This is a genomic window from Paenarthrobacter sp. NPDC018779, assembly GCF_044391085.1.
Taxonomy (GTDB): domain Bacteria; phylum Actinomycetota; class Actinomycetes; order Actinomycetales; family Micrococcaceae; genus Arthrobacter.
Window position 1 is genome coordinate 1 of the sequence record NZ_JBIRZS010000024.1, and the last position, 57671, is coordinate 57671.

A 57671-nucleotide genomic window follows, 5' to 3' on the forward strand; every position below is an offset into this window, starting at 1 on the left:
ACCGCGCCATCAAACAACTCAACAACCTCGGCTACAACGTCACCATCACCCCGGTCACCGCAGCCTAACCCACCAATACTTTCGTATTAGTTGGGTGCGGGGATACGTGACTGGAGCCCGGCCGTCCAGTCACATGGCACCCGTGTAAACGCACAGTAAATTCGCAGAATAAGTCTGTTTTAAAGCGAAACATTTGACCCTCCTGCACCAAGCATGGCACGCGCGCGTGTTGGCAATGTAAACGCTTGCACCCAGATGTCTGACATCCCCGCCGAAGCCCTCGAAACAGGCTTTGCTTTGGCACCTGACACGTGTTTAGCGTGGAACGTGCCCCGGTAAGTCGACGTGCCGGAGCACCAGCGGCGAGCGCCTCAGGAAGGGCCGCCGCACCTCGAAACGATGGCGTCCCTCGAAGACGCCACCAGCGGATCGAGCGGACGCCGGACTCGAGCAGCAACTCCACGAAGTCCAACACTCCGCGAGAAGAGCAAGCATGAACACGCACTCAACCCCAACACGGCCAAGACGCCGCTTGCGCAAGGCAACAGCCATCGCAGCAGCAGTCGGCGTCGCCGGTGGCATCCTCCTTGTCACGCCGGCCGCACAGGCCAACCTGCCGGCCGATCCGCCGTCGAGCACCATGCCGGCACCCACGCCCGGCTTCCCGCTGCCGTCGAACCACACGCAGCAGGCCTACGATCCGGCAGCGGACTTCACCTCCAAGTGGACCCGCGCCGACGCCAAGCAGATCATGGCCCAGAGCAACCCCAACGTGGCTCCCGGCCAGAACTCCATGAGCCCCAACGTCACCATGCCGGAAATCCCCAAGGACTTTCCGGCCATGAACGACGACGTGTGGGTGTGGGACACCTGGTCCCTGACCGACGAGAACGCCAACCAGATCAGCTACAAGGGCTGGGACGTCATCTTCTCCCTGGTGGCTGACCGGCACGCAGGCTACGGCTTCGACCAGCGCCACTGGAACGCCCGGATCGGCTACTTCTTCCGCAAGACCAACGCCGATCCGGCCAAGGACAAGTGGAATTACGGCGGGCACCTGTTCCTGGACAACACGTCCATCGGCAACACGGAATGGTCCGGCTCCACGCGCCTCATGCAGGGCAACAAGATCAACGTCTTCTACACGGCAACCACGTTCTACGACGTCAAGGAACGCAACGCCGGCGGTGGCGGGATCGCACCCGACGCCGTCATCGCCAAGGCACTGGGCAAGATCCACGCCGACAAGAACGGCGTGAGCTTTGACGGCTTCCAGCACACCAAGCTGCTTGAGCCGGACGGAAAGCTCTACCAGAACAAGGCCCAGAACCCGGGCTTCGCCTTCCGTGACCCGTACACGTTCGCTGACCCGGCGCACCCGGGCAAGACCTTCATGGTCTTCGAGGGCAACACTGGCGGAACCCGCGGCTCCTACAAGTGCAAGCAGGAAGACCTGGGTTACCGCCCGGGCGATCCCAACGCTGAGACCGTGGACCAAGTCAACAGCACCACCGGCGCGTGGTACCAGACGGCAAACGTGGGCTTGGCCGTGGCGGACAACAAGGACCTGACCAAGTGGAGCTTCCTGCCCCCGATCCTGTCCGCCAACTGCGTCAACGACCAGACCGAGCGTCCGCAGATCTTCATCCAGAACGAGAACGGCAAGAACAAGTACTACCTGTTCACCATCAGCCACCAGTTCACCTACGCGGATGGGATGCGCGGCCCTGATGGCGTGTATGGCTTCGTCGGCAACGGCGTCCGCTCCGACTACCAGCCCGTGAACAACAGCGGCCTGGCCCTCGGTTCGCCGACTGACCTGAACATGCCGGCCAACGCGCCGGAAGGCCCGGACCCGCGCCAGAACGGCCGCCAGTTCCAGGCTTACTCGCACTACGTGCAGCCTGGCGGTTTGGTCCAGTCGTTCATCGACAACGTGGACGGCGTCCGCGGCGGTTCGCTCTCCCCCACGGTGAAGATGAACTTCCAGGGCGGCGTGACGCAGGTTGACCGCAGCTTTGGCAAGAACGGCCTCGGTCCGTTCGGCTACTTGCCCACCAACGTGCGCGTTGGCGGCGAGGGCCTCTACAAGTAGGACCGGCGCTCCAGTAATACCTGGCCCATAAGGCCCCGGCAGGGGTGCGCTCGGCCACGAGCCGGGCGCACCCCCGCCACCCCCCAACCCCCAGGATTTCCCCATGGTTTACCCCACCCCCAACACCCCCAGCCCCCGTCTCTCCCGCCGCCAATTGCTCGCGGCAAGTGCCGCCGTCGTGGTTTCCTTCTCAGCCGCCTCGTGCACAGCGCCCCGCGACGCGGAAAGCCCGACGGCGGTTCCCACCACCAGCGGTCCACGACCTTCCGCTTCGGAACCGTGGCGTCCGGCCGTCCACCTGACCGCGGAAAAGAACTGGCTCAACGATCCCAACGGCCTGGTCTACGCGAACGGGACCTACCATGCCTTCTACCAGCACAACCCCCGGGCAAATTCCTGGGGCAACATGTCCTGGGGGCACTCCACCAGCAAGGACCTGGTGCACTGGGAGCAGCAACCCCTGGCCATGGAAGCCAGCGAGGACGAAGAAATCTTCTCCGGGTGCATCGTGGTGGACTCGAACAACGCTTCCGGACTCGGGTCTGCCAAGAACCCGCCCATGGTTGCCCTCTATACCAGCGCCTACGGGAAGCATGGAGCGCTGCCGCAGGGAACGCAGGCACAATCCGTGGCCTTCAGCCTGGACGGCGGAACCACGTGGGAGAAGCACCGCGGCAACCCTGTGCTGAACCTCGCGCCGAGCAACAACAATTTCAGGGACCCCAAAATCACTTGGTACGAACCCGGCAACTACTGGGTGATGACCACCGTGGTGGCCGACGCCCAAGTGGTGAAGATCTTCAAATCCACCAACCTCCTGCATTGGGAGTTCCTCAGTGATTTCTCCGGCGTCGGGGCGCAGGGCGGGCTCTGGGAAGTGCCTGAGCTGCTGCAGATGAACGTTGAAGGCTCCACGGCCAAGAAGTGGGTCATGCTGCTGAGCATGAATCCGGGCGGTATCGCAGGCGGCTCCGGCATGCAGTACTTCGTCGGCGAGTTCGACGGCACGCGGTTCGTTGCCGAAAACGCAGCGGCCCCCGATGCTCCCCTGGAAGAGTCCCAGTGGCTGGATCACGGCGCCGACTATTACGCCGCCAACTCCATTTCCGGCGCTCCGGGCGACAAACCGGTGCTTCTGGGCTGGATGGGCAACTGGGACTACGCCCAGGACGTCCCCACCACGCCGTGGCGTGGTGCCATGGCGATTCCGCGGGAGCTCACCTTGGTCCGCGGTGAAAAGCGGTACGAGTTGCGCTCGGGCATTGCAGCGACGGCCTTGGAGACCCTGGAGTGCGGTGAGCTGAAGAGCAAAAACCTCACCGTCTCCTCCCGGTTCGAGTCGCTCGGCTCCGATTTCGAAGGCCGCAGCCAACTACTTGACGTTGAACTGGACTTGGGGTCCGCGCGCGAAGCCGGCATCCTGCTCCGTCATTCCGCCGACGGCAAGGATGGACTCCGCATCTCCTACGAGAAGGAGACAGGCACCCTGAAAGTTGACCGCTCGAAGGCCGGGACCACCAACTTTTCGGAAAAGTTCAGTCCCTATCACCAGGTGCGCGTGCCTGCAGTCGGCAACAAGGTGCGCCTGCGGATCCTGGTCGATACGTCGTCGGTGGAGGTCTTCGCGCAGGACGGGGCCGCCGTGATCACGGATACGTTCTTCCCCGGCTGGGACCACACCGGGACCTCCGTTTTCAGTACCGACGGCGATACATCCTTCTCGATCCGCTCCCGCACCCTCTAGAGCAAGGCGGGGTCAGATACGGCCCATTACGACCCTTTTCATGGGCCGTATCTGACCCCGCGTTGCCTTTGGCATGGGCAATGAGGATAGTTTTGTGCTTATGACATCGAGCGATGCCGCACTTGGACAACTGATTGACGACGCCCACGCCTGGGCTTCCCAGGACCCCGACCCCGCGACGTCGGCCGCCCTCCTGGAGCTCGCAGCCCTTGCCGGAGACGGCGATGCCGGAGCAGCCCAGGAACTGGAAGACAGCTTCAACGGCACGTTGCAGTTCGGCACCGCCGGTCTCCGTGCCGCCCTTGGCCCCGGACCAAACCGCATGAACCGCGTGGTGGTGCGCCGGGCTGCGGCAGGCCTGGCAGCATTCCTTCGCGAAACCGTCGCCGCAGCTTCCCCGGGAACCCGGCCTCGCGCCGTCGTCGGCTTTGATGCCCGCTACAACTCAGACATTTTCGCACAGGAAACGGCGGCGATCTTCACTGCCGCCGGCATCGACGCGTTCCTTATGCCCGCAGCACTCCCGACGCCGATCCTCGCCTACGCGGTCCGCGCGCTGGATTGCGACGGCGGCGTCATGGTCACAGCCAGCCACAACCCGCCGCAGGACAACGGTTACAAGGTGTACCTGGGACGGCACGCGGTGGCCGAAAGCGGACGTGGTGCGCAGATCGTGGCACCCTACGATGCGGAAATCGCCGCAAAGATCGCCGCGGTGGGCACGCTGGACACGATCGAACTGGCCGGCAGCGGCTGGACCGTGCTGCCCGAATCCATCGCCACGGACTATCAGGCCGCCATGGCGGGCTTGGTGGACCGGGACCACTTCCCGGCACGGGACCTCAAGATCGTCCTCACCCCCATGCACGGGGTGGGCGGGGAAACGGCCGTTTCCGTGCTCAACGCGGCCGGCTTCGCTGACGTGACCTTGGTGGCCGAACAGGCCGAACCGGATCCGGACTTCCCCACGGTTGCCTTCCCGAATCCGGAAGAACCGGGGGCGCTGGATCTGGCGCTCGCCAAGGCCGCGGAGGTAGGGGCGGACATCGTCCTGGCCAACGACCCCGACGCCGACCGGGCGGCGGTTGCCGCGTTGGACCCCGCGACGGGTGAATGGCGCATGCTGCGCGGCGACGAAGTCGGTGCCCTCCTGGGTGCGCACGTGGTGGCCCGGCTGGCAGCAGGTACCGGAGACGAACCGCGCGAGGGCGTCTTTGCCAACTCGATCGTCTCTTCCAGGCTGCTGTCCCGCATTGCCTCGGCCGCAGGCTACGACCACGAGGAAACGCTCACGGGGTTCAAGTGGATTTCGCGCGTCCCCGGCCTGGTCTACGGATATGAGGAAGCGCTGGGCTACTGCGTGGCGCCTGAGCTGGTGAAGGACAAGGACGGCATCTCCGCCGCTGTGCTCATCGCCGAGCTCGCGGCTGCAGCCAAAGCCGAAGGCAAAACCATCTTCGATACCTTGGATGAGCTGTACTTGGTCCATGGCCTGCACGCGAGCGACCAACTCAGCATCCGCGTGGCGGACCTGGGGCTGCTGGATGCCATGATGAACCGCTTGCGGGTCACCCCGCCGGCAGCGTTTGGAGGCTCCGTCGTCGAGGTTTTCACGGACCTCGCGGCAGGAAGCGAAACGTTGCCGCCCACGGACGGGCTGCTGTACCTGACCAAGGACCAGAGCCGCGTGATCATCAGGCCCAGCGGCACCGAGCCCAAACTGAAGTGCTATCTGGAGGTCATCCAGCCCGTGGAGTCGGCGGCGGAACTTCCCGCAGCCCGCCAAGCGGCACGGACATCCCTGGACGATGTCCTCAGGGATGTCCGCGAAGCGCTGGGACTCTAGAGCTCAACCTCGATGTAGCCGTCCACCAATCGGGTGGCATACGTGGCGAGCGTCAGTTCCGGGTGCGTGAAGCACTCGCCGGTCTCAAGGTCGTAGACCTCCTTGTGCAGCGGCGAGGCTATGGTGGGCCGCGCTCCCCGGGAGCCGATGATGCCGCGTGCCATCACGTTGGCGAACGTTGCCGGATCCTGCTGTGCGACGGCGAAAACCTCACCCGGGGCGGTGCGGAACAATGCCACCTGCCGGCCCTCGATCAATGCTGCCTCGCCCCACGCCAGCTCGAGCTCGTCCACCGGGCATACACGATGCCAGGTGCCGGTGATGGACAGGTCCTCTGCGCGGTCAAGAATTACGGTCATGTCAGCCCCTCTCGCTGCGTCCGGGTGCGGGCACTTTCCACCGTCACTCCCCCGGACCAGGCCACGCTTGCGGCCACTCCTCAAAGCTAGGACCCGGGTGTTTCAACGGGTGTCAGGCTTTGTGTCCAGCGCGTAAAAGAGACCTCACGCCCCGCGAAATGAGTTCGTGATGCAGAAGTTAAGATCACGAAACAAACGGGAAACTGAAGTGAAACTGCCCTTCCCTAGGCTGATTCCACAAGTTGCGGAGACCTGTCTGCAACATTTGCGAAAGGCCCACCAGTGACCGGACACACTTCAAGCACAGAGAACCCGCGCCGCATCGTCGTGGTCGGAGGCGGCCCTGCTGCCCACCGTTTTACCGACGCCATGTACAACCGCGGACTCGATGGCTGGCAGGTTACCGTCCTCACCGAGGAAGCCCACCTCCCCTACGACCGCGTGGCGTTGAGCAAGGCCCTGACCGAAACAGATGTTGACCTCACCCTCGGTGACGCGTCCATGTGGGACCACGAGGCCCTGGCCCTGAAGACCGGCGAGCGCGCCATCAAGGTAGACACGGTCGCCAAGACCGTCCTCACCGCCGCCGGCAACAAGTACGAATACGACGAGCTGGTAGTCGCTTCCGGTTCGGACGCAGCCCGCCTGCCGATTCCCGGCGCCGAACACACCCACGTGTACCGCACGCTGGAAGACGTGTGGGCCATCAACAAGGCGATCGCCGAGCTCGGCGACAAGCTGGGCCGCAAGGTTAACGCCGTCACCATCGGCGGCGGCTTGCTGGGCCTTGAGTCCGCTGCCGGAACCGAACAGCTCGGTGCCACGCCGGTGGTTATCAACGGCTCGCCGTGGCTCATGAACACGCAGTTGGACGAAGGCGCCGGCCAAGCCCTGGGACGGTTGATCGAGGCCAAAGGCTTCGAGGTCCACGGTGGCGTGTTCCCGTCCGAGGTACTGGCGGACGACGACGGCCAGGTCACCGGAGTCTTGATGGCGGACGGCCGCACCATCCCGGCGGACCTCGTGATCGTCGCGATCGGCGTGAAGCCCCGGGATGACTTGTTCCGCGCCGCCGAGGGCGAAGAGCAGCTCTTCAGCCTGGGCCAGCGCGGCGGCGTGGTGATCAACGACTTCTGCGCCACCGAGGTTGACGGCATCTGGGCCATTGGTGAGGTGGCCAACTTCGGCGGCATGTGCCTGGGCCTGGTGGCTCCGGCGAACACCATGGCCGAGATCGTCGCAGACCGCCTGCACGGTGGCGAAGCAACGTTCCCGGGCTTCGATACGGCCACCAAGCTGAAGTTGTCCGGCGTGGACGTGGCCAGCTTCGGCGACGCGTTCGCCAAGACGGAGCACTCCCTGGAAATCGTGTACGCCGATCCCGCCCGAGGCGTTTACCAGAAGATTGTCACCACGGATGACGCCAAGACCCTGCTGGGCGGCATCTTCGTGGGCGACGCTTCCCCTTACATGAGCCTGCGCCCGCTCCTGGGCCGCGAGCTTCCGGCCGAACCGGGCGCCTACCTGAGCGCTGCCGGTGGCGGCGAGGCTCCGGAAACGGAACTGCCGGACGATGCCATCCTGTGCTCCTGCAACAACGTGGCCGCCGGGTCCATCCGCGACGCCATCAACGGTTGCGGCGCCTGCGAAGGCAACGCTCCCGTGCAGGAACTGGGCGAGCTCAAAGGCTGCACCCGCGCCGGTACCCAGTGCGGTTCCTGTGTTCCTATGCTGAAGAAGCTCCTCGAAGGCGAACTCAAGAAGTCCGGCATCGAGGTCTCCAAGGCCCTCTGCGAGCACATCAGCCTGTCCCGCCAGGAGCTCTTCGACGCCATCCGGGTCCTGGAGCTGACGTCCTTCGAGGACATCATGGCCAAGTACGGCACGGGCGCCGGCTGCGATATCTGCAAGCCGACCATTGCCTCCATCCTGGCCAGCCAGCACTCCGCCTACGTGCTCGATGCCGGCCGCGGCACCCTGCAGGACACCAACGACCGCGCTTTGGCGAACATGCAGAAGGACGGCACCTACTCGGTGGTTCCCCGCATCGCCGGCGGAGAGATCACGCCGAAGGGCCTTGGCGTCATCGCCGCAGTTGCCGAGAAGTACGGCCTCTACACGAAGATCACCGGCGGCCAGCGCATCGACATGTTCGGCGCCCGCCTGGAGCAACTCCCGGACATTTGGAAGGAACTGGTGGACGCCGGTTTCGAATCCGGACAGGCCTACGGCAAGAGCCTGCGCACCGTAAAGTCCTGCGTTGGTTCCACCTGGTGCCGCTTCGGCGTCCAGGACTCCGTGCAGATGGCGATCGCCTTGGAACTGCGCTACCGCGGCCTCCGCAGCCCGCACAAACTGAAGATGGGTGTTTCCGGTTGCGCCCGTGAATGCGCCGAAGCCCGCGGCAAGGACGTTGGCGTGATCGCCACGGCCGATGGCTGGAACCTGTACGTCGGCGGCAACGGTGGTGCCACCCCGGCCCACGCCCAGCTGCTGGCCAAGGACCTGGACGACGAGACGCTCATCAAGTACATCGACCGCTACCTCATGTACTACATCCGCACGGCGGACCGCCTGCAGCGCACGGCCCGTTGGCAGGAAGAGCTCGACGGCGGCCTGAAGCACGTGGAGGAAGTGGTGGTCAACGACTCCCTGGGCATCGCCGAGGAGCTTGAGGCGGCCATGTCCAAGCACATCGACACCTACGAGGACGAGTGGGCCGAGACCCTGAAGGACCCGGAGCGCCTGCGCCGTTTCCGTTCCTTCGTCAACGCTCCCAACCAGAAGGACGAGTCCATCTCCTTCGTTCCGGAGCGTGGCCAGATCCGCCCGGCAACCAACGAGGAAAAGGGTGGCGTGCTCATCGCTTCCACCATTCCGGTCCGCAGCGCCGTCACGGCAGACAACTAGGGGGAATCCATGCAGCTCACCATCGACCTCACCGGCCGGGACGTCCTGGTCACCGGTTCCGATACTGTTTCCCGCCAGGCGGTCCGCCGCTACCAGGCTGCCGGCGCCGTGGTGCACCGGCTCAGCACGCCAACGGACATCGTCTTCGACGGTCCCCTCACCGTGCGCCCGTTTCTGGTGGCAGTAGTGGACGACGGCGGTACCGGCTGGCTGCCGCTGCTGGAACGCTGCCGCGAAGCCGGAATCCCCGTGGCCCACGAACCCGCACCGGGCCTGGAAGGGCACGTGACGTTGGTGGGCGGTGGTCCGGGTGCACTGGACCTGCTGACGGTTGGCGCGGTGGATGCCTTGCGGGATGCCGACGTGGTGTTCTACGACAGGCTGGCCCCGTACCAGGAGTTGGCGACGCTGACCTCCGCCGACCTGGTGGACGTCGGAAAGCAGCCCGGCCACCACAAGGTGACGCAGCGTGACATCGAAAAACTCATGGTGGAAGCCGCGCTCCGCGGAAAGAATGTTGTCCGGCTCAAGGGCGGCGATCCGTACGTCTTCGGCCGCGGCGGCGAGGAAGTGGCAGCCTGTGTTGCAGCTGGTGTTCCCGTCCGTGTGATCTCCGGTGTTACCAGCGCCATCTCCGTCCCTGCCGCTGCCGGAATTCCGGTAACCCACAGGGAAGTAAGCCACATGTTCACCGTGGTTTCCGGCCACGCGCCGCTCACGGAGAAGGAGCACACCCACCTGGCCGGCCTCGGCGGAACCATCGTGGTCCTGATGGGCATCGGCACGCTCCCCCAGCTTGCCGCCGGCCTGCGCCGCGCGGGCATGAAACAGGACATGCCGATGGCTGTTGTGGAGCGCGGATACCGGCCCGGCCAACGCACCACCATCGCGGATCTGGGTACCATCGAAACGGCAGCCACCGGTTGCAGCAACCCGGCCGTGCTGGTCATCGGCGAGGTGGTCCGGGTGGCTGAAGCCAACCGCAATCATGCCGAAGCATCCGCTGAACTGAGCCGCCTCGCGGCTTCGCTCCTTGAAGCCTGAAGGTAAACCCATGACTGTTGCACAAGAGCTCGAAGCTGCTGTGACTTTGGCCGAGGCCACCGAAGCCGCTGAGCTGCCGCTGGATGGTTTTCGCATTGGCGTCACCTCACACCGCCGTTCCCGGGACCTCATCGAGGCGTTGGAACGCCGCGGTGCGAGCGTACTCCATGCCCCCGCCCTGAAGATCGCTCCCGTCCAGGAAGACCTGATCCTCATCGAGGACACCAAGAGCATCATCGAGGCCAAGCCGGATATCTGCATCGCCACCACGGCCTACGGCATGCGCCGCTGGTGCGAGGCCGCGGATTCCTTCGGCATCGGCGAGCAACTCCTGGAAACACTGTCCGCGTGCCGCATGTTCGTCCGGGGACCCAAAGCGCGCGGTGCCGTCCGCGCGGCGGGGCTTGCCGACGTCGGAATCAGCAGCGACGAAACCACCGCCACGCTGGTGGACATGCTCCTCGCGGAAGGCGTGCGCGGCAAGACCGTGGCGGTGCAGCTTCACGGCTACACGGATGTGCGCCAGCTTGAGCGGCTCCGGATGTCCGGGGCCACGGTGCTGACCGTGACGCCCTACCGGTGGGTGAAGCCCGACGGCGAGGACAAGCTGCCGCGCCTGATCGAAGCCGTGGTCAACGGGAACCTGGATGTCCTGACGTTCACCAGTGCCCCCGCAGTTGACGCGATGTGGAGCACGGCGCACGAGATGGGCCTGTACCGCCAACTCATCGAGGCCCTCAAGGGACCGGTGACGGTCGCCGCCGTCGGGCCTGTCACCGCCCAGCCATTGGTCGACGCCGGGCTGACGCCACTCATCCCGGACAGGTACCGCATGGGTGCCCTGATCCGCCTGGTCACCGAGCATCTGTCGCTTAATCATGTGCGCCGCCTGGAGACCAAGAGTGCCACCATCGAGCTGCGCGGGCGTTGCCTGCGGATCAACGGTGAGGTGGTGGAACTGGCGCCTGCCCCGTTGCTGTTGCTGCGGGCGCTTCTTGGCGCCGGTGGAGCGGTGCTGTCCCGCGAAGCGCTGTCCGATTTGCTGGACCTCCGCGGTTCGGTGCACGCCCTGGACATGACGGTCAGCCGGCTGCGCTCCTCGCTGCCCGATGGCAAGCTCGTGGAAACCGTGGTCAAGCGCGGGTACCGTCTGCGGGCGTAGTCCTTTCTTGCATCCCGCTGCGCCACCGTTCACTTCAGGCTGCCTTCACCAGGGGCAGTTCGTCCCAGCGGGTGGTGTAGCGGGGGCTCAGCAGGCCGCGCTTCATGGACCAATCCGGGCCGCCACGAATGCCTGCATGCCCCAAGCCGATGGAGCCGCGGCCGTAGCGTTTGCTGACCTGTTCCAGGAGCGGACCGATCCCCCGTTCCTCGTGACGGTTCTCGAAGATTTCCAACGGTTTCTGGTTGCCGGTGGGCCGCAGGTCCGTGACCATAATCCCCGCCTTCGCGTACTTGGTCCCTTCCTGGAACTTGGGCACCAGAGCGTGCGCTGCCTTGGTCAGGAGCACAGGATCCGACGTCGGCATGGGCAACCTGACGGTGACGGTCGGGAAGGATTTGTCGTTCGGGTTATACACGGAGGTTGCCGCGTAGGCCGTGAGCAGTTTGGCTTGCAGGTCATGCTTTGCAAGGCGGGCACTGGCCATCTGGCCATAGACGCTGAGCACCTGCCGCAACTGCGCCGCCGTCGTAATCGGCGTCGAGAAGGAGCGGGAGAAAATCAACTGGTCCCGCCCGATCTGTTCCTCTTCCATGGGGATGCACGGCGTACCCTGCAGTTCCAGCACGGTGCGCATCACGACGATCGAGAACTTGTCGCGCAGTTTCACGGGGTCCGCCCGCACCAAGTCCAGGATGGAGAAGATCCCGATGGCGTTCAGCCGCTTGGTGAGCCGCGTGGCTATCCCCCAGATTTCGATGACTGACAACCGCGACATGAGCGCCTCGCGTTGATCTGCCGGCACGGAATCCCAGCGGCACACGCCGTTGAACGCGGGATTGTGCTTGGCCCACTTGTTGGCGAGCTTGGCCAGGGTCTTGGTGGGCGCGATGCCTACACACACCGGCACGCCCACATGCTTGCGGCACGCTTCCTTGATGGTCCGTCCGAGATCCAGGAGGTGCTCCGGGCTGCCCTTCACCCCCAGGAAGGCTTCATCGATGGAATACACCTCCTGCCACGCCGAGTATCGCCGCAAGAGTTCCATGACGCGCAGGCTGATGTCGCCGTACAACTCGTAGTTGCTGGACATCGCGATGAGTCCCCATTCCTTGGCCCGCGGGGCGATCTTGAACCACGGGTCCCCCACGCCGATCCCGAGCTTCTTGGCCTCCGGCGACCTGGTCACCGCACAGCCGTCGTTGTTGGAGAGGACTATGAGCGGCTTGCCCTCGAGCGCCGGATTGAAGGCGCGCTCGGCTGATGCGTAGAAGCAGTTGATGTCCACGTGGGCGATTTCCTGCATCCGGCGCATGAGGGCTGGTTTGGACATGGGACCCCTTCCGGCGGTAGCACATGAACCCGGCCTTAGGCTGGTTCAACACGGTATTATTCGAACAAATATTCGAATAATACCAACTGTACTGCGGACCACCGACAAAACAGGTGTTGCCCGGAACATAGATGAGTGTAAATATTTACATGTGTCTATGTCCTTGGAACTGACCCCGGTTCAGACCGTCGCCTGCTGCTCGCCCCTGGCCAGGGAGCCCCTGTCCGAAAGCGAAGCCGAGGGTGTAGCCGCGCTGTTTAAGGCGCTGGCCGACCCGGTTCGGTTGCGGCTGATGTCCCTTGTTGCCTCCCACGAGGGCGGCGAGGCGTGCGTGTGCGACCTCAACGATGCCTTTGAGTTGTCGCAGCCCACCATCAGCCACCATCTGAAAGTGCTGCATGAGGCGGGCTTGTTGGATCGCGAGAAGCGTGGGGTGTGGGTTTACTACAAGGCACGGACCGAGGCATTGCAGAACCTGGCAGCCCTGATCGGCGGGCAGGCCGCGTGACGAATGTGCCGGGCAGGCGCGCCGCGGCTGAGTTTCTCGGCACCGCGTTTCTGGTGATGGCCGTGGTTGGCTCGGGCGTGATGGCTTCCCGACTGTCACCGAACGACGTCGGACTGCAGCTTTTGCAGAACAGCCTCGCCACCGGCGCCGCACTGCTCGCACTGGTCCTGGCACTCCAGCCGGTTTCGGCGTCGTTCAATCCCGTGGTGACGTTCGTCGAACGTGCCTTGGGGATGATCGACACCCGGACTGCGGCTGTGCTGGCCTCGGCTCAGGTTCTTGGTGGTTTGACGGGGACGGTCACAGCGAACCTGATGTTCGGGTTGGATGCGGCCTCCATATCGACCCACGAACGCTCCGGTCCGGGTCTTTGGCTGGCTGAAGTGATCGCTACCGCCGGGCTACTGGTCATTGTCTTCGGAACGGTTCGTTCCGGCAGGGCAGACCGGGTGGCCTTTGCCGTCGGCGGATACATCACGGCCGCCTACTGGTTCACCTCATCCACCAGCTTCGCCAACCCCGCCGTCACGATCGCCCGGACCATCACCGATACCTTCTCCGGGATCGCCCCGGCCTCCGCCCCGGGATTCATCCTGGCCCAACTCGCCGGCGGCGTTCTTGGGTTTGCCCTGATTCGCTTCCTCTACCCCGTTCCCAGCGCTTCCGCGGATATCGCGGCTGACCGAAAGGTGCTCGCATGAGCAACAAGCCCTCTGTCCTGTTCGTCTGCGTCCACAATGCCGGCCGCTCCCAAATGGCCGCCGCCTACCTCACCACCCTTTCCGGCGGGGCCATTGAGGTCCGCTCTGCCGGCTCGCAGCCCGCCGAGCAGGTCAACCCGGCCGCCGTCGAGGCCATGGCCGAGGTGGGCATCGACATGTCAGCCGAGATCCCGAAAGTCCTCACCACCGCGGCTGTCCAGGATTCCGACGTCGTCATCACCATGGGCTGCGGCGACGAATGCCCCTACTTCCCCGGCAAACGCTACGAGGACTGGGTCCTCGAAGACCCTGCCGGAAAGGGCGTCGAATCCGTCCGTCCAATCCGCGACGAAATCAAGGGCCGGGTTGAGGCGCTGATCGCCTCCCTGGCTCCCTCAACCGGGAAGTAGGGGACACAGCCATGACCGCTCTGGAAGCACTGCCTGTCGCAGTGATCGGCGCCGGGCCTGTCGGTTTGGCTGCCGCCGCACACTTGCTTGAACGGGGGCTGGAACCCCTGGTCCTGGAAGCAGGACCAGGCGTCGGCTCCGCCATCCGGGACTGGGGGCACATCCGGTTGTTCTCCACTTGGAAATACAACCTCGACCCGGCAGCCGTGCGCCTGCTTGAGGCCGCCGGCTGGGAGGCCCCGCGTCCCACTGCGCTCCCCTACGGCCATGAGATCGTGTCGCAGTACTTGGAACCACTGGCCGCGACAGCCGAATTGCAGCACCGGATCCGGACCGGAGCACGGGTCATCGCGGTGACCCGCGACGGAATGGACAAAGGGCGCAGCCAGGGCAGGGAGGAAACACCGTTCCTCCTGCAGGTGAAGCTCAACAGCGGCGAACTCACCGAAATCCGTGCGCGGGCCGTGATCGACGCCTCCGGGACATGGGATTCGCCCGCTCCGTTGGGATCTTCAGGCCTTGCTGCTCCCGGAGAGTCCGAGGCCCGGGCCACCGGAGGGGTCACTACTCCCCTGCCCGATGTCACGGTTCCCGGGTTCGCAGGCCACCGTACCCTGGTGGTCGGTTCGGGCCACTCTGCCGCGAACATGGTCCTGGACCTGGCCCGGCTGAGCCGCACCAACCCCGGCACGGAAGTCCTCTGGGCCATCCGCGCGGCGACCCCTGCCCGTGCGTACGGCGGCAAGAACGCCGACGAGCTGCCCGCCCGCGGACAGCTCGGCACCCGGCTGCGCACCGCCGTCGAGACCGGCTCGGTCCAGCTCCTGACCGGCTTCCGCACGGACCGCATCGAAACAACCGACGACGGCGTGACCGTCCACTCGGCGGACGGGCGTGCACTTAACGTCCACCGGGTCATTGCGGCTACCGGCTTCCGCCCCGACCTCTCCATCCTGTCCGAGCTGCGACTGGACCTCGACCCAGCCGTTGACGCGCCAAAGGCCCTGGGCCCGCTGATTGACCCGGACTTCCACGGCTGCGGCACCGTCCCTCCGCACGGGGCCAGGGTGCTCGCCCAACCCGAGAAGGACTTCTACCTGGCCGGGATGAAGTCCTACGGTCGCGCACCCACCTTCCTCATGGCAACCGGCTACGAGCAGGTACGGTCAATCGCTGCAGCGCTCGCCGGCGATACTGCCGCGGCCGACGCACTGGAACTCGAACTCCCCGAAACCGGCGTCTGCTCCACCAGCTTGCCAACTGACTCCGGCGATGCTGCGGATGCGTGCTGCGGAAACCCGGAACCCGTACCTGTGACCATCGGCTTCGCTACAGGACTGCAGCACGGGCGCGCCAACGACTGACGGCCAGCCTCAGCCACCACATCCTGGTCACATTCGGATTTGCGGAGCTATCGACTAAAAACTTCCGCATTCGAGGATCTATTGTGGATCCATGACCAAAATACGAGTCTCTGAAGCAGCGCGCTTCCTGGGCGTCAGTGACGACACCGTGCGGCGATGGACCGAAAACGGGACCCTCACGCCGCTCAAGGACGATTCCGGCCGCCTGACGGTGGACGGACTCGAACTCGCACGTCTTGCACGTGAACAGGCGCAACTGCCTGACGACCCCACCAACATCGGCCGTTCTGCCCGAAACCGCTTCGTCGGACTGGTGACAGGAATTACGGCAGACAAGGTCATGGCGCAGGTGGAGCTTCAGTGCGGCCCCTTCCGGGTCGTATCCCTCATGAGCAGCGAAGCCGTCCGGGAACTCGGACTGGAACTTGGCTCAGTGGCCACCGCCGTGGTCAAAGCCACCACAGTCATCATCGAAACGCCCCAAGGAAAGAGCGTCATATGAGGAACGCCCCCAAGATCATCACCACACTGCTGGCAGCCGGAGCTCTCGCCGCCGGCCTTGCAGGCTGCGGCGGCAACGCCACACCGGCCTCCAGCAGCACAGCCTCCGAAGGCACCAAGCTCTCCGGCACCGTGACCGTGTTCGCCGCAGCGTCGCTGAAGTCCACGTTCACCAAGATCGCCTCGGACTTCGAGGCCGCCAACCCGGGCACCAAGGTGACACTGAACTTTGCCGGTTCCTCGGACTTGGTCACCCAGATCACCCAAGGCGCCCCGGCCGATGTCTTCGCCTCCGCCGACACGAAGAACATGACCAAGCTCTCGGACGCGAAGCAGGTCGAGGGATCTGTCACCAACTTCGCTACGAACGTCCTGGAGATCGCGGTCCCGCCGTCGAACCCGGCCAACATCGCAAGCTTTGGCGACCTCGCCAAGTCCGGCGTGAAGGTCGTTGTCTGCGCCCCGCAGGTCCCTTGTGGTTCCGCGACAGAGACCATCGAAAAGGCTACAGGCACCACGCTGGCCCCGGTCAGTGAAGAATCCTCCGTAACCGATGTCCTGGGCAAGGTCACCTCCCAGGAAGCCGACGCCGGACTGGTGTACGTCACGGACGTCAAGACCGCTGGCGACAAGGTGAAGGGCATCCCGTTCCCCGAGTCGGACAAGGCCGTCAACACCTACCCGATCGCGACGGTAGGAGCCAGCAAGAACAAGGACCTGGCCAAGGCCTTCATCGCGGCCGTAACCAGCGCCGAAGGCAAGAAGGTCCTGACCGACGCAGGCTTCGGCACGCCGTAGACTTCACGGATGCCATCACGCCGTAGAACCGGGTACACCGGCATCCCACCATGGATCTACGCCATCGCGGCAGCAGGCGGCCTCTTCGTCCTGCTGCCGCTGGTGGCCATGGTGGCCAAAGTCGACTGGACCCAGTTCGTCCCCCTCATCACCTCGGAGTCCTCGCTGACTGCCCTGGGCCTGAGCCTGCGTACTTCCGCCGCCAGCACGGCCCTGTGCATCGTGCTCGGAGTGCCGCTCGCACTGGTACTCGCCCGTGGAAACTTCCCGGGGCAACGCCTGCTGCGGGCTTTTGTCTTGCTGCCGCTCGTCTTGCCGCCGGTGGTGGGTGGCATCGCGTTGCTCTACACCTTTGGCAGGCAAGGACTCCTCGGACGGACCCTGGAAGTAGCGGGGATCCAGATCGCGTTCTCCACCACGGCTGTGGTCCTCGCCCAGACGTTCGTTGCGCTGCCGTTCCTGGTGGTCAGCCTCGAAGGTGCCCTGCGCACGGCGGGCACCAAGTACGAAGCCGTCGCCGCCACACTCGGAGCACGCCCCACCACGGTGCTGCGACGAGTGAGTATTCCGCTCGTCCTGCCCGGGCTCGCTTCGGGCGCAGTCCTGTCCTTCGCCCGCTGCCTTGGCGAGTTCGGGGCCACCCTTACCTTCGCCGGCAGCCTGCAGGGAGTCACCAGGACGCTTCCCTTGGAGATCTACCTGCAACGCGAAACCGACGCCGATGCCGCCGTCGCCCTCTCCCTCGTGCTGGTCGCGGTGGCCGTCGCCGTCGTCGGGCTTTCCTACCGCCGTTACCGCACCCAGCCCGTCAACGAGGCGGCCACGGCATGACGTTTACCTTGAACGCGGCCTTGAGCGCCCGCAACTTTGAGGTCTCGCTGAACCTCGGAGAATCAGAAACCGTGGCCGTTCTGGGTCCCAACGGTGCCGGGAAATCAACCCTGCTCGGCATTACGGCCGGGCTCCTCCGCCCTGACACTGGCTCTGCAGAGTTGGCAGGCAGGCCCTTGTTCGAGCTCGACGGCGGCACGCACCTTTGGACGCCACCGCACCTGCGCGGGACGGCACTTCTCGCCCAGGAACCGTTGCTGTTCCCCCACCTGAGCGTCTTGGAGAACGTAGCTTTTGGACCGCGGTCCGCCGGCGCGTCCCGGAAGGAAGCACACGAAACGGCCAGGCAATGGCTGGCCGAAGTCGACGCCTCAGAGTTCGCCACTCGCCGTCCGGGCCAGCTCTCCGGCGGGCAGGCCCAGCGCGTCGCCATAGCCCGGGCCCTGGCAACCAACCCGGAATTGCTCCTACTCGATGAACCGATGGCTGCCCTGGACATCCACGCTGCTCCCCTGCTGCGTCGCCTGCTCAAGCGCGTGCTCGCAGGCCGCATGGCAATCATCATCACGCACGACGTCCTGGACGCCCTCATGCTGGCGGACCGGGTGGTTGTGATCGAGGACGGCCACATCACTGAGCAGGGCCCTACCCGCGAAGTCCTTGAGCGGCCGCGCAGCCGGTTCGCTGCCGGGCTTTCCGGACTGAACCTGCTCACCGGAACCATCACCGATGAAGGCCTGACCTCGAACGAGGGCCTCAAGATCGCAGGCCACCTGGACGAGGCAGCCCTCCCCGGAAACCCGGGCGCCGCAGCCTTCCCGCCGTCGGCTGTCTCGATCTACCCCACGGCCGAGCACGGTAGCCCCCGGAACTCGTTCAAGGTCACCATCACGGACCTGGAGCCCCACGGCGACCTGATCCGCGTCCGGGCAGGCCACCTCGCCGCAGACGTCACACCGGCAGCGTCCGCCGAGCTCGGCCTGGCGCCAGGATCAGAAGCCTACTTCGTCATCAAGGCCACGGCGATCACGGTCTACGCGGCCTGAGGCGGCATTAAACGCCAGCATCCCGCCCACCGGCCCCCGCTGGGCTGGCAGGCGGGACGCCTCGCAAGTATCGACTATTTCTTGTGGACCAGGTAGATGGCGCCGGTGGTGACGTCTTCTTCGAGGGCTTCGAGCGTGCGGCCGCGGGTTTCCGGGACCTGCGTGTAGATGAAGATCAACGCCAGGATTCCCACCACGCCGAACAGGAAGAACGTACCTGTGATGCCCACACCGGCCACGAGGGTGGGGAAGAACAGGCCAAGGAGGGCGTTGGCGATCCAGAGGCAGAACACCGAGAGGCCAATGGCGAAGCCGCGGACATGCAGCGGGAAGATCTCGGACAGCATCACCCAGACGGCGATGTTGAGGAAGGTCTGCATGGAGCCCACGAAGGCCACCACCAGGAACAGGATCACGAACGGACGGGCAGCGTTGCCAACCGGCAGGACGATCGAGGCGATGCCAATGAGGAAGTGGCAGACGGTGGTCAGGGTGAAGCCGAGGAGCAGCGTGGTGCGGCGGTTGACGCGCTGCATCAGCATCAGTGCGATAACACCACCGACGACGGCGATCACGCCGGGCGCGATGTTGGCGATCAGGGCGGCGCTGGAATCGAAACCGGCTTCCACCAGGACGGACTGGCCGTAGTACATGATCGAGTTGATGCCGGTCAGCTGTTGGGCAACGCCCAGGCCGATGCCCACCAGGATGATGCGGAGGATCCACTTGTCCTTGAGCGCCGCCCAGGAGGTGGCCTTGGATGCCTTCTCTTCGTCCGCGAGGTGCTTGACGTCGGCCATCTCGGCTTCGGCGCGTTCCTCGGAGCGAATGGTCTTCAGGACAGCCAGCGCCTCGCGGGTGCGGCCCTTGGAGATGAGCCAGCGCGGCGATTCGGGCATCCGGAGCATGCCGAAGAACAAGGCGATGGCCGGCAGGGCTGCTACGGCGAGCATGATGCGCCACACTCCGCCGAATTCGCCCCAGATGTTGCCGATGATGGCGTTGACCACGAAGGCGGCGAGTTGGCCGATGACGATCATGAGTTCGTTGCGTCCGGCCAGGGATCCACGGATTTCGTAAGGCGCAAGTTCCGCCAGGAAGACCGGCACAACGGTTGAGGCGCCACCTACGGCCAGGCCCAGGATGATCCGGCCCAGCACCATGACTTCAAAACTTGGCGCAAAGACGCAGGCAAGGGTTCCGACGAAGAACAGCGTTGCCAGGAGGATGATGGTCTTCCGGCGCCCCCACCCGTCGGAAAGCCTGCCTCCGGCCACAGCGCCGGCTGCCGCGCCGAACAGCAGTGAACTGGTGACGATTCCTTCCGTCAGGGGCGTCAGGGCGAGATCGACCGTCATTGGCCGGAGCGCTCCGTTGATGACACCTGTGTCGTAACCAAAGAGGAGGCCGCCGAACGTGGCGACCAGCGCTACCAGGCCCAACCGTTTGCGGTGCGGGCCGTTGGTCAACGGGGGCAGGGCCGCGTTATGGGCACTCTCCCGTTGAGTTTGCGTAGCAGACATCAGGACTCCTTTGTCAGTGTGTTGCGGGTCATACTCTCCCGCTCTGACACAAGACTAACGCGCGAAAGGCTTAAATGTAAGGTCAAACTAACAAATGACCTTAATTGTTCGGTTTTGTCTTCATGGCAGGATGATCCCCATGGCATCCGAGAACCAGCCGCGCCGGGCTGCGACGCAGAGTGACGTTGCACGTGAAGTCGGTGTGTCCCGCACCCTCGTCTCCTTCGCCTTCCGCGGAGCGCCCGGAGTCAGCGGCGAAACCAAGGAAGCGATCTTCGAAGCCGCGAAGCGTCTCGGATACCGGCCCAATGCTGTAGCCGCCGACCTGGCACGCAAGCACCGCTCCGCCGTCGGGCTTTACCTCATGGACATCCGCAACGAGATCTACGCCGATATCCTCAGCGGCGTCCGGACAGCCCTCGCTCAGCAACCCAACAAGGCGCAGCAACACAACAGGTTGATCCTAAGCGTTTCCCGGTCTGCCGACGGCGAGGACCGCGGGGCGCTGGAGTCGCTGATCGAGGCCCGGGTGGGCATCATCATCGCCGCGACGCTCCTGGACCCGGACCATGACGTCCACGAGATGGCGCGGAGCGTACCGCTGGTGAGCGTGACGCGACCGGTGGAAGGAGTGGACAGCGTCTATTCGGACGACGCACATGGCGCCCGCGCGGCCACCGAGCACCTCCTGGGCCTTGGGCACACGCGGATCACCCACCTGGCAGGACTTGCCTACGACGGCCATCTGGTGCGTCGACGCGCCTACGAGCAAACCATGCGGGACGCCGGTCTGGTCCCGCAGACGGTATGCGCGGACGACTTCACCCAGGACTCCGGAGAACGCGCCGCAGCCCGGATCCTGGACCAAGCGGACCGGCCGACGGCACTTTTTTGCCACAACGACCAACTGGCACTCGGAGCGCGGGAAGCCGCCTACGCCAGGGGTATCGCCATTCCCGGGGACCTCTCGCTGATCGGCTACGACAACTCCCGCACCGCGCGGCTGCACGGGATCGACCTGACCTCGGTGGACCTGCACGCCGTCAAGCTTGGAGAGGCCGCCGGCGAGGTTGCCCTGCAGCGACTCACCAACCCGGACGGACCTCCCGCGGACCGCAGGTTCATGCCACAACTGGTGCTCCGGCGATCGACGGCGCGACCTCCTCAAATGTGATGAAGGCAGGTGGTGGCCACACCCCAAATGGTCAGTTCGGACAACGCCCCCACCCGGATGTCCGGAAACTTCGGATTGTCGGCCTGGAGTACCACCCCGGACTTCGTAATGCGGAGCCTCTTGATGGTCAACTCACCATCAAGGACAGCCACGACGACGGACCCGTCCTTCGGCTCCAGCGCGCGGTTGACGATCAACTCGTCGCCGTCACTGATACCCGCACCCTCCATGGACTGGCCGGTCACACGGACCACGAAGGTGCTGGTGACGTCCTTGATGAGGTGCTCGTTGAGATCGATCCGGCCATCGAAGTAGTCCTGTGCGGGCGAAGGAAACCCAGCTGCCACCGGAACCGGCGCCAACAGGACCGACACAAGAGAAAAGCCCGCATCTAGCACACGGGGGCCGACTATCACGCCCACAACACACCTTTATTCGAATATATGTTCGATACTTGAGTGTACAGCGGGTGGCGGACATTGTGTGCTTCCGGCGGGCCGAGCTCGAGATCGCGGCAACGCTGCGAGCGAGCTGGGAAGCTTGCAGCGACTTGGCTGCTCTCCCACGAGCTGGCATGCGAGCTGGCCAGTGCAGCCCTCCCCATAAATTACGCTAATGAAGTGATTATTTGGAGAGGTTGGGGAATCCTGGTGATTCTTGTGTTTGCAGTATGTGGCGGTTTGGCTGGCAGCCTGTCGCACGGCAACTTGATTGCCGTAGGGGTGGGGTTTGCTGCCGGAGCGGCGGGGATCTGGTATCTGGGCAAATGGTTCAACCAGACCATGCCCAAGGAGGCCTATGAAAAGGCCGTCAATCTACGTGCCCAGGAGCTCAACCGGATGGTGGAGGTGGGAGCGTATCAATTCCCCGGCCTTGCCGCACCGGGGTCCATCGAAGAGGCGCATGCCCAAGCAGAAGAACAGTGGAAGTACGAAGCCGAGACTGCGCGACGGGGATACTTCAACCGGCACAGCCTGTTCTTCCTCCCCATGCAGTACTGGGCCTTCGTGGCAGCCTTCGCTGCCGTAGCCACCATCATCAGCGGCCTGGCTCGAGGCTGACTTCCTTCCCAGTACAAGGGATCGACCACGCGGCCCCGGCGTGGGAGACTCCCGACTATGACTACTCCCCCGAATGCCATTGAACACTGGTGGCCGAAGCTGACGGCCGCCACCCAGGAATGGCTCATCAACAACAACGGTGACGCCGTTCGCCCGGACATCGTAGCCGAGATCGCGGCCGCGGGTGGTCCGGACGCCACGGATCCATGGTGGGCCGCCGGGGAAACAGAGGGATCGTACTTCCCCGACGCGGCCGTTGACGGGGTCGAAGAAGCAGCCAACCAGGAAATGCCCTAGCCCACTTTGTAGCGAAGGTGCGAAACCAGCCGGGTCCCCCGTACGTCCAACGGCTCAAGCCTCAGCTCGCCCACGCCGTCCAACAAGCGCTCCCCGCTTCCCAGGATCACAGGGGCAACGTGGAGCCGCAGCTCGTCAATGAGGCCGGCCGCCAGGAACTGCCGGGCCGTCGACGCTCCACCGGCAATCGCGACGTTCTTCCCGCCGGCAGCTTCGCGGGCCCGGGCCAGCACAGACTCAATAGGGTCCTTCACGAAGTGGAACGTGGTGCCACCCTCCATGACCAAGGGCTCGTGGGCGTGGGAGGTCAGCACGAAGACCGGAGCATGGTACGGCGGCTCCTCACCCCACCAGCCACGCCAATCGGCCGGCCATACCCCTTCGCCAGGACCGGCGAACATGTTCCTGCCCATGATGTACGCGCCGGCTTCGAGGATCCCGGCCACTTCCGCTGCGTTGGTATCGCGCTCCTGTAACTGCCAGCGGTGCAATGTCTCGCCACCGGCACCCAAAGGTTGCTCCATGGACTGGTTGGGGCCGGCAACAAAGCCGTCAAGGGACACGGTGAGATCACAGGTAACTTGGCTCATGCGCCCATCCTGCCACCGGACCAACCGAATGGTCACGGGTTCAGGTCACGTTGAAGCCGCCGTTGCTGTGCAGGACCTGGCCGTTGATCCATGAGCCGGCGTCGGAGAACAGGAACCGCACCAGTTTGGCCGTGTCCGCTGGTGTGCCCAGGCGTCCGGCCGGAGTGGCCCCTACCGCCCAGCCGCGAACGGCGTCGTCCATCCAGCCGGTATCGATCGGGCCCGGGTTGATCACGTTGGCGCGCACTCCCCTGGCCGCCAACTCCACGGCTGCCGCCGTCACGATCCTGTCCAGCGCGCCTTTGCTGGCGCCGTACGGCAGGTTGTGGACCGTATGGTCGCTGGTCAGCGCCACAATCCGCGCACCCACCTCACCTGACGGGACAGTGGGCAGTTGCTCCGCGAGCGCCTTGATGAGCAGCCAGGTGGCCCGCGAGTTGACCGCGAAATGCCGGTCCCAGCTTTCCACGGAGGTCGTCAGGATGCTGCTGTCCACCGATTCGCAGTGGGACATGACCAGTCCGGTCACGGTCCCCATCGACTGCCCGGCAGCCATGAGCGCGGCGGGCACGGAGGGATCGCTGAGGTCGCCTGGGACGAGTTCGACGGCGGCACCCAGTTCGCGGCATTCGGCGGCGATGGCGGTGGCATCGTCGGGTGACGCCTCGAGGCCGAGCCGGTCGTCGTAGGGTTTCCAATGGTTGAGGATGAGGTTCCAGCCATCGCGTGCCAGGCCTGCGGCCAATGCAGCGCCGATCGAACGCCGCCTTCCAACACCCGTGATGACGGCAACCTGAGAGGGATGATCCATGATTCGACCCTATGCGGTACATGCCGAGGGTCCTACGCTGAACCTGTTCACATCCGCGACTTCACATCCACAAAGGGACTGACATGGCACGCGAACCGGAACCCACGTTGGAGCAACTGAACATCCTGGTCGGCGAGTGGAAAACCACCATTCCCAGCGCGGAGACCCAGGGCAGGACCACGTTCGAGTGGCTGGAAGGCGGCGGCTTCCTGATCCAGCGATCCATGGTGCAACGTCCGGAGTATCCCAACGCCGTCTCCGTGATCGGGGCAACGGGTTCAGACGGGGCGTTTCAGCAGCACTACTTTGATTCGCGCGGCGTTGCCCGGATCTATGACATGACGCTCCGGGACGGCGTGTGGACGCTGTTCAGGGACGGTCCCGACTGGCCGCAACGCTTCGTGGGCCGCTTCAGCGACGACGGAAAGACCATCACCGCGCGCTTGGAGCGTGGCACGTATCCCGGCGGACCGCTGGAGCACGACTTCGACATGGTCTATACCCGGATTACTCCACCTCATGGACAGATTCCCGGACCGGTGGGAACATAAGGGCCATAATCCGCGGAGGCATCGCCCGGCCACGTTCGGGTAACTCCAGGTCAGCTCTCGTTTGAGGGGAACGGCCATGGTTCGTCTGGGGTACGCGAACACTGGGAATCCGGGGCAGGAGCCCGGCATCGATCGGGCACGCCACGGCAGCCCCCTTGAGAAAGTCGACGCCGTGGTGGTGGGGTCGGGCTTCGGCGGTTCGGTGGCTGCGCTTCGCTTGGCCGAGGCCGGGCAGTCCGTGGTGCTCATGGAACGCGGCAAGCCGTATCCGCCGGGGAGTTTCGCCCGGTCGCCGTCGGAAATGGGCCGGAACTTCTGGGATCCGGACCGTGGCCTGTACGGGCTTTTCGACGCCTGGACCTTCCGCGGCACGGAAGGGTTGGTGTCCAGCGGTTTGGGCGGCGGCTCGCTCATCTACGCGAACGTCCTGCTGCGCAAGGATGAAAAGTGGTTCGTGAACGAGTCCCCCATCCCGGGCGGCGGCTACGAAAACTGGCCCTTCACCCGCGAAGACCTGGACCCTTTCTACGATGCCGCCGAGGCCATGCTCCAGCCGGTCCCCTATCCGTGGAAGGACACGGCCAAGACCCTGGCGATGGAAAGTACTGCCGCGACGTTGGGCTTGTCCATCAGCCGCCCACCGATCGCCGTGACGTTCGCGCCAACCCCGGGCGGAGACCCGCGGACCAACCACCCCCTGCCCTTGCCGGAGTACGGGAGCATCCACGGCCCCAACACCGTCCGCACCACCTGCACGCTCAGCGGCGAATGCGATATCGGCTGCAACGCAGGCGCCAAGAACACACTGGACCACAACTACATCTCGGCGGCGGCCGCCAAAGGCGCAGATGTCCGTACCTTCCATGATGTCCGCGGCATCCGGCCCCTGCCCGGCGGCGGGTACGAGGTCCGTTACGTGGTCCATCATCCGGAGAACCAGGGCGAACTCCTCACCGAGCAGATCATCCATTGCTCCCGATTGATCCTCGGGGCGGGCACGTTCGGCACTAATTTCCTGCTCCTGCGCAACCGTGGCTCGCTCCCCGCCGTCAGCGAAACCCTGGGCACCCGGTTCAGCGGCAACGGCGACCTCCTGACCTTCATCATGGACGCCAAAACACCGGCCACCAACGGATCCCGCCCCGGCGTGCGGACCCTCACCGGCAGCCGGGGGCCGGTGATCACCACGGCGATCAGGGTTCCGGATGCGAATGACGACGACGGCGATGGCCGCGGCTACTACGTGGAGGACGCAGGGTACCCGGCATTCATCAACTGGCTCATGGAAACCGCGCAACTGCGCACTGCTGCCATCCGCACCGCCCGGGTGGCCGGGCACCTGCTGAAGGACAGGCTGTTCGAGGCGGGCCGTTCCAACGTCTCCGCGGACCTTGCCGCGGCGCTGGGCGATGGCCGGTTGTCGTCCAGTTCGGTGCCGCTGCTGGGCATGGGCAGGGACATCCCCGACGGTGTCATGACCCTGAACGATGGGCGGCTGGCCATTGCTTGGACCATGGCAACGTCCAAGGAGTACTTCGGCCGCGTCCGGTCAACCATGGAGTCCATCGCGAAGGACCTGGACGGGAACTTCGTGGACAATCCGCTGTGGTGGGCCAAGCGCGTCATCACCGTGCATCCGATCGGCGGGGCACCGTCCGGGCGGCATCCGGGCGAGGCCGTCTGCGATTCCTACGGCGAAGTCTTCGGGTACCCCGGGTTGTTCGTGGTGGACGGGGCGGCGATGCCCGGCCCCGTCGGCGCCAACCCTTCCCTGACCATCGCGGCGTTCGCCGAGCGGGCGTGTGCGCGGATCCTTGACGGCGGCCAAGCCGGTGGGCGACGCCGGCCTGCCGGGCAACACGGATCCGGGCATCGCGGGATCGCGCCCTCTGACGCGGCTGGGGAGGACTCGGCTGGGGAGGACGCGGCTTCGGCTCACGCGGGTGCGGAGGGCGCCCTTGCGGAAGTTGCCGACCCGGGCCACGGCAGTCCGGCGACCTCGCAGGCAGAGGCGGCGGGCGCCGTCGTCGACGTCGGAGCGAGCGCACCGCGGGCACTGGCGCCTGACGCTACCAAAGGCAAAGGGGCGCGCAAGGAACAGCCCGGGGGCGCGGTTCCTGGCGGCACCGACGCTCCCCCGGCGAGCTCCCGCGGGCTGGCGCAGCCCGCAGCGGGTCCGCCAACTGCCACCTCGGTTCGGTTCACCGAACAAATGCACGGCTGGTTCAGTCCCGGCATGTCCGACCCGGAGAAGGGCCGCATGCTGGGGCGGGACCGAAGCCGCAAGATCATGTTCGAGCTCACCATCATTGCCGAGGACATAGAGGCGTTTGTCGCCGATCCTTCCCACCCGGCCAAGGCAGAGGGCTACGTCCTGGCCGACTACTTCGGGGGCCGCATGCCCGTGGAGCGTGGGTGGTTCAACCTCTTCGTGGAGGACGAATCCACGGACGGGCGCCCCGCCCGGCGCATGCTGTACCGCTTGTGGCTGCGGGATCCCGGGGGCACGCCGTTCACGTTTACCGGGTACAAGCAGATCCACAACGAGGCAGGCTTCGACCTCTGGCCGGACACCACCATCCTGTACGCGACCATCCTTCGCGGGCACGTGCCGCCGGACGCCGACACCAAGCCGCCGGACGCCGACACCAAGCCGCCGGACGCTGACACCCAGCAGACGGGTTCCGGCTCCGTGGTGGCGGACCGAGGCGTGGTTGGGGCCGGCATCCTGTACATCCGGCCGCTCGATTTCGCGAAGCAATTAACCACGTTCCGGGCGGCGGGCCCGGCTCCGGCTGCAGGTTTGGCGGCCTTCATGCAGCTGTTCGCAGGCGAGTTGTGGCAGGTCTATGGGCGCGGTATCCGGCGTGTGCCGTTCCCGCTCAGATCATCCCGCACGCCGAATCGCCCAGGCCGCTGAGACGCGATGAAAAGCTGGGAGCTCGCCCAACACAGGGGCCTCTTGGGTTTCACTCCCCAGCCCGCCGTCCGGTGGCTCGCACCCATGTCCCTGGCCAGGACGGCGCTGAAGGTCATGGCGGCCACGGTCTTCGCGGACTTCGGCGACAAACGCGAGCTTGAAGGCGGCTTCCCGGGCGACCTCCTGCGCCTGGACAAGCTCCCAATCCCCGGCCAACCTGCCCAGCCACCGGTGACCAGCCGCGGCCTGCCCGGCCCGGGTGAACTTGCCGGCCCGGGTGAACTTGCGGCAGGAGAGCTCGCCGGGACCCCGGAGTCCGCGGCCCACCAAGGGCACCCAGCCAGCCCTGACCGCACTGCCGCTGCCAAGGATCTATGGCTCGACTTCACCGCGGACCTCGGGGACGGCTTCGACGCCACGTACACGGTGGCGTCGTTGCTGGCGCAGGACGCCTTGTCGGTAGCGGGAGAGGACCTTCCCCGCGGCCGGGTGCTGGTGCTGGGCGGGGACGAGGTCTACCCCGTGGCGTCGCCGGCGGCCTACGAAAACCGGATGGTGGGACCCTACAGAACAGCATTCCCCGAACGGAACCCTGCGTTGCGGGGCCCACACAACGCCCCAAACCCAGAGAATCCAACGCAGAGCGGGCCACGCAACGAGGTTCCAGTCATGCTCGCGCTCCCCGGCAACCACGACTGGTACGACGGCCTCACCTCGTTCATCCGTACCTTTACCCGGCAAAGGAACATCGGAGCCTGGCGGACCATCCAATCCCGCAGCTACTTCGCCGTGAGGCTCACCGGCGAAGGCCCAGGACCAGGCCGAAGCGGCACGCCGGGTTGGTGGCTGCTGGGATTGGACAGCCAACTGGGCCAATACATCGACGAACCCCAACTGGACTACTTCTACCGCAACGTCACACTGCAGTTGCAGCCCGGGGACGCGATCATCCTCTGCGTCGCTTCCCCCTTCTGGGTTGACGCCGACGCAGCCCACGCCGCCGAAAGGCCCAACGAATTCCGCCAAGCAAACTTCTTCGAACAGGACTACCTCCGCCGCCGGTTCAACCCCACCACCGGCCACTTCGAATCCACCGGGGCAAACGTCCGGCTCTGGCTCACTGGCGACCTCCACCACTACTCGCGCTACGAAGACGGAACCGCGCCGGGACCAGCCAAAACCCAGCTCATCACGTGCGGCCTCGGCGGCGCCTACCTCTCCGACGCCCACTGGCTGCCGAACGAACTCCTCCTACCGGCCCCCGCCGAACCCGGTGAATCGTCCAGCGTTCCCACCGGCAACCAAACCCCGGCACCAGGCAGACGCTTCACCCGCGCCTCCACCATCTACCCCAGCCAGTCCGACTCCCACCTCCTGGGTCCACGGCTGGCCAACCCCTTCTCACCTTCCTGGCTGCCAGCCCGCAACCCCGGCTTCGGGCTCTCCATGGGGTTCGTCCATGTGGTGGCCGCCTTGACGGCCTGGACGGTCTTCAGCGCCTTCCGCGGGGAATCCTTCGTGGACAGCCTCCGTGGACTGACCCACGGAAACACCCTCCTGCTCATCGTGCTCCTGGTCCTGGCCATACCGTTCCTCCTCGGAATCACGGTGCTCACGGCTCGAGTGCTCGGCATCGCCAAGGCAGGCATCGTGGTCTTCACCCGCGGCGTGCTTTACCAGCTGTCCGCGCTCGCGGTGAGTGCCGCCGTCGTGATCCTGGTTCCGTGGCCCCGCGGGTGGCCGGACGTGGTGGTGGTGCTGCTGGCCCTGGCTTTGGTCCATGCGGGCGGCTGGGTGCTGGGCAGCGAGGCGTTCGCGCTGTACATCCTGTCCACGCCCAGCGGTGAAGTGTCCACGTGGAAGATGTCCGGGCAATCCCTCGAGGACCACAAGGGCTTCCTCCGCCTCCACGTCGCGGCGGACGGCACCATGACCGTCTACCCGCTGGTGGTTGACACCATCTGCCGCGACTGGCGGCTCCAGGACACGAACGACGGCGCGCGGCTGGTTCCGGAGTCCGGCCTGCCTGCCGTGCGGCTGCTTGAAGAACCCATCACCATCGCACGGAAGGGAACCGCACCATGATCATCACCCGTGCCGAGCACCGGACCGAGGTCATCCCGTTCCGTGCCCGGGACAATACCCCGCTCAGCCTGGTCCACGTGACCTCGCCGGCGGAGACCACCAAGGGTCCCGTGTTGCTGGTCCACGGCTCGGGTGTCCGCGCCGAGCTGTTCCGGCCGCCCATCCGGACCACCATCGTGGACGTGCTTCTGGAAGACGGATGGGACGTGTGGATGCTGAACTGGCGGGCATCCATCGACCTCGATCCCCTGTCCTGGACGCTTGCCGACGCCGCCGTGTACGACCATCCCGCCGCCGTCGAGCATGTCCTCAAGGCGACAGGCGCCGAAACCATGAAAGCCGTGATCCACTGCCAGGGGTCCACGTCGTTCACCATGTCCGCGGTGGCCGGGCTCCTGCCGCAGGTGGACACGATCGTCTCCAACGCCGTCTCCCTGCACCCCGTGGTGCCGGCTTTCTCGCGGCTCAAGATCGACTACCTCACGCCCGTGGTGAAGGTCTTCACGCCCTACCTTTCGCCCGCCTGGGGATACAAGTCCCAAGGCTACTTCACCCGGGCCATCCGCGGACTGGTCAAGGCCACGCACCACGAGTGTGACAACACGGTCTGCAAAATGGTCAGTTTCACCTACGGCAGCGGCCGCCCCGCGCTGTGGGCGCACGAGAACCTGGACGAGGCCACGCACGAGTGGCTCAGCGGCGAATTTGCCGAGGTTCCAGTCACGTTCTTCGAAGAGATGGGCCGTAGCATCAAAGCCGGGCACATGGTGGCCGCGGGCGACCATCCCGAATTGCCGGACAACTACGAGGCCGAGGCTCCCCAAACCGACGCCCGGTTTGCCTTCATCGCGGGCATGGACAACTTGTGCTTCCTGCCTGAAAGCCAGCAACGGAGCTACGAGTTCTTCCAGAAGCACCGCCCCGGAAAGGACTCCCTCCACCTCATCCCCGGCTACGGCCACTTGGACGTGTTCTTCGGTGAACGCGCCTGGCAGGACACCTTTCCGGTCATCGTCAGTGAACTCAACGGCAGCAGGAGCTGAACCCATGAAAACACTCACCGAACTGGTCAGTCCCCTGCTCAAGCTCATGCCCTCGCCGGTACCCAGGCGTCAGGAGCGGCTCCGGGGCCAGCATGCCCAGGCCGACGGCATCAAGTACCTCATGCCGGTGAACTCTGACGACTCGCCCGTGCTGATGGCAGCCTTCCCCATCAACAAACGGGCCGCCGCCGCCGTGCTCCCGGGCACGGAACTGCGGCCGTTCAGCCTGGGCGGCAGAGGGCTGCTGGTGGTTACCGTGGTCAACTACAAATCCACGGACATCGGCAAGTACATCGAATACTCCCTGGCCATCGCCATCACGCACGGCAGCCGCCCGGCGCCACCCATCCTCCCTTTGCTCTTCCAGAAGACCTTCAAGCTCGGCCAGTTCGTGGTGGACCTCCCCGTCAGCACGGAGATCTCGGTCAAGGGAGGGAAGGGTATTTGGGGTATGCCGAAGCACCAGGCCAACCTGGACTTCGTCGTCACGGATACCAGTGTCTCCGCCCAGTACGACAAGGACGGCCAACTGGGTTGCTACATCGAAATCGAACGGCCGGAGCCCTTGGGCCTGCCACTCAAACTCGCGGCCTCCAATTACTGTGCGTTCCGGAACATGCTCTGGAAATCGGACATCTACTTTGAAGCGAGCGGCGACATCGCCCTCGGTGCCCAGGCCAAGGCCCGGCTCATCCTCGGTGACGCGCCCGGCGTCGAACCTTTGAAGAAGCTCCAGGTGGAAAGCAAGCCGATCTTCACCGCCTGGCTGCCCCAAGCCCACGGCGTCCTGGACGACCACTACGAAGCCTGGTTCCTTACCGCTCCCACGGAAGCCGGGGCCGCCGGTATCCGTGGCGGGGACATGCTGGACAGCGTCACGGACCTTGGCCAAGGACAGGAATGGCTGGCGCCGCCAGACCGCAGCAGGATCCCTGGCGCGGCGGACCGGGCCGCGGACGGTGCCCTATGAACTGGCTCCTGCTCATCAACGCGCTGTACTTCCTCTTTGGCGCCACCATGTACGTGGGCACCATGTGGGTCCTCAAGTTCTTCCTCTACCCCACCTGGCGGTCGCTGGCCAGGGACAACGTGGACATGCACTTCGGCATCCCCACCCGGGCAGCCACCAAGTTCTTCACCGTGGTAGTGCCCATCATGTTCATCTCCGGGGGCATCCTGGTGTGGTCTGAGTGGGGCACTATCCGTCTCATCCCGGCCATCATCTGCCTGGTGGGCATCATTACGCTGACGGTGGTGGGGCAGGGCATCATCATCCCCATCAATGTCCGCATCCGAGGCGGCGACTTCAAGGACGACGCCGAGCTTCGTACCCTCCTCCAACGGTGGATGCTCCTCAACGACATCCGCTTCTACGTCTCCACGCTCACGTGGGCGGCCATGGTCTGGCTGCTGGTAGACCGGGGACGGCTCCTGGAGTCCTTCTCATGAGCGCCCACGCCGAGTCCCGCAAGCCACACCCTCCGGGCACGGTGGCCTGGGCCATCGCAGACCCGCTGCGCGCCGTCCTCGCGGCGATTGCCGTCATCACGGTGATCACGGGCGTGGTGGAGGTTCCTTTTGGCGGGCCACTGCTCCAATTGCTCGGCGCCGATCCCACGCCGGAGGCCCGCCAACTGTTCGGCACCGTGGGCATGTTCATGGTGGTGGTTGGCGGACTCCTCCTCCACACCTTGCTCAATGCAGTGCCGTCCCCGGAAGTCGTCCTATGGTCAGGTGTGCAGAAGGCGGGCGCTTTCGGTGCCGTCGGGATCGGGGTGCTGAACGGAGTGTTCTCGCCGATTGCGCTGTTGGTCGCCTTTTTTGACCTCGCGACCGCGGTGCTCCTCTTCATCTATTGGCGCCGGCTGGGTGCCGGACCGGGTCTGCAACAGTGAAGCGCTCCCTGGTCCTTGCCGGCGGCGGCATGCGCGTGGCCTGGCAGGCGGGCGCGATGTGCGCCCTCGAGGAGGAGGGCCTTGAGTTCCAGCACGTCGACGCCGCCTCCGGGGGCATCCTGACCGCCGGCATGCTGCTCTCCGGAGTGTCCGCGCGGGAAATGTGCCAGCGCTGGTCCGGCGTGGACGTCAAGGACTTCGGCTCCGCCCTCCCGCTTGGCGACTACCTCAAGGGCCCGTGGTCGCTGCCTGCCATCGGTGATGCCGACGGCATCCTGGACAAAGTCTTCCCCGCCTTGGGGATCAACGACGCCGCTATCCGCGGCCGCGCCGCGGAACCGGGCGCCGTCGAGGGTTCCTTCAACGTGGTGGAGTTCATCGAAAAACGGTGCCACGCGATCGACGCCAAGGACATCGACGCGGAACTGATGGCGGCGGGAATGCGGCTGCCCATCTTCCTGACACCGCTCCGGCGCGACGGAAAGATCTGGACCGACGCCGTGTGGATGCGGGACGCCAACGTGGCTGAGGCTTTGCGCCGCGGAGCCACCGAGGTCTGGCTCATTTGGTGCATCGGCAACTCCCCGTACTGGGGTAACGGCCCCTTGGAGCAGTACGTGCACATGATCGAAATGAGCGCCATGGGCGCCTTGCTTGCAGATTTCGAGGCCGCTGCCGCCGTGGGCCGCGAGTTTGTGCTGCACGTGATCCGTCCTGCGCACCCGCTGCCACTGGATCCCGAGTTCTATCTGGGCCGCGTGGACGCAGACACCCTGATGAGCATGGGCTACCGCGACGCCCGGGCGTACCTGGACTCCATGACGGCGGAGGGCCTCGCCAAGGATTCCAGTTGCACGGCCATGACCGACCCCGCGCCCGGTGTGCGCTTCAATGACACGCTGCAGGGCACGATCGGCGGGGATCCGCTCACATTCCGGGCAACGGTGGTGCTTCCCACCGAGGCCTCCGGTGCACCCCCGCAGTTCACCGGTTACGTGGACCACCCCGGTTTTGGCGGGCGGGCGTTTGTTGCCGACGGACGCGTGGAAACGGATGCGTCCGAGGTCAGCTATCGGGGCCGGGTAAGGCTCGACGGCGGGTGGCAGGATCTCGCCGTCACGCGCACTTTGCACGATGATCCGGGCCCGGACGCGTGGATGGATTCCCGCCGCGCAACCATCACCATCGGAGACTCAACGGCCGAACTGGCCATGAGCCTGGCAGATGCCGCGGGGCTCCTGGCATCCATCGAACCCGTGGGCGCACACGGAGTAGTGGACCGTGCTGCGGCCGTCGCGGGGTTTGCGGCGAACGGCTTGCGGGAACTGCTGCGGCGGTACTGAATGGTCCCGGCGGCCGTCGTGTCACCCCATGCCTGCGTCAACGGCGCTTGCGTCAACGGCGCAGGAGTTTCTTGCTGAACCTCGCGAATTTCCCGGGTTCCTTGGACGGGTCGATGATGGTGGGTTCCATTGAGAAGTCGGTTCCGCGGTCCGTGACCGGGCGGCGCCGGTTGTTCCAGTCCACGGAATTGAACTGCGGGTTGTAAATGGGCGGGGTTACGCCTTCGGCACGGAAGATGTCCCACATCCACGCGGGGATGTTATCGACGGTTCGGGGAAACGCATACAGTTCCTGGGCCCACGCGCTCGCATTCGAAGGGCGTTGGCCTGGATACCACTCACCGTCGGCATCAAGTTCCAGATGTTCTTCATCGAAGAAACTTGCTTCGCCGGCCGAGTCCGGGAACACCACAACTTCAGCTGTTGTCCATGTCCCGTGACCCGGCTGATAGGCCAAGACCCTGCATGTCTCCAGCCAATCGTTCCACGCCGCATGCGAAAAGCGCATGTCGCCAGTCATAAATGTTGATCGGTCGGCACTCTCGATTGTTCCGTGCCAGGACGTTCCCGAGACGTGATGCACAAGGGTCGCTCGTGCCTTCTTCATGCCTCGTGCGAAACCAACGTCTCCGAAGGCCTCTTCCCGCAATCTAGTCAGTCCGTCGACAATCCATGCATCGTCCGCTAAGTCGTAAACAGTCATTTTCAACCAGCTCCCGAACTAATTCTTAAATGTCTTGAACGTAGGCCGACCTTGCCCGAATCGAAATTCCAATTCCACCTTACTGGGGACCCCCGACCTAGTCCCCGGAATCATCCGCATTTCCCACGTGAGGTCGACTGGTTCTCCTGCGGACAGTTGACGCTTGACCTTGTTGATCACATCCATCTCAACCTCGTGGAAGTTTTGTATGTCGTTGGGTATGCCCACACCGCGGTTTTGCCACATGTGTTGGGGAAAGATGCCAGCACCTTCGCCGATGAAGCCCAAACCTGAGGGGGCTGCATGGCCCCCGTCGTAGCCGGGGCCTCCGATGCGGCCGGCCTTGCGCTGCTGGTAACCGTTGCGGTTACTGTCTCCGACGAGTGTCGACACGATGTGGCCTTTGGCCGAGGCGAGCTCAGCGTTCCGGTCCATGACAAGAGTGAACGTGTTCTGCAGTCCACCATCCACTTCCACCACCACGTTGTAGGCAACGTTCGGCAGAGGCTTGTTCAGCTCAAGGGACCACGCCCCTCTGACGCCGCCATAAGTGTCGACGACCCTGACTGTGCCAGTGGCGTCGGTGTAGAACTTTTCCAGGGTGGGCTTCGTGACGATCCCCTGGGAGTCCTTCATCAGGCTGCGGTGCTCGATGACATACTCGGTGAATGGCTTCAGATTGGTTCGTGCCGCGAAGTTTTCCCTGCGGCTGACCGGGAAAAGTCCATCACCGTGCTTCAGGATGATGGTGTTCTCGATTCTGTCCGGAACGACGAAGTGGTCAGGGAGTACCGACGGCTCGGCTGGATGTCCCGGACTGGTCCCGTGGGGTGGAACGTACGGAGATGGGTTGTTCTTCCGGATGGCCGAGGCCTGGTTTTCCAACCAATTGGAGGCATGGTGGGTGTGGCCAGTCCGGGTGAGAGCTCCGCCCGGAGTAGGGAAAACGGCTTTTGGCAGTGAAGCATCCGCGGCGCGCAGGCCTTCGGCCAACACGGAAAGTCCCTTTGCTGTCGCATTCTTGGCCGCCGACACAGCCTCTGTGGCGCCGGCGCGAGCATTGGTGACGAGGTTCCAGGTTCCAACGCGGGCCTTGGTGAGGGCGTCCTGGACTTTCGCCGTGGTCTTCGGCATGAGCAGGTCAGACACTTTCAGGGCCAAGGAACCGGGTTTCTCGAGGAAGTCCGCGGTTTTCAGGAGCAAGTGGGAACTGGCGGCGAGCTTGGCTGCGAACGTCGCGTATTTGGCGCTGTCCATCGTCGCGAGGGAGAGTCGTCCTGCGGCCATCCCTGCTGAGGAGACGATTTTGGAGGCCTTGACTCCTGCGCCTGCTCCGGCGCCGAGGAAGAGGCTGGAGACGTTGAATATGGATGCCCCCGCCGCCCACGACGCGGTGGTCTCGTTTTCTTCGAGGTGGATGAAGGCCGGGCCTATGGACGTGAAGAGGTCCAGGGCTTCCTTGACCTTGGGCTCTTCGCGTTTCCTGGTCTCTTCGTCCCGCCACGGAATGCTGGCTCCCGCCAAGGTTCCAGCGGCGCCGATGGTGGTGTTGATTCCGCCCCAGGCCAGGTCGCGTTTGATCGGATTCAGGCTTCCGCTCAGGGACCAGACGCCGTCCACGGTTTCGATAAACGCTGCGCCGATCCCTTGGAGAAGCCCCAGCCCGCCGTTGGGCCGGTAGGGAATGGTTTGGTTGCCCCAGGGTTGTTCGTCTTGGGGGCGGTTGATGCCGGTGTACGTTCCGGCGTCCCAGAGGAGCGTGTCCACCCAGTTCCCGAATTTCAGGTCCGGCCCAATAGGCGCCGAGGCCGCGTAGACGGGACCGCCGGAGATGACTGCAAGTGCTTGTGCGCAGGTGTTTTGCGCATTCAGGTAGTCGTCGTGGATGGCCTTGATATCGGAGGCGAGCCGCTCGCGCCGGGCGTGCAGGTCAGCGTCCCCGCTCCAGTGCTGGGTGACCGTGGTGGTTATCTCGTCGTCTTTGACGCGATGGGTGACCTCGATGCTGCTCGGGAATGCGAAAATGTCCGCGTCCAAGTCGTGCACGGCCCTGCCGTAGGCTTCGAGCCGCTGTTTCAAGTCCCGGCACGTGGACGAAAAGGTCTCCAGAGCCGCCGCGGTGGAAGTTGCGGTGCTGTTTACACGCTGCGCGGTGGGCGTCAGATGGTCAAACGCTGTCAAAACGGCGGCTGATTCTTCGGACCTGTAATGAACCGAAAGGTTCCGCCAAATCCCCGCGGTGTTGCAAAAGTCGGTCAGGTAATCGCCGGCCAGCTGCCGCAGCGACTTTACCGCATCATCAAGGGAATCAACTTCAGGCAAAGTGAACCCACCGGAGGGATTCAACCCCGACGAAGTGTCAACGGACGTCACAAGCGCTCCTGGAATAACAACCGGAATGGTCGTGACCGAAAGTGGTCACGCAGCCGGGGTCATTGTGAGCACACGAAAAATCGATTAGGTGGCAAAAAAGTCTCTCCCTAGACCAAAACAAGGGAAATTAGGTGGTAAGAACCCGAAATTAGGTGGAGCGCAAGATTATCTAGGTGGTGCTATCCACAGGCCCACATCCCGAATGCCCCACAGCGAACGCCGCGAATGTGACCTACGTTATTACCGCCCGGTAAACACCACGCTACGGAACCACCAAAGATGGCAACAGGGGTGAAACACCCGCGAAAAACCCCCACCCTAGGCTGATCCCACAAGCACCGAACAGGTCATTCAGCGAAAGGGCCCACCATGTCCTCACCTTCCCTCCACATCGTCATCGCCGGCGCAGGTCCGGCCGCCCAGGCTTTGGTGCGGAGGCTCGCAGACAAGGGTGGCCCACGCCCCCAGGGGTACCGCACCTTCGAGGGCACCATCACGGTCCTCAGCAACCGCGACGAGTGCTCCGACTCCCTGCTGGAACTCGCCGAACTGCCCAAGGTCTCGGTCCGTTTCGGCCAGGCTGCAAGCTACATTGATGCCGAAGCCAAGGTTGTCACCACCGTTGACGGCATGGATTTCGCCTATGACCAGCTCGTGATCGCCACCGGCTCGGCACCGTCCTTGCCCCCGGTTACCGGCGCCTACTGTGGCTTGAACTACTCCACCATCGACGACGCCGGCCCCATCGGCGAAGCCGTCAAGGACGTCACCCGGGTTGTTGGCCGCCGTCCGCTGGGCATCCTGGTGGGAACCGGACCCGCTGCCGGGCAGGCTGAAGCCGTGCTCCGGGCCAGGGGTGTCCGTCCCGTGCGCACCACGTTGCGGCCGACCGCCGTCGTACCTTCCCTGACCGGTTCCCCGCTGCCGGCCACCGGCATCCTCTTCGAGGATGGCAGCAGCATGAACGGTGACCTGGTGGTCCTGGCGGAGGAGCGCACCGCGCGCACCGAACTCGCCGCCAGCGCGGGCCTGGAATTGGCGCGCGACGGCGGTATTGCCGTCGGACGCGACCTGGCGACGTCGGTGCCGGGCATCTGGGCGATCGGCGACGCAGCGTCGTGCGACGGGTTGCGGTTGGGGCTCCTCCTGTCCGCGGAATCCTCGGCCATGCTGTGCGCTTCAGGGTTGCTGTCTGCCGCTCGTGGCGGCGCTGCCATTGCCACGGCAGAAGTCCAAGCAGCCGCCTGACAACCTCCCGCCGGTGCAGGTGGCGGGTGTGGCAAGATGGTCCTTTGACGGGCAGTGACAACCCTGCGGCCACCGGGCCGGCCACGCCCGGCACGGAAGGATTCCATGAGCAACCAAGCCGGCATCGCCTCGTACATCGACCACACCCTGTTGAAACCCGAGGCCAGCGAGGCCGACATCCTCAAGGTGTGCGCCGAGGCAGCCGAGTACAAATTCAAGTCCGTTTGCGTCAACCCGATCTGGGTCAAGACCGTCAAAAACGCCCTGAAGGGTTCCGGCGTCCTGACCTGCGCGGTGGTGGGATTCCCGCTCGGCGCCACGCCCAGCGACGTCAAGGCGTTCGAGGCCCGGGGCGCTGTACTGGATGGCGCGGATGAGATCGACATGGTGATCAACATCGCCTCGGCCCGCGCCAATGACAAGGGCGCGCTGGTGGAGGACATCACCGCCGTGGCCGAGGCTGTGCACACGGGCGAGGCCATCTTGAAGGTCATCATCGAAACCGCGCTCCTGAGCGACGAGCAGAAGGTCATCGCTTGTGAAGCGGCGGTGGAAGCGGGGGCCGACTTCGTCAAGACCTCTACCGGTTTCAACGGAGGCGGCGCAACAGCGGAAGACGTAGCCCTCATGCGCAAGACGGTCGGCCCCGAACTGGGTGTCAAGGCCTCGGGCGGAGTGCGGTCCCTCGCCGATGCACAGGCTATGATTGCTGCTGGTGCAACACGTATCGGAGCGAGTTCCGGAATTGCCATCGTCAAGGGTGAACAGGGTTCATCCGACTACTGAGGCTTCCGGCCGCCGCCACGGATTTGAGCCCTGCGGGGCCGAGGAGGAATGAATTGTCCAAGAACACTGCCCCGATTGAAAACGAGAACAACCTCGGCACGAGCATCGTGCTGTTCGTGGTGATGATCGTCCTCTTCCTTGGCGCCATCTACTCCCTGTCCTTCCTGACGCTGGACAACCCGTGGCCGATGGCCGTCTGCCTGGGCCTCTTCGCCCTGGCGTTCTGGATTCCGCAGACCGTCCTCGGCCGCTCGGACTCGGCAGGCGAGAACTAGGTCTTAAGCAACAAGGAAGGGGCACCCCAGCGGGTGCCCCTTCCTTGTTTAAGTGCGGGGTTAGAGCGCCAACGCCGCCAGGACCGCTGGCCAGTGCTGTTGGGCCAGTCCCCATGCGGCGGCTCCCATGCCCACCATGGCGTAGCCGCTGACCGGGATCAGGACCAGCCATTCGCGGCGTGATCCCGCCCGGCCCAGCAGCGGCAGGGAAAAGGCTCCGTTGGGACGCCAGATCCCGCTGATGGCCGACTTCCGCAGGAACTTGGGCGGCTTGATGACGATCGGCCAGAGCAACGGCACACCGCCCACGGTAATCATGTCCCCCACTATGTGGACCACCACACCGGTCAGCATGGACAGTGGCAGCCAACCCCACTGGGCCGGCGCGAACCAGGTCACCAGCCCCGCCATCACCAGCGCGAAGAGCCAGTTGGTAATCCAGCCGGACTTGGGAAACAGGTTCAGCGCTTTCGCCGCGAGGTTGATCATGAACATGCACAGCAGCCCCGCGCCCACGGACAGCCTCCCGACGGGCGTGACCATCTGGAATTGCGCAGCCATGGCCGCCAGCACGACGAACGCCGAGGCTCCCAGCAGCGAATGCGTGCCCTGCCGGTGGCCGCCGCTGGCCTTCTCAATGCCAACGGCGATCGCGTTTGACAGCGGTGGCAGCGAATTGGCGATGGTGCTGTGCCGGTGGTCCCAGTCGCACACCAGCGCGGTGCCCGCCGTCGCCATGGCGCCGATCAGGATGCCGGTGGAATCCAGCGGGTACCAGCCCAACGCGTAGGGGCCGGTCGAGGCAATGGCAATCCACGCCGCGGCTCCCGACGCGGCGTGGTGTCCTCCCATCATTCGTTTAGCCAGCCTTTACGGGTACATCGGTGAAGATTGCTTCGATCACGTTGTTTGCCCAGTCAAGGATCTCAGCATCCTGCAGGTCCCGGCCGCCGATCCGGGCGGTCTTCGGCTTCGGGATGAGCACGGCGTCCAGCGCCGGCTTGACCTGCGAACCCGGGTACATGCGGTTGAGGCGCATGGTTTTTGATTCGGGCAGTTGCGCCGGCGAGAAGCGGATGAAGTTTCCTTGGAGCGCGACGTCGGACAGGCCGGCTTCGCGGGCACCCACCCGGAAGCGGGCCACGGCTATAAGGTTCTTGACCGGGAGCGGCGGCTCACCGTAGCGGTCCACGAGTTCGGCCAGGACCTCGTCGATGGCCTCGTTGGTGATGGCTGCGGCCAGTTTCCGGTAGGCCTCCAGCCGCAAGCGCTCTCCCGGAACGTAGTCGTGCGGCAGGTGCGCGTTGACGGGCAGCTCGATCTTCATCTCGGCGGCCTTCTCCTCGGCCTCGCCGCGGTACTCGGCCACCGCCTCCCCCACCAGGCGGATGTAGAGATCGAAGCCGACGCCTTGGATGTGGCCGGATTGCTCGCCGCCCAGGAGGTTGCCGGCGCCGCGGATTTCGAGGTCCTTCATGGCCAGCTGCATGCCGGCGCCGAGTTCGTTGTGCGCGGCCACGGCTTTGAGGCGTTCCAGGGCCACCTCGCCCAGCGGCTTTTCCGAGGGGTACAGGAAGTAGGCGTACGCACGTTCACGTCCACGTCCCACGCGGCCACGGAGCTGGTGGAGCTGCGAGAGGCCGTACTTGTCGGCACCGTCCACAATGAGCGTGTTGGCGTTGGAGATGTCCAGGCCGGTCTCGATGATGGTGGTACACACCAGCACGTCGAACCTCTTCTCCCAGAAGTCCACGATGATCTTTTCCAGGCGGCTCTCGGACATCTGCCCGTGCGCCACCTCCACCCTGGCTTCGGGGACCAGCTCACGGATCTGCGCGGCAATCCGTTCAATCGAGGACACCCGGTTGTGCACGAAGAACACCTGGCCTTCGCGCATGAGTTCGCGGCGGATGGCAGCCGAGGTCTGCTTGTTGGTGAACGGTCCCACGTAGGTCAGCACGGGGTGGCGTTCTTCCGGCGGCGTGGCCAGTGTGGAGGTTTCACGGATGCCCGTGAGGGACATTTCCAAGGTTCGCGGGATGGGGGTAGCACTCATGGCAAGCACGTCCACGTTGGTACGCATCTTCTTGAGCGCTTCCTTGTGCTCCACGCCGAAGCGCTGTTCCTCGTCCACGATCACCAGGCCGAGGTCCTTGAACTCGAAATCCTTGGACAGCAGCCGGTGGGTACCTATCACCACATCGACGGCGCCGCTCTTGACGCCCTCTGCGGTCTCCTTGGCTTCCTTGCTGGACTGGAACCGGGACAGTGGCTTGACGCGCAGAGGGAAGCCGGAGAACCGCTCGGTAAAGGTCTCATAGTGCTGCTGTGCGAGGAGCGTGGTGGGCACCAGGACCGCCACCTGCTTGCCGTCCTGGACAGCCTTGAACGCGGCGCGGACGGCGATTTCGGTCTTGCCGTAGCCCACGTCGCCGGACACCAGCCGGTCCATGGGGATCTCGCGCTCCATGTCCGCCTTGACCTCGTTGATGGTGGTCAACTGGTCAGGGGTCTCCACGTACGGGAAGGCCTCCTCGAGCTCGCGTTGCCACGGGGTATCCGGGGCGAAGGCGTGCCCCCGCGAGGCCATGCGGGCCGAGTACAGGCGGATGAGTTCGCCCGCAATCTCCTTGACGGCCTTGCGGGCCTTGGACTTGGTGCTGGCCCAGTCGGCCCCGCCCATCTTGCTCAGCGCGGGGGTGTCACCGCCAACGTAGCGGGTCACCTGGTCCAGCTGGTCCGTGGGAACGAACAAGCGGTCCCCGGGGGCGCCACGCTTGGACGGGGCGTACTCCAGCACCAGGTACTCGCGCAGACCTGAGTCGGACGCGGATGTTCCCACCACCTTGCGTTGGATCAGTTCCACGAACTTGCCGATGCCGTGCTGCTCGTGGACCACGAAGTCCCCGGCATGCAGCTGCAGAGGGTCCACGGCGTTGCGCCGCTTGGACGGCATGCGCCGCATGTCCTTGGTGGAGCTCGCCGAAGCGCGGCCCAGCAGGTCCGCTTCGGTCAGGAGGCCCATCTTCAGGCCATCGAGCACAAAGCCACGCCCGACGGCGGCACAGGTCACCTCGATGATGCCGGGTTGCGGCTCGTCATCCAGGGAGTCAACCCGGGCACACGGAATATCTGCGTCATGGAAGAGCTCAACCAATCGCTGCGCAGGGCCAGGGCCGTCCGTTACCACCACCACCCGCCATTGGTCCCTGACGCGGGAGCCAATGAAGTCGAGCATTTCGGCCACTTCGCCCTGGTAGCCGCGGGGTTCGCGGGCATGGAGGTTCAGGACATCGATGTCCAACACCAGGTCCTCGTCCGTGGCCAGCGAGGTGATGGACCACCAAGACACCTTGTTCTCCAGCGCCGAGGAGCGGGTATCGGTGAGCGAACGGAAACTGGCCGCATGCAGGTCGGTGGATGCGCGGCTCAACAGATCAAGCGGCGCGGCACCGCCGTCGGACGCCGTTGACCAGGCAGCCTCAAGGAACTCTTCGTTGGTGGCGGCGAGATCGTGCGCGCGGGTCCGGACCTTCTCGGGTTCGATCACCACGGCAAGCGAGCCGGCGGGGAGTTGGTCCACGAACGGAACCATGGCGTCCACCAGGACCGGGGCCAAGGACTCCATGCCTTCCACGGCGATGCCGCCGGCGATCTTCTCCAACATGTCCGCCGCGGCAGGCATATCCGCCTTCAGCTTGGCCGCCCGGGACATGACCGAGGGCGTGATGAGGATTTCCCGGCACGGCGGGGCATGCAGTTCCGTGGGGTGGTGGATTCCAGGGGCGGACAGCGAGCGCTGGTCGGCGACGGCGAACCAGCGCATCTGGTCCACTTCATCGCCGAAGAACTCCACGCGGACCGGGTGGTCCTCGGTGGGCGGGAAGACGTCCAGGATGCCACCGCGCACGGCGAACTCGCCACGGTGCGTCACCATGTCCACACGGGCGTAGGCGGCGTCGGACAAGGCCCGGACCACCTCGGTGAAGGACCGCTCTTCGCCAACCTTCAACGTCACCGGCACCAAATCGCCAAGGCCGGCCACGATGGGCTGGACCACGGCGCGGACCGGGGCCACCACCACGCGCAGGGGGGCCGCCGTCGAGCTTTCCGGGTGCGCCAGCCGCCGCAGGACGGAGAGTCGGCGGCCAACGGTGTCCGAGCGCGGCGAGAGCCGCTCGTGCGGAAGGGTTTCCCAGCTGGGGAATGCCGCCACGGATTCGGCCGGAAGGTAGGAGGCGAGCGCTGCGGTGAGGTCCTCGGCTTCCCGGCCTGTAGCCGTGACCGCGAGGACCACCGGGCCCGCGGAGCCTTCGTTGGCCAGGGCGTCGGCCATCTCGGCGAGGAGCACCGAACGCATGCCGGTGGGAGCACTGATCTGGTAATCCGTGCTCCGGGAGTCGAAGGGCCGCCCGGCCTCGGTGCGGACGCGCGCAAAACTCTTGTCTTCCGCGAGTGCGCGGCGCAGACCGTTGAGGCTCATGGCTGAAACTCCTAGGGTGGATCCAAGGGCAGGCAACACAAATGCCCGGAAATTCGAATGAACGCCGGGTTATTCCAGCCTACCCCTCCCTCCAGCCCCAGGAGCTCCCTTTGCAGCCTTCCGTTCCCACCCACAGCCGGACCGTCCTTGTCACCGGCGCTACCGGCTACATAGGCGGACGGCTGGTCCCCCGGCTCCTTGAGGCCGGACATCGCGTCAAAGTGCTGGTCCGTTCGCCGCAGAAGATCAAGGATGTCCCGTGGCACGATCAGGTTGAGATCGTGCAGGACTCGCTGGACGATGCTGCCGGCGTGGAAGAGGCCCTGGCGGGCGTGGAGGTGCTCTACTACCTGGTGCACTCCATGGCCTCCGGCAGTGGGTTCGAAGCCAAGGAGGAAGCCATGGCGCAGCTGGTTGCGGAGGCAGCCAAGGCGGCGGGGGTGGACAGGATCGTCTACCTCGGTGGGCTGCATCCGGACAACGAGCTGCTGTCCACGCATATGCGGTCCCGCGAGAAGGTCGGCCGGGTGTTCCTGGAGTCCGGCGTGGATTCCATCGTGTTCCAAGCCGGGGTGGTGATCGGCTCCGGCTCGGCGTCGTTCGAGATGATCCGGCACTTGGCGGATACCTTGCCGGTGATGCCTGCACCGAGCTGGGTCAAGAACCGGATCGAGGCCATTGCCGTGAGGGACGTCCTGCACTACCTGGTAGCCGCGGCGACGCTTCCGGACAAGCTCAACCAGACGTTCGATATCGGCTCCCGGGATGTCCTCAAGTACAAGGACATGATGAACGAGTATGCCCTTGAGCGTGGCCTTCCCCGGCGGCTCGTGATCGCCCTCCCCGTCCCGGCACCGAAGCTCGCCGGGCTGTGGGTTGCCCTGGTGACGCCCATTCCCTTGTCCATGTCCTTCCCGTTGGTGCAGTCACTGCAGCACGATGCTGTGTCGCGGGAGCACGACGTCGACCGCTACATTCCCCAACCCGACGGCGGCCTGACGCCGTACCGCCGCGCCGTCGCCTTGGCGCTGGGCAAGGAACGCGACGGCCAGGTGGAAACCACGTGGGCCAACGCCGGCATCGATGCCGATCCTTTGCCCAGCGACCCCGACTGGGCCGGTTACAAGGTCTACCTGGATGAACGGAGCTTCCACAGCGAAGCAAAGCCGGAACACGTGTGGACCATCATTGAAGGCATCGGCGGCAAGAACGGCTGGTACTCCCTCCCCCTGGCCTGGCGGGTCCGTGGCTGGCTGGACAAGCTCCAGGGCGGTGCCGGGTTGCTCCGCGGACGCCGCCACCCCAAGACGCTGGGCAGCGGCGAAGTGGTGGACTGGTGGCGGGTGGAGGCGATCGAACGCGGCCACCTGCTCCGCTTGCGGGCGGAGATGAGGGCCCCGGGACGCGCCTGGCTGGAGTTGGCGGTTGAGCCCGACGGCGGCGGGAGCCTCTACAAGCAGCGCGCCATTTTCTTCCCGCGGGGACTGGCGGGAAGGCTGTATTGGCTGGGCGTCTACCCGTTCCACGGGTTCATTTTTCCGTCGATGGCGCGGAACATCTCGGCGGCGGCTATCACACTCCAGGAAACAGCGGGCAAAGAAGCGGGTTCAGGAGTGTCTACCGACACCCCGTAGGATGTTGGGGAGCTAAAAGAGCTTCAACACCACCAATCCACGGAGGACCCATGGCCCTGAGTGCATCCACCACCCTGCCGCACAGCGTTGACCGCGTAGCTGCTGTTTTCGTTGACGAAGACTTCCTGCGCCACACGAGCGAACTGGTGGGCGGCTCCCTGGAATCGTTCACGATCGACGGTGACACCGCCGGCGCGTTCACCACCACCACCGTCCGTACGCTGCCCACCACGCGCCTGCCGGACATCGCCCGCAAGTTCGTCGGTGAGAGCCTCACCGTCACCCAGACCGAGAAGTGGGACGCTCCTGCTGCCGACGGTTCGCGCGCCAGCACCATTGCCCTGAAGGTCTCCGGCGCTCCCCTGGACGTTTCGGCCGTGCAGCGCCTGATCGCCGAAGGCGGCAACACCCGCATCGAACTCGAAGGCAACGTGACCTCCTCTGTTCCGTTCCTCGGTGGCAAGATCGCTGACGCCGCGGAACCGATGGTTGGCAAGGCCTTGAACATCCAGTCCCAGCAGGCCCAGGCCTGGCTCGAAAGCCACTAAGGTGCAGCTTCCTGCCATCCTCGCGATCATCCTGATCGTGGCGGGCGTATGGTCCCTGGTGGTTTGGCCGCAGTTCCTCAAGCGCGTCATGAAGGATCCGCGCGCCCGCGATGCCTCGGGCAAGGCCACCAAGTTCCTGACCGTGCACGTGGTCCTGGTGACCATTTCCATGGTGCTGGGACTCGCGACGGCGATTATCGGCGTCGCAGGCCTTTTCGCGTAACCCTCGCCCAACTGGGGGACAGCTCTTGCTCCACTGACGCCTCATTGGAGCAAGAGCTGTCCCCTACTTGGGTAGGATGGATATTGGTGTGCCGGGAAGTCTGGTCGGCGGAGTCATTGTGATACCCCGAACCAGCTGAAGGAGCCCCTGTGGCCAAGCCGCCGAGCACCAACAGAATCTTCACCCGTTCCAGCTACCCCGAGTACCGCCGCATCCTCGCGATCCTGCGGACTGAAACAGTCGGTGGCGCACTGCTGCTGGCCGCAACGGTCATCGCCCTGGTCTGGGCCAACTCTCCCGCCGCGGACGGCTACTTCGCTTTGCGGGACCTCAAAATCGGTTATGAGCCCTGGCATCTTGACCTCAGTCTTGGCCATTGGGCTTCCGATGGCCTGCTCGCCGTCTTCTTCTTCCTGGCCGGGCTGGAACTCAAGCGCGAGTTCGTAGCCGGTGAACTCCGCAAGCCGGCCAAGGCTGTTGTTCCCGTGGCCGCAGCCGTGGGCGGCGTCATTGTCCCCGCCCTGATCTACGTTCTCTTCAACCTCGAATCGGCCGAAGAAACCCTCAAAGGCTGGGCCATCCCCACCGCTACGGACATCGCCTTCGCCCTGGCCGTGCTCGCCGTGATCAACACCCACCTGCCTGCAGCGCTCAGGACCTTCCTCCTGACCCTCGCCGTGGTGGACGACCTCATCGCGATCGGCATCATCGCCTTCTTCTACTCCACCGGCCTGCAGCCCCTCATGCTCCTCGCGGCCCTGGTCCCGCTTGCCCTGTTCACTTTCCTCGTGCAGAAGCGCATACGGAGTTGGTACCTGCTCCTCCCCCTTGCCCTGGCGACGTGGGCCTTGGTCCACGCGTCAGGGATCCACGCCACCGTGGCCGGAGTGCTCCTGGGCTTCGCGGTTCCCGTCTTCGCGAGCGGCCGGAAAGGCGAACCTGCCGAAGGGCTCGCGGAACAGTTCGAACACCGGCTGCGCCCGTTCTCCGCAGGTTTCGCGGTCCCGGTGTTCGCGTTCTTCTCGGCCGGCGTCGCCCTGGGTGGCGTTGACGGGATGGTGGCAGCCCTCAGGGATCCGGTGGCGCTGGGCGTGGTGACGGCCTTGGTGGTGGGCAAAGCCGTGGGTGTCTTCGGCACCACGTTCCTGGTTACCAAGACCACCCGTGCCCGCCTGGATTCCAGCATCGCCTGGATCGACCTCTTCGGACTGGCCCTCCTTGCGGGCATTGGCTTCACGGTCTCGCTTCTCATCGGCGAACTGAGCTTCGGCGCAGGGTCGGCCCACAACGACCACGCCAAGGTGGCCATCCTGGCCGGTTCCCTGATCTCGGCGCTGCTTGCCGCCGTCGTGCTGAGGGCCCGCAACCGCCGGTACCGCCAGGTAGCGGCAGAGGAGCAACGGGACGACGACGGCGACGGCGTGCCTGACGTCTTCGCCCGCGGCTGACGCCGGGCTGCCGGCGCGGTAGCTTGGCTAGGCGGTGGCCTGGTTGAGCGCGTCCTCGGCAGCCACCCAGGAAATCATGGCGCACTTGACCCGGGCGGCGTAGCGGGCCACGCCCTCGAACGCCGCAGCATCGCCGAGGATCTCCGGATCGGCCTGGACTTTCCCACGGGACCGGAGCACCTCGCGGAAGTTATCGATCACGGCGTGGAGTTCGTCGATGGACATGCCCTCGGCCATCTCGCTGAGCACCGAGGCCGAGGCCATGGAAATGGAGCAACCGGCCCCATCCCAGCTGACCTGCTTGACGGTGCCATCCGCCACGGCCAGGCGCAGCGTCACTTCGTCGCCGCACACCGGGTTGAGCTGGTGGGACTGGCCCGTGGCGGCCCCCTCGGGTGCTGCGGTGCCGGCGAGGCCACTGCCGTGCCGCTGCTTGGAATGGTCCAGGATGATCTGCTGGTACAACTGGTCGAGACTCATGGTGGTGGTTGCCTGTTCGTGGAAGTGTGGATGGAAGGCCGTCAGGCCTGGAAGTATGCCCGCACCCCGGACACAGCGTCCAGGAAAGCGTCGACATCGTCCGTGGTGTTGTAGAGGTAGGTGCTGGCGCGCGTGGTGGCGGTGAGTCCCAACCTGCGGTGCAGCGGCTGGGCGCAATGGTGGCCCACGCGGACGGCGATGCCGCGATCGTCAAGGAACTGCCCGACGTCGTGCGCGTGCACCCCGGCGACGTCGAACGCGGCCAGGCCAATCCGCTCGGAACCGGAGGCGGGCCCCACCACGCGGATGCCGTCAATGGCTTCCAAGCCCTTCACCAGCCGCTGGCCCAGCTGGGATTCCCAGGCATGGATACGGTCGATCCCGGTTTCGCTCAAGTAGTTCACCGCCGCGGCGAGCGCCACCGCCTGGGAAATCCTTTGCGTTCCGGCTTCGAAGCGTTGCGGAGCAGGCAGGTACTCGGCGCGTTCCATGGTGACCGTGGTGATCATGGAACCACCTGTCAGGAACGGCGGCAGGACGTCCAGGAGTTCCTGCTTCCCGTAGAGCACGCCAACACCCGTGGGCGCAAGCATCTTGTGGCCGGAGAAGACGGCGAAATCGACGTCCAATTCCTTGACGTCGATGGGCATGTGGGGCACCGACTGGCAGGCATCGAGCACCACCAGCGCGCCCACGCGGCGGGCCAGGGCCACCAGTTCCCGCACCGGGTTGATCGTTCCCAGGACGTTGGACGCATGCGTGAAAGCGAGCAAGCGCGTGCGCTCCCCCACGATCTCCGCCGCGGCATCGAGCCGGAGCGCGCCGTCGTCCGTGATTGGGATGAACTTCAAGGTGGCCCCGGTACGGAACGCGAGCTCCTGCCAGGGGATGAGGTTGGCATGGTGCTCCATCTCGGTCACCACGATCTCGTCGCCAGGCCCAAAGGCGAGGTCCTTCAACGCCGAACCGCCCCGGCCCTGCGCGGACCACAGCGCAGCGTTGGACAGGGCGTAGCTGACCAGGTTCAGGCCCTCCGTGGCGTTGGAGGTCCACACCGTTTCCTCATACCGGGCACCGATGAAATCGGCCACCGTCTGGCGGGCGTCCTCAAAAGCCTCCGTTGCCTCGACGGCAAGGTAATGCGCGCCGCGGTGCACGGCTGCGTTGCGTTGTTCGTAGAACTCCTGCTCGGCTTCGATGACACTGAGCGGGTTCTGCGATGTGGCACCGGAATCCAGGTACACCAGCGGCTTGCCGTTGACCAACTGGTCCAGGACGGGGAAGTCGTTCCGGATCCGCAGAACCTCGGCGTTGTCCATGGCGTGCACGGAATGCTTCAGCGAGGCGGGGGTTGATACGACGGTCAAGGGGCGCTCCTTGGAAAGCCTTCAGGGACACTCAATTATCCCACGGCACAGGCCGGCGGGAATGTGCGTTCGGGCACGTCAGCGGCCGGCCGTCCCCGGAAGCCATCCCAGCGGCGGAACTGCCTCACTTTCGAAGGCGCGGCGCAAACGCTCCATCATCACCGAGGCCCGCCGGCTCGCAGCACTGCGGGTCCGGGCTTCGTAACCGTTCGCCGCGCGTGCGTAGCACACGGCTGCATGCGCGAACTGGCGGTCCGCGGACAGGCTCCTTCCGGCGGACTCAAGCGTCTTCGGGTCATGGTCCAGCAAGGACAACGCGAAGGTCTGCAGGGCCACCCCCGCCGGTCCCTGGACAGCGGCACCCAGTTCTGCGAGGCGGCGCTGCAGCACCAGATCGTCGACGGCGGTACTGCTCGCGTTGAGCGTCAGGAGGGAGAGCGCCTCGGCTTCGAGCAAAGGGCTCCGCCCATGGAATTCTCCGGCAAGGGCGAACAGCCTACCGCCTTCAGCATGCCACCCGCGCGAAACGGCATCCCGGGCAGCTGCCGCAAACAGTTCGCTGAGCGGGCCAAAGAACCCGGAAGGTGTTTGCAGCAGGGCAGCCTGGCTTTGGGCAATGCGCTCCTCCGCCTGGACAGGATCTCCGCACAGCGCCTCACAGTAGGCCAGCATCGCCGCTGCGAACGCCAGGACCGGCGGGAGGCCGGCGTCGGGCAGTTCCGCGACGGCCGGTTGCAGCGTCAGCCGGGCTGCGCGCGGCAGGCCTTGGCTGAGCTGGGCGTATCCGCGGGCCACTTCAAGGCAGAGGGCCATATGGGCGGGCATCGCATACGAGCCCGGGCAGTTCAGCAACGCATCCGCGGGTGCCCACGCCAGATTGTGGCGCAGGCAGACGATGTGGCGCAGCAGGACCCCGGGCCGGAAGACCTCCAAGGCAGGGTCCTGGTCGATGGCGGCCATTGCAGCAGACGATTCAGCCAAGGCCTGCGGTGCCGCGCCTGCCAGCAGGAGCCGCCCGGCCTCCTCAATGGTCCGCATGACAAACCCGGCCTGGTCCACGGGCCTGCCCCCGCGTCCTCCGTCAGGTTCCGCGGCCGCTCCGAGCAGGCTCAGCGCCATGAGCCGGTGGGTAGCCTCGTGCCTGACGTCCGCTTGCGATCCTGTGGCGGCCAACTCCCACAGCTCAGGTGTTGCTTCCGTGAGCTGTCCCTCGGCGATCAGCGCGCGGGCGCGGAGCAGCCGGGCCTCCTGGAGATGGGCGGGTTCCTTGATGGCGTCGGCCGCGCGCAAGGCCAGGTTCGCCGTAGAGGGCCGGTCGGCGGCCGGAGCGGCGGAGAGGAGCAGTTCATCGGACAGGCTCAGGCCCGAGTCCAGGGTCCACGTCATCCAGCGAAGCATGGCGGGCGCGGACTCCCGGGTCACCGCAGGTCCCTCGACGCCGCGCCGCAATGCAGTGCTCCGCGACCGGGGAACGGACAGCCGCGTCCCCTCGCCCCGCAGCCAGGAGCTCGTCCGGAGCAGGGGCGGCCGCCCCGGAAGCAACCTGATGTAGTGGGCTGAGAGGAGACGTTCCACCGTACGTTGGCCGAAGCTGCGCTCAACCGTATCCAGGGCCACGGGTTCGCCCAAGGCAATGAGCTCCAATGCCTGGCGTTCCTCCTCGGGACGGTGGGCGTTCTCCGCCGTGATGTGCTCAACCACCCGCGGCCAGTAGCAGTGGGCCCTGGCGTCGAGCGTCCAGTAGCCATCCCGGAGGACCAGCAGGCCCGCCTGGCGGGCGTCTTCCACTGCCAGGCACAGGAGGCCCACGTTGAAGCCACTCATGACGGCCAGGAGGCTGCTCGCGCGGCGTTGGACGTTGCCTCCCAACACCTCCTGGCACAGGGCGTGGGCCTCATTGAAGGTAAAGGGTGGCAGGAAATACTGCTCCAGGAACCCGTCCTCCCACAACTCGTAAAGATCCTGGGGCAGGGGACGCCGGCTGTCCGCCGTCGCCACCAGCGTGGCACCGAACCCGGGAATCAATTGCAGCAGGACCGCCAGGGAAGCCGGGTCGATGTAGTGGATATCGTCCACCAGCAGTACCAGCGGCGCTCTTCGCAACGGCGTCGCGTGCTTTTTGGTGCGACGGCGCACCGCCGACGGCGTGTACAGGTAATCGGCCGGCCCCAGGGTGCGGGTCAGTGCCCTGAGCACCTGCAGCCCGGGCAGGACGGCATGTTCCTCCGGTGAGTCTTCGCCGCCGGTCAGGGCCCCGAACCGGATGGCCTCAAGCTCAGGCCTTCCGGCGAAGGTGCGGACATCCATGGACTTGGGAAGGCCGGCTTGGATGGAGAGCAACAAATGGCTCTTTCCGGAGCCCCGGTCCCCCACCACCACAATGCCGTTGGTGGACGGTGAAGGTACGGCTGCGAGGATCAGCTCAAGCAGCTTCTTCCGGTCCGGGAATGCTGGTGGCCTCAGCCCGACTGAGACGGTGTCTTCGTCCAGCCAGGGATCCGGCAGCATGCGCACTCCAATAGCAGCAGTCCCTTGGTCCGGGAGGGGTTTGTGTTCCGCGAATGCGGATCCCTGGCCTAGAAGCCGGCGACGGCTGGGGGGAGAGTCTCGGTCTCAGAAGACTCTGTCGCCGCCGGCTTCGTCCAGGGCCGGACCGTCTTGCGACGGCCGGAGCATCGGCTCAACGAGACCACCGATGCGGGTGTTGCGGTGGGAAGTCCGGCGATGCTTGGGGCTAACCGTGCTTCCTGAGAACAGTTAACCGTGCGGCGAAAAGCAGAACACCAGTAGTTGGTACTCGATTAGTTGCCGGGAATTCCGACGTCGGTACTCTCTTGTACTCAGTCGTTCGGGAGCGCACTACTTGGTTCCGGCACCGCACAGGCAGGCGTTACTCCATTGAATGGTTAAATTCCGCAGCAACCCGCGGGCAAGTGGTACGCAGGGCTGTTTCGGCGGTACTCAGGGCGCTTGCCGTCAGCTCCTGACAGCAGCTCCCAAATCCTCACGACGCCGAATACCAAGCTTCGCGTAACTGCGGTAGAGGTGGCCCTCCACGGTGCGGACGGAAACCATCAGCTTCTCGGCGATTTGCCGGTCCGTCAGCCCTGAGACGGCGAGCGCCACGATGTCCTGCTCCCTGCGGGTCAGTGGTACGGAGCGGTCCGTTTCAGTGTGGGGGTCATGGACCAAGGCGTCGCCCAGGTTGGATTCGCTGACGTCGCGCAGCACAGCGGCTTGCCTGGCCTCAGGACGCTTGCCCTCGGCGTCGAACGCGTTCGCTGCCCTGTCGAAGGCCACGGCGGCAGGACCGGGCATTCCTGCAGCGGCAAGGAGGTTCCCGGCGTTCACGAATCCGTCGCCCGCTCCGCCCATCTGGGCCGATGCCAGCGACTCCCAGCCGTTGGCCCACGAGCCTCCCATGGTGGAGGCTGTGTCCTGGATGGCTTCCATGGCTTCCAGGTCCCCCAGTTCAGCGCGGAGCACCAGGTTTTGGAGCAGGACCCCCGGGAGGTGGTGGAGAGTCGATTCCCCGGCGATGGTGCGCAGCTTCTCCAGCGCAGAGCCTTTGTCCAGGTGTTCCTTGCCGGCGAGCATGAAGAGTTGGGCCATGGCTTCAACGTAGGCTCCGCCGGCCGCGGCGGCGCTTTGTTCCCTGCCCAGCCGCCGGGCCAAGTCCGTGTTCCCCGAGCGCGCCGCGGCGTAGAACGCCAACGCGTTGCCAAGCCTGCGAAGCCGCTGCGGGTCTTTGACTTTCAGGGCTTCCACAGCGGGCGTCAACACCAGCCCAGCCTGTTCCAACCGGCCCTGGCGCAGCAGCGACAGGCCTTTGAGGGTCTGGATGTCGCCGCCGAAGGTGATGAGCCCCAAGGCCGAGCTGGCAGCATAGCGGTTCAGTGCCGTCTCCGCAGCGGCCCAGTCCCCCGACTCGAGGGCTGCCAAGGCGTAGCGGACCAGGATGAAGTCGCTGAGGTAGAGGAGATCGTCCTTGTGCTCGTCCAGCAGCACCAACGCGTCCCGGCCCTTGTCCAGGGCCTGGACGGGCTGGCCTTCCACCATCAGCAGCTCGCACCGCATGGCCAGCAGGAACAGTTGGCTCATGACGATGTCCGGCTGGTCCTGTTCCAACCCGGACTCAAAAGCGTCCAGGCCTTCCCTCAGTTCCGCATACCGGCCATCGTGTGCCAAGGCAGCCAATTCCAGGGCAAACGCATGCCGCTGGATTCCGTTGACCAATTCCTGGTCCGCCGGGTGCTGCCCGGCAACGGCCTCCGCTGAGGCGCGCACATCCGCAACGATTTCCCCGGAGCTGTCCCCCACAGCCGAACGGGCCGCCGCCCACAGGAGTCCGGCACCCAAGGGCCCGGACGGGTCCGCGTCCAGGAACCCGGCACCTTCCTCCAACAGCCGGATGGTACTGCGGTAGTCGCCGTCGTTGTAGTTGACCATCGCCATCACGGCGCGGGCGCGGGGCCGCAGCGCCTCTGACCTGACGCGCTCCGCCGCGGCCATGGCCAAGGGGTTCTGCAGCAGTTTCGCGGCCAGGAACGCTGCCTGCAGCAGCTGTTCATCGTCGACGTCGGCCCCGCAGTCCAGTGCCCAGCTCACCATGCGGAGCAGCCCCTCCGCGGTGGCCGGCTCGGTCAGCAAGTGCTGCACCATGCTCTGGCGGATCTGCAGGCTGCGGGCCGGCGAAACGATCTGGCGCAAGGCCTCCCCGTACATGGGGTGCCACATCTTCAGCGGGCTGCCCGCCCCGTTCGTGGTGAGGACCAACCGGCTGTCCATCAAGGAGCGGACGGTGTCCCTGCCCACCAGCGAGTCCAACACGGCGGCAGGGACAGGTTCGGCCAACGCAATGACGTACATCGCCTCCCGCTCGGCCTCACTGGTCCGGAGGACCTTGTTACGGACCACCTCGGCGAGGCCTTCTCCATTGCCCGTCAGCGCGCGGGTCAGGAACCACACACCGTTGCGGCGTACCAGGTTGCCGTCCGCCCTCGAATCCTCCAGGAGGGAACGCAACAGCAAGGGATTGCCTTCGGATACTGAATGCAGCACGTCCACGGTGCTGGCCATCACTGTGCCACCCAGGGTCTTTTCGGCCAGTTCCGTGACCGTTTCCTTCTCCAGCGGGTGCAGTTCCAGCCTTTCGGCCAGCCCGTCGTACCAGAGCTGGAGCAGCGCTGCGGGCAGGCCGGGCCGCGGCCGGCTGGTGGCGACGAGCCGGGCCCAGCCGGCCGTGACGAGTTCGGCCAGGATTTGGGTGCTGCCTTCGTCGAGGTCGTGCGCGTCGTCCACCACCAGCAGGAGGCGGGCACCGGCGCTGCCCCGGCGTTTCTCGAATTGCGACCAGAACTCGCGCAGGATCGCCACCGGCGAGGTTGCCTGGTCCACCGGCAGATCCAGGAGGTACGGAGACAGGACGCCAAAGGGAACCGCGGACAGGGCGGGGCTTCCGTGGACCCGCATCACCACCATTTCGTCGGCCAGCCGGGAAGCAATCTCCGCTGCCATGGCGGTCTTGCCAATTCCAGGGTCCGCAAGGAGCAGGACGGCTCCAGCGCCCTCCTGCCTCAATATTTCCGTTGCCAGGTCCAGTTCGGCTTCCCGGCCTACAAGGTGCTCAGCCTGCATGGGCAGCGCTCACCGTGGGACGGCGTGTCCCGCCGCTACAGCAGTCCATTGAGCTCGCCCCGCGAGGAGACACCCAGCTTGGTAAAAACTTGGTAGAGGTGGCCTTCCACGGTCCGCACAGACACCCCAATATCCATGGCGATTTCACGGTTGCTGACACCCTTTCCAGCAAGTTTGGCGATTTGCCGTTCCCTCTCGGTCAGGACGGGCGCATCGCTGCGAGGTTGGATCGGCAGGGCCGATACTGATTGTTCGAGTCGTTCAAGCCTGAGCTGGGCTGTCCGTGCCGTGGTGGTCTCACCGGCGTCGCGGGCAAAATCCAGGGCCATCGCCACGCACCGGGCCTCGACCACCAGCAGGTCCAGGGCCGCGGCGGCGTCAGCAGCCGCCAGGAGGGAGCGTGAGCTGCGCGTCAGCGAGCCGCGGGCCAAGTCACCGGAGATCTTCGCCAGCGGGCCCTGACGGCTGGCCGCGATGTCTTCCAGGAAGCGGTACTCGGCGTCCGTGCCTTCCACCGTGGCACCAAAAAGGCAAATGCCCGCGGTGGTGAACCGTTGCTTGGCCACATCCAACTGGACCTTCGCCAGCAGCCGTTGCTTCACCTCGGGATCGCCCATCCAGCGGCCGGCCATCTCGGCGCAGAATTCCGCCACCGATTCGGAGAAGTACATTCCCGTGCCCCGGCACGTCCGGTACAGGTCCAGGTAGCGGCCCGCCTCCAAGGCGTTCCCCAGCTGGGCGTAGGCGAAGGCGGTGGCGGCATAGGCCACTTTCACGAGGTTCATGGCGGGCCGCAGTTCCAGCTGCGCCGCGGCCGAACGCAGGGGTTCAATCGCACAAGACGGTTTGCCGGCATAGGCGTACGCCAGCCCAAAACCCAACTCCGTTACGGCACCCCGGAACTGCAGGCGCGAGGGCTTGGACGGGGCCCGGCGCATCAACTCGATGCATTTGCGCCACTGTCCGGACAGCAACAGCACCAGGAAGGTGTGCCGGGCGAAGGCTTCCTCCAGGGAGGGCGTCGTACCGGCCATCCGCAAATGCTTGGACATGGTGCGCGCCAACTGCTGGGCTTCCAGTTCGCGCCCCAGCATGCAGCGGGCCTCCACCAGGAAGAAACCGCACCTCAACCAGTGCTCACTGTCCTCACCCGGTTCCTGGGCCTGCTCCAGTTCCAAGGCCTCAACAATGTCCGCGTACTCGCCCATGTACGTCTGGTACTCGTAATTGCAGAGGTTGAGGCGGTTGCGCGCCCGTGAGAGGTCGTTGTCCGGGTGGGTTCCAGTGGCCGCCATCGCGGCGAGTGATTCGCGGGCCTCTTGGATCACTCCCGGCACCATGGCTGAACGGCCGTCGATCCACGTCATGGCCTGGCATTTCGCTGCCGTGATCTCGGCAAAGTCCATGGGTCCCAGGACGGCCAGGTGGGCCTCGGAAACCTCATCCAGCGCCTGGGCGGCGTGGAGCGGGAGGTCCAGCATGAGGTAGGAGGCCGCCTTAAGCCGCTGGCCGGCCACCCATTCGGGATCCTTGGGATCGAGGGACACGGTGCACTGGATGGCGAAGTTGGGATCGTACTCATCCAGGGCAGCGCGTCCGGCCGCGAGGGCATGCGACGCCGACGGCGAGGGCTCGTCCTCGCACTCGTGCATCCAGGCCGCATAGCTGAGCAAGTCCTGGGGCGCCAGGCCATGGAGCTCGGGCTCCTTGGGCCCCAAAAGCATGAGGCGCAGTTCCCGGCGGCGCCTGGTGCTCAGCCACCCCCGGACAACCTCGCCCAGATAAGGATCCCGGAGCGAAACCCAGTGCTCGCCGGAGCGGTCTACCGATAGGAGGCCGGATTCCTCCATCTCCACCAGGACTTCGGTGCTGAAGATCGCCACCAGGTCCATAAGCGTCGCCCGCCGCGCGCAGGCAAGGATTTCGACGACGGTCCGGCTGGCTTGGGATTCGCGGGCCAGCCGGGAGCGGACGAAATCCTCCACCACCGTGGCGCCTTCGAGCTTGATGCGGTCACGTAGGGTCCACACCGAATCGTTGAGCACCAGGTTGCCCGAATGCCGCTGCTCATCCAACAGCGCATGCAGGAGCATCGGGTTCCCACCCACGGCGGAGTGCAGCGAACCCACCAGGGTCGACGAAACGTAGTGGCCCAGGACCGAGCCCAGCACCTGTTTGGTCTGCTCTTCGGACAGGGCGTTCAGGTGCACTTCACCCAATTGGCCTTCGAGGACCAGTCGGTGGAAATCCGCGGGGAGGTCGCTGGCGCGCTGGACTGTGGCGATCACCTTCGCGGTGCCCGTGGCCATGAGGTTGAGCAGCACGCCCGTGCTCATCGGGTCCATTCCACCCGCGTTGTCCACGATGAAAACGGTCTGGCGTCCTCCGGCTTCGGCCCGGATCAGGGACGTGACGGCATGGAGGATGCCCGTCGGTGAGCTCACGGCCTCCGAGGGCAGCCTGGCAAGGAGAAAACCGAGGCAGCCATAAGGGGTCTGGCCGCTGGCCAGTGTGTTGCGCA

The 57671-nt window shown here is 65.3% G+C and carries 47 protein-coding genes (1 of these 47 running past the window's edge); 32 read left to right on the top strand and 15 right to left on the bottom strand.

What is annotated here, in order from left to right; genetic code table 11:
- Window positions 1-493 precede the first annotated feature (493 nt).
- From ACH488_RS18815 to ACH488_RS18825, 3 genes are all read left to right on the top strand, one after another.
- Window positions 494-2095, top strand: coding sequence for a glycoside hydrolase family 68 protein (locus tag ACH488_RS18815; protein WP_397326073.1), 1602 nt, complete (start codon window positions 494-496; stop codon window positions 2093-2095).
- Between the two features lie 103 nt (window positions 2096-2198).
- Complete coding sequence (locus ACH488_RS18820; RefSeq protein ID WP_397326074.1) at window positions 2199-3839, top strand: glycoside hydrolase family 32 protein; 1641 nt, start codon at window positions 2199-2201, stop codon at window positions 3837-3839.
- Window positions 3840-3939: 100 nt separating this feature from the next.
- Window positions 3940-5685, top strand: coding sequence for a phospho-sugar mutase (locus ACH488_RS18825; protein WP_397326075.1), 1746 nt, complete (start codon window positions 3940-3942; stop codon window positions 5683-5685).
- On the opposite strand, the gene nirD is transcribed toward ACH488_RS18825, so the two are convergent.
- Complete coding sequence (nirD, locus tag ACH488_RS18830) at window positions 5682-6044, bottom strand: nitrite reductase small subunit NirD (RefSeq protein ID WP_397326076.1); 363 nt, start codon at window positions 6042-6044, stop codon at window positions 5682-5684. The genes ACH488_RS18825 and nirD overlap by 4 nt on opposite strands.
- A gap of 282 nt (window positions 6045-6326) precedes the next feature.
- On the opposite strand from nirD, the gene nirB reads away from it, so the two are divergent.
- The 3 genes from nirB to ACH488_RS18845 are packed head-to-tail and all read left to right on the top strand — an operon-like array spanning window position 6327 to window position 11160.
- Window positions 6327-8954 (top strand): nitrite reductase large subunit NirB, encoded by a 2628-nt coding sequence (gene nirB / locus ACH488_RS18835; protein ID WP_397326077.1) that lies wholly within the window; start codon window positions 6327-6329, stop codon window positions 8952-8954.
- 9 nt (window positions 8955-8963) lie between these two features.
- Window positions 8964-9998 (top strand): uroporphyrinogen-III C-methyltransferase, encoded by a 1035-nt coding sequence (gene cobA, locus ACH488_RS18840; protein WP_397326078.1) that lies wholly within the window; start codon window positions 8964-8966, stop codon window positions 9996-9998.
- A gap of 10 nt (window positions 9999-10008) precedes the next feature.
- The gene (locus ACH488_RS18845) at window positions 10009-11160 is read left to right on the top strand and encodes a uroporphyrinogen-III synthase (RefSeq protein ID WP_397326079.1); all 1152 of its coding nucleotides are present in this window, start codon (window positions 10009-10011) and stop codon (window positions 11158-11160) included.
- Window positions 11161-11194: 34 nt separating this feature from the next.
- Here ACH488_RS18845 and ACH488_RS18850 read toward each other — a convergent pair whose 3' ends face one another.
- Complete coding sequence (locus ACH488_RS18850) at window positions 11195-12493, bottom strand: Y-family DNA polymerase (protein ID WP_397326080.1); 1299 nt, start codon at window positions 12491-12493, stop codon at window positions 11195-11197.
- Window positions 12494-12650: 157 nt separating this feature from the next.
- Here ACH488_RS18850 and ACH488_RS18855 point away from each other — a divergent pair, with 157 nt between their 5' ends.
- From ACH488_RS18855 to ACH488_RS18890, 8 genes are all read left to right on the top strand, one after another.
- The gene (locus ACH488_RS18855) at window positions 12651-13001 is read left to right on the top strand and encodes a metalloregulator ArsR/SmtB family transcription factor (protein WP_397326123.1); all 351 of its coding nucleotides are present in this window, start codon (window positions 12651-12653) and stop codon (window positions 12999-13001) included.
- The gene (locus ACH488_RS18860; protein WP_397326081.1) at window positions 12998-13702 is read left to right on the top strand and encodes an aquaporin; all 705 of its coding nucleotides are present in this window, start codon (window positions 12998-13000) and stop codon (window positions 13700-13702) included. The genes ACH488_RS18855 and ACH488_RS18860 overlap by 4 nt, the downstream gene beginning before the upstream one ends.
- On the top strand, window positions 13699-14112 hold the full coding sequence (locus ACH488_RS18865; RefSeq protein WP_397326082.1) for an arsenate reductase ArsC: 414 nt from the start codon (window positions 13699-13701) through the stop codon (window positions 14110-14112). Before ACH488_RS18860 ends, ACH488_RS18865 begins: the two co-directional genes overlap by 4 nt.
- 11 nt (window positions 14113-14123) lie before the next feature.
- Window positions 14124-15476 (top strand): FAD-dependent oxidoreductase, encoded by a 1353-nt coding sequence (locus tag ACH488_RS18870; RefSeq protein ID WP_397326083.1) that lies wholly within the window; start codon window positions 14124-14126, stop codon window positions 15474-15476.
- Window positions 15477-15567: 91 nt separating this feature from the next.
- Window positions 15568-15978, top strand: coding sequence for a molybdopterin-binding protein (locus ACH488_RS18875; protein ID WP_397326084.1), 411 nt, complete (start codon window positions 15568-15570; stop codon window positions 15976-15978).
- Complete coding sequence (modA, locus tag ACH488_RS18880; protein WP_397326085.1) at window positions 15975-16775, top strand: molybdate ABC transporter substrate-binding protein; 801 nt, start codon at window positions 15975-15977, stop codon at window positions 16773-16775. The genes ACH488_RS18875 and modA overlap by 4 nt, the downstream gene beginning before the upstream one ends.
- A 9-nt stretch (window positions 16776-16784) precedes the next feature.
- Window positions 16785-17606, top strand: coding sequence for an ABC transporter permease (locus tag ACH488_RS18885; RefSeq protein WP_397326086.1), 822 nt, complete (start codon window positions 16785-16787; stop codon window positions 17604-17606).
- Complete coding sequence (locus tag ACH488_RS18890) at window positions 17603-18652, top strand: sulfate/molybdate ABC transporter ATP-binding protein (RefSeq protein WP_397326087.1); 1050 nt, start codon at window positions 17603-17605, stop codon at window positions 18650-18652. The genes ACH488_RS18885 and ACH488_RS18890 overlap by 4 nt, the downstream gene beginning before the upstream one ends.
- Window positions 18653-18726: 74 nt before the next feature.
- Here ACH488_RS18890 and ACH488_RS18895 read toward each other — a convergent pair whose 3' ends face one another.
- Window positions 18727-20175 carry a sugar porter family MFS transporter gene (locus tag ACH488_RS18895; RefSeq protein WP_397326088.1) on the bottom strand — a complete coding sequence of 483 codons (1449 nt, stop codon included), beginning with the start codon at window positions 20173-20175 and terminating at the stop codon, window positions 18727-18729.
- Between the two features lie 139 nt (window positions 20176-20314).
- Here ACH488_RS18895 and ACH488_RS18900 point away from each other — a divergent pair, with 139 nt between their 5' ends.
- Entirely contained in the window at window positions 20315-21349 is a 1035-nt protein-coding gene (locus ACH488_RS18900; RefSeq protein ID WP_397326089.1) for a LacI family DNA-binding transcriptional regulator, read from the top strand.
- On the opposite strand, the gene ACH488_RS18905 is transcribed toward ACH488_RS18900, so the two are convergent.
- Window positions 21340-21771, bottom strand: a complete 432-nt coding sequence (locus ACH488_RS18905) for a LexA family protein (RefSeq protein WP_397326090.1) — start codon at window positions 21769-21771, stop codon at window positions 21340-21342. The two genes, ACH488_RS18900 and ACH488_RS18905, sit on opposite strands and share 10 nt — an antisense overlap.
- Before the next feature lie 258 nt (window positions 21772-22029).
- Here ACH488_RS18905 and ACH488_RS18910 point away from each other — a divergent pair, with 258 nt between their 5' ends.
- Both ACH488_RS18910 and ACH488_RS18915 read left to right on the top strand, forming a co-directional pair.
- Window positions 22030-22410 (top strand): hypothetical protein, encoded by a 381-nt coding sequence (locus ACH488_RS18910; protein ID WP_397326091.1) that lies wholly within the window; start codon window positions 22030-22032, stop codon window positions 22408-22410.
- A 57-nt stretch (window positions 22411-22467) separates the two neighbouring features.
- Entirely contained in the window at window positions 22468-22707 is a 240-nt protein-coding gene (locus ACH488_RS18915) for a hypothetical protein (protein WP_397326092.1), read from the top strand.
- On the opposite strand, the gene ACH488_RS18920 is transcribed toward ACH488_RS18915, so the two are convergent.
- Window positions 22704-23297 carry a dihydrofolate reductase family protein gene (locus ACH488_RS18920; RefSeq protein ID WP_397326093.1) on the bottom strand — a complete coding sequence of 198 codons (594 nt, stop codon included), beginning with the start codon at window positions 23295-23297 and terminating at the stop codon, window positions 22704-22706. The two genes, ACH488_RS18915 and ACH488_RS18920, sit on opposite strands and share 4 nt — an antisense overlap.
- A 40-nt stretch (window positions 23298-23337) precedes the next feature.
- The gene (locus tag ACH488_RS18925) at window positions 23338-24108 is read right to left on the bottom strand and encodes an SDR family oxidoreductase (RefSeq protein ID WP_397326094.1); all 771 of its coding nucleotides are present in this window, start codon (window positions 24106-24108) and stop codon (window positions 23338-23340) included.
- Window positions 24109-24191: 83 nt separating this feature from the next.
- On the opposite strand from ACH488_RS18925, the gene ACH488_RS18930 reads away from it, so the two are divergent.
- From ACH488_RS18930 to ACH488_RS18965, 8 genes are all read left to right on the top strand, one after another.
- Window positions 24192-24659 (top strand): hypothetical protein, encoded by a 468-nt coding sequence (locus ACH488_RS18930; RefSeq protein WP_397326095.1) that lies wholly within the window; start codon window positions 24192-24194, stop codon window positions 24657-24659.
- Window positions 24660-24735: 76 nt separating this feature from the next.
- On the top strand, window positions 24736-27579 hold the full coding sequence (locus tag ACH488_RS18935; protein ID WP_397326096.1) for a GMC oxidoreductase: 2844 nt from the start codon (window positions 24736-24738) through the stop codon (window positions 27577-27579).
- 42 nt (window positions 27580-27621) lie between these two features.
- Window positions 27622-29664: a hypothetical protein gene (locus ACH488_RS18940; protein ID WP_397326097.1), complete on the top strand. Its 2043-nt coding sequence runs from the start codon at window positions 27622-27624 to the stop codon at window positions 29662-29664.
- Window positions 29661-30707: an alpha/beta fold hydrolase gene (locus tag ACH488_RS18945; protein WP_397326098.1), complete on the top strand. Its 1047-nt coding sequence runs from the start codon at window positions 29661-29663 to the stop codon at window positions 30705-30707. The genes ACH488_RS18940 and ACH488_RS18945 overlap by 4 nt, the downstream gene beginning before the upstream one ends.
- A 4-nt stretch (window positions 30708-30711) precedes the next feature.
- Window positions 30712-31677, top strand: a complete 966-nt coding sequence (locus ACH488_RS18950) for an acetoacetate decarboxylase family protein (protein WP_397326099.1) — start codon at window positions 30712-30714, stop codon at window positions 31675-31677.
- Complete coding sequence (locus ACH488_RS18955; protein WP_397326100.1) at window positions 31674-32156, top strand: hypothetical protein; 483 nt, start codon at window positions 31674-31676, stop codon at window positions 32154-32156. Before ACH488_RS18950 ends, ACH488_RS18955 begins: the two co-directional genes overlap by 4 nt.
- The gene (locus ACH488_RS18960) at window positions 32153-32602 is read left to right on the top strand and encodes a hypothetical protein (RefSeq protein ID WP_397326101.1); all 450 of its coding nucleotides are present in this window, start codon (window positions 32153-32155) and stop codon (window positions 32600-32602) included. Before ACH488_RS18955 ends, ACH488_RS18960 begins: the two co-directional genes overlap by 4 nt.
- On the top strand, window positions 32599-33945 hold the full coding sequence (locus ACH488_RS18965; protein WP_397326102.1) for a patatin-like phospholipase family protein: 1347 nt from the start codon (window positions 32599-32601) through the stop codon (window positions 33943-33945). The genes ACH488_RS18960 and ACH488_RS18965 overlap by 4 nt, the downstream gene beginning before the upstream one ends.
- Before the next feature lie 52 nt (window positions 33946-33997).
- Here ACH488_RS18965 and ACH488_RS18970 read toward each other — a convergent pair whose 3' ends face one another.
- Complete coding sequence (locus ACH488_RS18970; protein WP_397326103.1) at window positions 33998-34453, bottom strand: hypothetical protein; 456 nt, start codon at window positions 34451-34453, stop codon at window positions 33998-34000.
- A gap of 213 nt (window positions 34454-34666) precedes the next feature.
- Complete coding sequence (locus ACH488_RS18975; protein ID WP_397326104.1) at window positions 34667-36694, bottom strand: hypothetical protein; 2028 nt, start codon at window positions 36692-36694, stop codon at window positions 34667-34669.
- 696 nt (window positions 36695-37390) lie between these two features.
- On the opposite strand from ACH488_RS18975, the gene ACH488_RS18980 reads away from it, so the two are divergent.
- The 3 genes from ACH488_RS18980 (at window position 37391) to ACH488_RS18990 (ending at window position 39330) form a co-directional block, all read left to right on the top strand.
- Entirely contained in the window at window positions 37391-38269 is an 879-nt protein-coding gene (locus ACH488_RS18980; RefSeq protein ID WP_397326105.1) for an FAD-dependent oxidoreductase, read from the top strand.
- A gap of 105 nt (window positions 38270-38374) precedes the next feature.
- Complete coding sequence (gene deoC, locus ACH488_RS18985) at window positions 38375-39055, top strand: deoxyribose-phosphate aldolase (RefSeq protein ID WP_397326106.1); 681 nt, start codon at window positions 38375-38377, stop codon at window positions 39053-39055.
- Between the two features lie 53 nt (window positions 39056-39108).
- Window positions 39109-39330: a hypothetical protein gene (locus tag ACH488_RS18990; RefSeq protein ID WP_387433475.1), complete on the top strand. Its 222-nt coding sequence runs from the start codon at window positions 39109-39111 to the stop codon at window positions 39328-39330.
- A 60-nt stretch (window positions 39331-39390) separates the two neighbouring features.
- Here the strand turns inward: ACH488_RS18990 and ACH488_RS18995 are convergent, their stop codons facing one another.
- Window positions 39391-40185: a metal-dependent hydrolase gene (locus tag ACH488_RS18995; RefSeq protein WP_397326108.1), complete on the bottom strand. Its 795-nt coding sequence runs from the start codon at window positions 40183-40185 to the stop codon at window positions 39391-39393.
- 4 nt (window positions 40186-40189) lie between these two features.
- A complete protein-coding gene (gene mfd / locus ACH488_RS19000) occupies window positions 40190-43813 on the bottom strand; it encodes a transcription-repair coupling factor (RefSeq protein WP_397326109.1) in 3624 nt (1207 codons plus the stop codon).
- 41 nt (window positions 43814-43854) lie between these two features.
- On the opposite strand from mfd, the gene ACH488_RS19005 reads away from it, so the two are divergent.
- From ACH488_RS19005 to nhaA, 4 genes are all read left to right on the top strand, one after another.
- Window positions 43855-45447: an SDR family oxidoreductase gene (locus ACH488_RS19005; protein WP_397326110.1), complete on the top strand. Its 1593-nt coding sequence runs from the start codon at window positions 43855-43857 to the stop codon at window positions 45445-45447.
- 50 nt (window positions 45448-45497) lie between these two features.
- The gene (locus ACH488_RS19010) at window positions 45498-45995 is read left to right on the top strand and encodes a DUF2505 domain-containing protein (RefSeq protein WP_397326111.1); all 498 of its coding nucleotides are present in this window, start codon (window positions 45498-45500) and stop codon (window positions 45993-45995) included.
- Window position 45996: 1 nt separating this feature from the next.
- Window positions 45997-46218, top strand: coding sequence for an SCO4848 family membrane protein (locus ACH488_RS19015; RefSeq protein ID WP_397326112.1), 222 nt, complete (start codon window positions 45997-45999; stop codon window positions 46216-46218).
- 149 nt (window positions 46219-46367) lie between these two features.
- Window positions 46368-47666 (top strand): Na+/H+ antiporter NhaA, encoded by a 1299-nt coding sequence (gene nhaA / locus ACH488_RS19020; RefSeq protein WP_397326113.1) that lies wholly within the window; start codon window positions 46368-46370, stop codon window positions 47664-47666.
- Between the two features lie 27 nt (window positions 47667-47693).
- Here the strand turns inward: nhaA and sufU are convergent, their stop codons facing one another.
- From sufU to ACH488_RS19045, 5 genes are all read right to left on the bottom strand, one after another.
- Window positions 47694-48146: a Fe-S cluster assembly sulfur transfer protein SufU gene (gene sufU / locus ACH488_RS19025; protein WP_397326114.1), complete on the bottom strand. Its 453-nt coding sequence runs from the start codon at window positions 48144-48146 to the stop codon at window positions 47694-47696.
- 41 nt (window positions 48147-48187) lie between these two features.
- Complete coding sequence (locus ACH488_RS19030) at window positions 48188-49513, bottom strand: cysteine desulfurase (protein ID WP_397326115.1); 1326 nt, start codon at window positions 49511-49513, stop codon at window positions 48188-48190.
- 78 nt (window positions 49514-49591) lie between these two features.
- The gene (locus tag ACH488_RS19035; RefSeq protein ID WP_397326116.1) at window positions 49592-52021 is read right to left on the bottom strand and encodes an AAA family ATPase; all 2430 of its coding nucleotides are present in this window, start codon (window positions 52019-52021) and stop codon (window positions 49592-49594) included.
- Window positions 52022-52489: 468 nt separating this feature from the next.
- Window positions 52490-55150 carry an AAA family ATPase gene (locus ACH488_RS19040; RefSeq protein WP_397326117.1) on the bottom strand — a complete coding sequence of 887 codons (2661 nt, stop codon included), beginning with the start codon at window positions 55148-55150 and terminating at the stop codon, window positions 52490-52492.
- Between the two features lie 35 nt (window positions 55151-55185).
- On the bottom strand, window positions 55186-57671 hold the 3' portion of the coding sequence (locus tag ACH488_RS19045) for a LuxR C-terminal-related transcriptional regulator (RefSeq protein ID WP_397326118.1). It continues 259 nt past the right edge of the window; only the last 2486 of its 2745 coding nucleotides appear in the window; its start codon lies beyond the right edge, outside the window — the gene reads right to left on this strand; the stop codon is at window positions 55186-55188.

What these genes read in the sequence shown, in the direction of transcription:
- ACH488_RS18815 (WP_397326073.1), top strand. Translation starts at nt 494, where the DNA reads ATGAACACGCACTCAACCCCAACACGGCCAAGACGCCGCTTGCGCAAG.
- ACH488_RS18820 (WP_397326074.1), top strand. Translation starts at nt 2,199, where the DNA reads ATGGTTTACCCCACCCCCAACACCCCCAGCCCCCGTCTCTCCCGCCGC.
- ACH488_RS18825 (WP_397326075.1), top strand. Translation starts at nt 3,940, where the DNA reads ATGACATCGAGCGATGCCGCACTTGGACAACTGATTGACGACGCCCAC.
- nirD (WP_397326076.1), bottom strand. Translation starts at nt 6,044, where the DNA reads ATGACCGTAATTCTTGACCGCGCAGAGGACCTGTCCATCACCGGCACC.
- cobA (WP_397326078.1), top strand. Translation starts at nt 8,964, where the DNA reads ATGCAGCTCACCATCGACCTCACCGGCCGGGACGTCCTGGTCACCGGT.
- ACH488_RS18845 (WP_397326079.1), top strand. Translation starts at nt 10,009, where the DNA reads ATGACTGTTGCACAAGAGCTCGAAGCTGCTGTGACTTTGGCCGAGGCC.
- ACH488_RS18850 (WP_397326080.1), bottom strand. Translation starts at nt 12,493, where the DNA reads ATGTCCAAACCAGCCCTCATGCGCCGGATGCAGGAAATCGCCCACGTG.
- ACH488_RS18855 (WP_397326123.1), top strand. Translation starts at nt 12,651, where the DNA reads ATGTCCTTGGAACTGACCCCGGTTCAGACCGTCGCCTGCTGCTCGCCC.
- ACH488_RS18865 (WP_397326082.1), top strand. Translation starts at nt 13,699, where the DNA reads ATGAGCAACAAGCCCTCTGTCCTGTTCGTCTGCGTCCACAATGCCGGC.
- ACH488_RS18870 (WP_397326083.1), top strand. Translation starts at nt 14,124, where the DNA reads ATGACCGCTCTGGAAGCACTGCCTGTCGCAGTGATCGGCGCCGGGCCT.
- ACH488_RS18875 (WP_397326084.1), top strand. Translation starts at nt 15,568, where the DNA reads ATGACCAAAATACGAGTCTCTGAAGCAGCGCGCTTCCTGGGCGTCAGT.
- modA (WP_397326085.1), top strand. Translation starts at nt 15,975, where the DNA reads ATGAGGAACGCCCCCAAGATCATCACCACACTGCTGGCAGCCGGAGCT.
- ACH488_RS18885 (WP_397326086.1), top strand. Translation starts at nt 16,785, where the DNA reads ATGCCATCACGCCGTAGAACCGGGTACACCGGCATCCCACCATGGATC.
- ACH488_RS18890 (WP_397326087.1), top strand. Translation starts at nt 17,603, where the DNA reads ATGACGTTTACCTTGAACGCGGCCTTGAGCGCCCGCAACTTTGAGGTC.
- ACH488_RS18895 (WP_397326088.1), bottom strand. Translation starts at nt 20,175, where the DNA reads ATGTCTGCTACGCAAACTCAACGGGAGAGTGCCCATAACGCGGCCCTG.
- ACH488_RS18900 (WP_397326089.1), top strand. Translation starts at nt 20,315, where the DNA reads ATGGCATCCGAGAACCAGCCGCGCCGGGCTGCGACGCAGAGTGACGTT.
- ACH488_RS18915 (WP_397326092.1), top strand. Translation starts at nt 22,468, where the DNA reads ATGACTACTCCCCCGAATGCCATTGAACACTGGTGGCCGAAGCTGACG.
- ACH488_RS18920 (WP_397326093.1), bottom strand. Translation starts at nt 23,297, where the DNA reads ATGAGCCAAGTTACCTGTGATCTCACCGTGTCCCTTGACGGCTTTGTT.
- ACH488_RS18925 (WP_397326094.1), bottom strand. Translation starts at nt 24,108, where the DNA reads ATGGATCATCCCTCTCAGGTTGCCGTCATCACGGGTGTTGGAAGGCGG.
- ACH488_RS18930 (WP_397326095.1), top strand. Translation starts at nt 24,192, where the DNA reads ATGGCACGCGAACCGGAACCCACGTTGGAGCAACTGAACATCCTGGTC.
- ACH488_RS18935 (WP_397326096.1), top strand. Translation starts at nt 24,736, where the DNA reads ATGGTTCGTCTGGGGTACGCGAACACTGGGAATCCGGGGCAGGAGCCC.
- ACH488_RS18945 (WP_397326098.1), top strand. Translation starts at nt 29,661, where the DNA reads ATGATCATCACCCGTGCCGAGCACCGGACCGAGGTCATCCCGTTCCGT.
- ACH488_RS18950 (WP_397326099.1), top strand. Translation starts at nt 30,712, where the DNA reads ATGAAAACACTCACCGAACTGGTCAGTCCCCTGCTCAAGCTCATGCCC.
- ACH488_RS18955 (WP_397326100.1), top strand. Translation starts at nt 31,674, where the DNA reads ATGAACTGGCTCCTGCTCATCAACGCGCTGTACTTCCTCTTTGGCGCC.
- ACH488_RS18960 (WP_397326101.1), top strand. Translation starts at nt 32,153, where the DNA reads ATGAGCGCCCACGCCGAGTCCCGCAAGCCACACCCTCCGGGCACGGTG.
- ACH488_RS18970 (WP_397326103.1), bottom strand. Translation starts at nt 34,453, where the DNA reads ATGCGCTTTTCGCATGCGGCGTGGAACGATTGGCTGGAGACATGCAGG.
- ACH488_RS18980 (WP_397326105.1), top strand. Translation starts at nt 37,391, where the DNA reads ATGTCCTCACCTTCCCTCCACATCGTCATCGCCGGCGCAGGTCCGGCC.
- deoC (WP_397326106.1), top strand. Translation starts at nt 38,375, where the DNA reads ATGAGCAACCAAGCCGGCATCGCCTCGTACATCGACCACACCCTGTTG.
- ACH488_RS18995 (WP_397326108.1), bottom strand. Translation starts at nt 40,185, where the DNA reads ATGATGGGAGGACACCACGCCGCGTCGGGAGCCGCGGCGTGGATTGCC.
- mfd (WP_397326109.1), bottom strand. Translation starts at nt 43,813, where the DNA reads ATGAGCCTCAACGGTCTGCGCCGCGCACTCGCGGAAGACAAGAGTTTT.
- ACH488_RS19005 (WP_397326110.1), top strand. Translation starts at nt 43,855, where the DNA reads ATGCCCGGAAATTCGAATGAACGCCGGGTTATTCCAGCCTACCCCTCC.
- ACH488_RS19010 (WP_397326111.1), top strand. Translation starts at nt 45,498, where the DNA reads ATGGCCCTGAGTGCATCCACCACCCTGCCGCACAGCGTTGACCGCGTA.
- sufU (WP_397326114.1), bottom strand. Translation starts at nt 48,146, where the DNA reads ATGAGTCTCGACCAGTTGTACCAGCAGATCATCCTGGACCATTCCAAG.
- ACH488_RS19035 (WP_397326116.1), bottom strand. Translation starts at nt 52,021, where the DNA reads ATGCTGCCGGATCCCTGGCTGGACGAAGACACCGTCTCAGTCGGGCTG.
- ACH488_RS19040 (WP_397326117.1), bottom strand. Translation starts at nt 55,150, where the DNA reads ATGCAGGCTGAGCACCTTGTAGGCCGGGAAGCCGAACTGGACCTGGCA.